We start from the raw sequence: 57,671 nt of genomic DNA, 5'->3' as shown, positions 1-57,671 counted from the left end.
AAGGTCTTCTTGGTGAAGGTGATCGTGTTGGTGCCGGCGTGCAGGCGCAGCCGGTAGTTGGCGGTCTGCCAGTTGTCCCACGTCGTGTTGCGGAACGTGAGCACCCCGGCATCGCGGCCGTTCACGGTCACGGCGTCCGTCGCCGCCACGGGGTACCCGCTGTTGTCGAGCGAGCCGTTGCCGTAGCGGACGGCGATGGTGGTCAGGCCTGAGCGCCGCGCCTGCACGGTCAGCGCCACCGAGCTGTCGGGGTGGTCGAGACCGCCGACCTTCGCGCCGCCCGACGCCAGCGCGTCGTCGACGACCCGGGCGTCGGTGACGACTCCGCTCTCTGCCTCGTAGCGCGTGGTGGCGCACGTCGGAGCGGCGGGCGCCGGGCGGGCCGGCGCCTCGCGGTAGACGTCGATCGCGTCGATCTCGGCGTACCAGGTGCTCTTGGCCAGCCGGACGGTGTTCCACCCGCGGTGCAGCACGGTGCGGTACTCGGCGGTCTGCCAGTTGCCCCACGCGGTGTTGGGCAGGGTCAGCGGGTCCGCGCGACGCCGGTTGACGGTGATCGTGTCGGTGGCCGGCACGCCCACGCCGTCGGCGTCGGTGGAGCCGTTGTCGTAGCGGATACCCAACGTGGACCGGCCGGCCCGGTCGGCCCAGACCCGGACCGTGACCGAGCTGTCGGCGTTGTCGAGCCCGCCGACCTTCGCCAGACCCGATGCGGTGTCGTCGGCGACGACCCGGGCGTCGGTGACCGTGCCGTCCTCGGCCTGAAAACGCCGGTCGGCGGCCACCACGTGCGGGGTGCCCGCGGGTTGCCCGGGCGTCGACCAGTCCAGCGCGCTGACGTACATCGCCCGATAGCTGTAGGTCGGGTCCCACCCGTGGAAGACGATCGCCGTCCCGCCGCTCGGCGTGGTGACGAGGTCCTCGCCGCCGGGGCCGATGACGCGGCCGTGGAACTGGTCGGTGGCCATCAGCTCGGTGCGCGACTTGGTGTACGGCCCGGTGAGGCTGGTGGCTGTCGCGTAGCCGGTGCGGTAGTTCCCGCCACCGAAGACGTTGGCCGAGTAGAACAGGTAGTACCGGCCGCCGTGCTTGACCAGCTTCGGCGCCTCGACCACCGCCTTCTCGAACGGCTGGTCGTTGTGGATCAGCTCGGTGGCCGGCCCGGTCAGGGTGCGGCCGTCGGCCGACAGCGGCTGCAGGAAGATCGTGGCCGGAAGCGAGCAGCAGTTGCCGTCGGACTTCCACAGCAGGTAGAGCTGACCGTGCTCCCGGTAGGTCGAGGCGTCGATGGCGCCGCCGAGGTTCGGGGCACCGCGCTCACCGTCGGGGCAGACGAGCGGCTGTGTACCGATCGGCGCGAACGGGCCGCTCGCCGACCGCGAGAACGCGGCGCCAACGCACTGCCGCGGCGCGAGGGCGTCCCGAGCGGTGTAGTAGAGCACGTAGCCGCCGCGAACCGGGGTGACCTCGGGCGCCCAGACGCAGTGGTCGGTGGCCCCGCCGGGAGTGAAGGTGCACGGGCCGACCCAGGCGCCTAGGGTGGGCAGCACGTCGGCGCGCTTGGTCCAGTGCACGAGGTCGGTCGACGTCTCGTGCTGGATGTTCTGACCGCCGGAGTTCGTCGCGTAGGCGTGGTAGACGCGGCCCACCCGCAGCACGCTCGGGTCGGCGAAGTTGCTGTTGATGACGGGCTTGATCCGGCCGTTGCCGGCGCCCACCTGGTGCGCCGCGGCGTGGACACGCGACGGTGCCGCGGCAGACGGGCCGGCTGCCACCAACCCGGTGAGGACCAGGGCCAGAGACGTCAAGGCGACGACCAGCCGCTGCACGTGCTTTCGGTGCTGATCCACGCTCTGCTCCTGACGTCGTGCGGCGTCGCTGCCGCGGGTGGGCAGGCCGATGCCCACCGGTCACCCGTCCATACCGAAGCCGCTATGACCAGAGTTGTCAAGAAATGACCGGAACTGATCGTCTGCAGGTCGGGTTGGGGCGAAGCGATCAGCGCGCGATCACGAACGCGTCGACCGGATGGGGCAGGACCGTGCCCGGTCCGGGCAGCGTGTGGTCGGCCAGCGCGTCACGGACCAGCGGCAGCAGCCTGTCGGGCAGCCGGGCCTGGACGGTGAACTCCAGCAGCTGACGGTCCACCTCGGGATCGCCGGAGGCCGTGAGGTCCAAGCGGGCGTCGATCCGGGTGACCGTCGGTCGCCACTCCGCGCGGGTCAGCCGCAGGAGCTGGTCGGAGAACGGTTGCCGGCGCCCGGGACACAGAATCGGGACCAGGGTGTTCAACGGCTCGCGCGGTGCGTGCAGGATGACCAGCTCGCCGCCGGGCGTAAGCAGCGAGTGCGCCCGGCGCACCGTGCTCGCGAGATCGTCGACGTAGTACAGCGAGTGCACGGCGAGCACGACGTCGAACAGGCCTGCGGGGCGGGCCTGCGCGAAGGTGTCGGTCACCAGCGTGGGACGCGCGGTGGCCAGGTCCTCCAGGCGGTCGCGGAACACGCGGCCGCTCGGGGCGTGTGGCTCGACCCCGACGTAGTCGACGGGGCGCCCGAACGCCGCGAGTGCGGCGGCGACCTGCACGTCCACCGATCCGTCACCGCAGCCCAGGGAGAGCACCCGACTGGCCGACGTGGCCCGGGCCGCCACGTGCCGGACCACCCAGCTCGTGAGGTTTGCGCGCTGATCCGAGCGGGCCTCGAACAGCGCGTGGGTGGTCGCGTACTCGGACGGCTCGAGCGCCTCCAGGGGCGGGCGGTCGCGCAGCTCGTCCCGCAGGCGATCGACAGCGGTGACGACGACGGTGCGGCTCATGCGTCCCCTCGAGGCCGGCGCGGCCCGCACGGATCGAGCGGGCTTGGATTTGAAGCCGCGCGACCTAGACTCAATCTAGCCACGTCTCTCGGATCGGTCCCATCGCATCGTCGGGGCACCGCGACCCATGCCGACGATTCATGCCGATCGAAACCTGCGACGGCTGCGGCTGCACCGAAAGGGCACCATGACCTCTGACGCCGCACCCGCATCCCGAACCACGGGCGACACCGCGCAACCTGGGCAACCTGGGCGACCCGGGGACACCGCGCAGCGCAGTCTCGAGCACTGGAGCGAGGCCGGTCGCGCCGAGATGGAAGCGTTCTACGCACTCGCCACCGAGGACTACCACCAGCTCGCCCTCGCCGCGGACTGGCCGGCCACCCTCGGCGCCGTCGCACACGACGGCTGGCGGCTGCTCGACGTCGCCTGCGGATCGGGGAAGTTCCCGACGGCGTTGACGACCTATACCGACATCGCCGACCTGCCCGAGCTGGCGTACGACCTGCTCGACCCGTCGACGTTCAGCATCGCCGAGGCACGGGCGCAGCTGCGGCCGCCGTTCCGCGCCGCCGAGGAGTTCGCGATCACCCTGCAGGCGCTGCCGACCGACACCGAGCCCTACGACGTGGTCTGGGCTACCCACGCGCTGTACGCCCTGCGCCCGGACGAGCTGGGCGACGCGGCCGCGCGGTTCGTCGCGGCGCTGCGTCCCGGCGGCCTCGGCCTGGTCGCCCAGGCCACCGCGCGCTCGCACTACCTGGCCTTCTACGACGCCTTCCGCGCCGGCGTCCGGGACGAGACGCCCTACACGAGCGCCGAGCAGGTACGCGATGCGCTCGAGTCGGCCGGCGCGAGGGTTCGCACCCAGGTCATCACCTACACGTCCGGCACGGCCGACCGTTCCGTCGCCGAGGGCTTCCTGCAGCGCTGCGCGTTCGACGACACGACCTCGCTGGAGGAGATGGAAGCAGCCCCGGTGCTCGGCGACTACCTCGCCGGTTGCCGCGACGCGTCCGGCGCGTACTCCTTCGACCACGAGGTGATGTTGCTGTGGCTGTGAACCCGCTGCTGCCCGAGGCCAACCGCGACGGCGCGCTCGAGCAGGACTGGGCGGGCGACGACCAGCAGTGGTGGGACTGGTACGTCAGCCTCGCCTCGAACGACGCAGCGACACCGCTCGTCGACGGGCCGGGGCTGCCTGACGTTCCGCCGGCCGACGACGCCGAAGTGGCCGTCCTGCTCGACACGGCGTACGAGCTCACACCTGAGGACGTGCAGCACTTCCGCGAGCAGTCGTTCGTCAAGCTGCCGGGCGTGCTGACCCCCGGCGTCGTGCGGCGGTTGGCCGACCGTCTCGCGGAGCTCCTGACGGCTGAGCACGGCGACGACACCGCGGGGCGGTTCACCGCGCTCGAGCAGATGTGGCAGCACGACCCGCTGATGCGCGAGGTTGCGCTGTCGTCCCGTCTGGGCGCGATCGCGGCCGCCCTGCTCGACACCGACGTGCGGATCTACCACGACAACGCGCTGTCGAAAGAACCCGGCTGCGGCCGCACGCCGTGGCACCACGACGCCGAGCACTTCCCGCTGGCCACCCTGTCCGCGGTCACCGCGTGGATGCCGATGTCGGCGATCCCGGCCGCGATGGGCCCGTTGTCGTTCGCGCGTGGCGCCGACCTGCGGCCGCTGCTCGACGGCCTCGTGTTCGACCGGGCCGGCACCAGCTACGACGAGGCCGTGTCGGCGCGCTTCGCAGCAGCGGGCGTGCAGGTCGAGGACGGTCCCTACGCCGTCGGCGAGGTCAGCTTCCACGGCGCAACGTGCTTCCACACCGCCGGCCGCAACAACACCACCCAGCCGCGGCGCGCGCTGGCCACGACCTACTTCGCCGACGGCGCGCGGGTCGTCGCCTCCCCCACCATGATCAGCGGTACGTGGCAGGAGTTCCTGCCCGGCGCCGTCCCGAACGGACCGGCCGCGACCGCACTCAACCCGGTCGTCGGTCGACGAGGCTGATCGACCGCCTCGGGAACCGGCCCCGCCGCGAGGACCGGTCCGCTGTACGACCGGTCGTGGTCAGCTCCGCCCGGCGAAGAACGCGGCCAGGTCCCGGGCGAGCAGGTCCGGAACCTCGTGGGCCGCGAAGTGCCCGCCGCGCGGCATGACGGTGTACCGCTCGACCCGGTAGGTGCGTTCGACCCAGCTGCGGGGCGGCCGCGTGAGGTCCTTCGGGAACACCGCAACCGCTGTGGGCACCTCGACGCGATCGACACGGGGCGCGTGGCCCTGAGCGTGTTCGAAGTAGGGCCGGAACGAGGTCGCGATGCAGTTCGTGAACCAGTAGAGCGACGCCTGGGTGAGGATGTCGTCGTCGGTGAACACCGACGCCAGGGTTCCGTCGTTGTCGGACCAGGCGAAGTACTTCTCGACGATCCACGCGAGCAACCCGACTGGCGAGTCGGACAGCCCGTAGCTCAACGTCTCCGGACGCGTCATCTGCTGGTGCTCGTAGGCACCCTCGTCCCGTACCCATCGGGCGGCATCGGCGAGGTAGGCCCGTTCGTCCGCGGTCAGGGTCGACGTGTCGTAGGCGGCCGGGTCCGCGACGGACGTCAGGTGGATACCGACGACGTGTTCGGGATGGTGCTGGCCGAGCAGCGACGTCGTCCCTGCGCCGAGATCGCCGCCGTGCGCGCCGTAGCGGCGGTAGCCGAGGTGCTTGCTCATGAGTCGGTGCCAGAGCTCGTGCGTCGGGACGGCCGCGGGGAAAGCCGGTGACTGGTCGCTTCCCGGGAAACCCGGCAGGCACGGGACGACGACGTGGAAGCCGGGGCGGTTGTCCTCGGTGCCCGCGGCGGGTTGCGACAGCGCACGGGCGAGGCCGACCAGTTCCGCGAAGCTGCTGGGCCACCCGTTCGTCAGGGCGATGGGTAGGGCGTCGGCGTCCTCGGCCCGGAAGTGCAGGTAGGAGATGCTTGCCCCGTCCAGATCGACGTGGCCCCACGGCAGCGCATTGAGCTCGCGCTCGACCCGTCGCCAGTCGTAGCCGTGTTGCCAGCGATCAGTCAGCCTGCTCACCTCGTCCGCCGGTGCCCCGGCGGTCCAGTCGCCGGGCCGGCGGTCCGGCCACCGGGCCGGCCACTTCGTGGACGCGAGGCGCCGGTGCAAGTCCTCGAGCTGCGCGTCCGGCACGCTGAACATCGGGGGCACCGCGGTGTCGGTCGACGGTTCGGTCATGGGCGAACCCTAGGCCGGTCCGGCCCGCTCACGTGAGGTTGAGGCCGCCGTCGACGACCAGCACCTCGCCCGTGACGTAGTCCGATCCGACGAGCGCGAGCACCATCTCGGCCACGTCGTCGGGCGTGGCCGGGCGGCGCATCGGCGAGCGGACCCGCCACAGCTCCTGGGCGTCGAGCCAGTCCGCGGTGAGCGGTGTGTCGACCAGGCCGGGAGCGACGGCGTTGACCCGGATCCCGGGCGCGAGGGACACCGCGAGCAGCTTGGTGACGTGGGTCAGGGCGGCCTTGCTCGCGGCGTAGGGAATGGACGCGCCCTTCGGCCGGACGCCGGCATGCGACCCGATGTTGACCACCGCCGCGCTACGACCGTCCCGCGCGGCCGCACGCAGGAACGGTTCGGCCGCAGTGATCAGCCGGAACGGTGCGATGACGTTGACCTCGTAGAGGGCGTGCCAGACGTCGGGGGTGGCGGCCGCCAGCTCCTGGTGCGGGATGACGTGGCTGATACCGGCATTGTTGATCAGCACATCGAGGCGGCCCCACACCGCGACGGCGTCGTTGACCAGCCGGCTGCGGTCGGCGTCGACGGCCAGGTCGGCCTGGACGTAGTGGGCGTCGCCGATGTCCTCCGCCAGGGCACGGCCGGCCTCCGTCGACGACCTCGAGTGCACGATGACCCGGTACCCCGCGGCGGCCAGGCGCCGGGCCACGCCCGCACCGATGCCCGACGTCGAACCGGTCACGAGTGCCACGGCGCCGTCACCAGCCATGCGTCTCCTGGAAGGAGGCGATCGCAGCACCGTGATCGCGTGCCCACGTCGTCAGCGTCTCGATCGGTTCGATGAGGGTGCGGCCCAGATCGGTGAGGTGGTAGTCGGAGTACCGCCCGTCCTGCTCGCGGTGCTCGACGAGGCCGTACTGCTGCAGCCGGCGCAGGGTCTGGGTGAGGACCTTGCGCGAGATGCCACCGATGAGCTCGACGAGTTCCCCGTGACGGCGTGGCTGTTGGCCGAGCCCGAACAGCACGAGAACGGCCCACTTGTCGGCGATGATCTCGACGGCCAGGCGCGTTGGGCAGTCGGCGAGGAAGGCCGTTCCGGACGCATTCTGCATGGCTTCAAGGTACCGATCGGTAACGAGCAGCGACCTAGCGTGGAATCGGATCAGACCACTGCGATCGGTACGAGGAGACAGCATGTCCAAGGTCGTCGTCTTCGACGAGTTCGGCGGGCCCGAGGTCCTGCACATCGTCGGCGAATCCGAGCCGGAGCCCGCCGAGCACGAGGTCCGCGTGCGCCTCGAGGCGTTCGCCGTCAACCCGCTCGACGCCATGATGCGCTCGGGACGCTCCCCCGCGCCGGTGCCGCTGCCGCACGCCCGGCTGGGTATCGAGGGCACCGGCATCGTCGACGCGGTCGGTGCTGAGGTCTCGACGTTGCGGGTCGGCGACGCGGTCATCGTCGCGGCGTTGCCCGACTCCGCGGTCAGGGGTGCGTACGCGCAGCACGTCACGCTACCCGCCACCGCGGTGATCCCCCGCCCGGCAGGGCTCGACGTCCCCCACGCGGCGTCGATCTGGGTCGCCTTCGCGACGGCCTACGGGTCGTTGATCGAGATGGCGGGGCTGCGACCCGCCGACCACGTCCTCGTCGCCGGGGCGTCGGGTGCCGTCGGCCGGATGGCGATGCAGATCGCCAACGAGATCGGTGCTGTGCCCATTGCCGTGACACGCAGCGCCGAGAGAATCGACGAGTTGCTCTCCGCCGGCGCGACGGCGGTCATCGCCACGGACGCGGAGAACGTTGTCGACGAGACCCGTCGTCTCACCGGCAGTGAGGGCGCGGACGTCGTGTTCGATCTCATCAGTGGTCCTGGTCAGCAGGACCTGCTGAGGGCCGCACGCCCGGGCGGTGTTCTCGTGGCCGGGGGATTCCTCGACCCACGTCCCACCCCGCAGCCGGTCGACTCGCCGTCGACGGTGCTGAACTATCGCGGCTGGGACCACCTGCTGGACGGGCCGGAGCTGACACGCACCGCGGCGTTCATGGCCGCCGGCGTGCGGCTCGGCGCCCTGCAACCGGCCGTCGATACGGTTTTCGGATTCGACGACGTGGTCGAGGCACACCGGCGTTTCGACCAGGGCCTGTACGCCGGCCGCAAGATCGTCGTCACGACCTGAGACGGCGTGCGAGGGCGCCGCTGCGGCAGCGGATCCGCCGAGGGTGTTGGTCAGCAGGTCGCGCAACCACAGCTCCTAGCCGTCCCGCGAAGAACCCTTGACCAGTGCGTAGTCCTGGGCGAGCCCGACGGGAGTCCCGTCGTCGGAACATCTTCACCAAGCTGGGTCTGCGATCCCGACGGGAACTGCGGGTCCTGGTCCCGTCGGGTTGAACGTCGCGCAACGTGGACCCGCCGGCCTGCGCGTTTGGTGGGCGATACTGGGATTGAACCAGTGACCCCTACCGTGTCAAGGTAGTGCTCTCCCACTGAGCTAATCGCCCTTATGCACACCGCCGTTGCCGGCGGTGATGTTGTCGAGGCGGCGGCGGGAATCGAACCCGCGTACAGGGCTTTGCAGGCCCTTGCCTAAGCCACTCGGCCACGCCGCCGTACTGACGAGACGGTGCCTTCGAGCGGACGACGGGATTCGAACCCGCGACCCTCACCTTGGCAAGGTGATGCGCTACCAGCTGCGCTACGTCCGCAGACTCGCGACAATTTTCGTGCCGCGCGCCGATCGACGACTCTATCCGATGCGCTCGACGCCCTCCAACTCAGGTGGGGCCTCAGCCGCCCTGCGCAGCGACGATCCGCACCCAGGCGCGCTCCACCTCGCTACGCAGATCAGCCAGCGAGCCGTCGTTGTCGATCACCACGTCGGCGACGGCCCGGCGCTGCTCGTCGTCGGCCTGGCGGGCCATCCGCTCTCGCGCGTCCTGCTCGCCCATCCCCCGTTCCGCCAGGCGGGCGAGACGGGTTGCCAACGAGGCCTGCACGACCAGGACGAGGTCGTACCCGTCGCCCGACGGGTTCGTCTCGACCAGCAGCGGCACGTCGTGCACGACGACGTCGTCGGGATCGGTGGCGGCCACCACTTCGGCGACGCGAGCGCGGACCAGCGGGTGGATGATGCCGTTCAGCTGCTGCAGCCGTTGCTCGTCGGAGAACACGAGCGCGGCGACGGCCGGACGGTCCAGCTCGCCGTCCGCGGTCAGCACGTGTTCGCCGAACGCGTCGACGACCTGCGCCAGGCTCGGGGTGCCCTTGGCCATGACCTCGCGGGCGACGGCGTCGGCGTCGATCACCACGGCACCGTGCTCGGCCAGCAGCCGCGCCACCGTGCTCTTGCCCGACCCCACTCCCCCGGTCAGCCCGACGCGCATGAGGGTGACCGTAGTCGCCGGCCGCGTCCACACACCCGAGTGGTCGGTTCTGCGCCCAATGGTCAGCTGCAGGCGACCACTCGACACGCAACTGACCACTCGGGCGCAGGGCAGGTGGAGGACGTCAGCCAAGAACGACGAAGGGCCCCGGGAGGTCATCCCGGGGCCCTTCGTCAATGGCTGCTGCTCAGCGGCCGGCGAGCTTCTCCCGCAGCGCGGCGAGCGCCTCGTCGGAGGCCAGCGAGCCGCCGGTGTCGGCCGACTCGTCGCCGGTCGACGGGGCGTCCGAGCTGTAGGACGTTGCCTCGCCGGAGTCCGACGCCGCGTCGGCATCGGCCTTCTGCGCGTCCTCGAGCTGCTTCTTGTGCGCCTCGAAACGCTCCCGCGCGGACGCGTAACGCTTCTCCCACGCCTCGCGAGCCTCGTCGTAGCCTTCGAGCCACTCGTTGGTCTCGGGGTCGAAGCCCTCGGGGTAGATGTAGTTGCCCTTGTCGTCGTACTGGGCTTCCATGCCGTACTGCGCCGGGTCGAACGAGTCGTCGGTGAGCGCACCCTCGTTGGCCTGCTTGAGCGACAGCGAGATGCGGCGCCGCTCGAGGTCGATGTCGATGACCTTAACGAGAAGGTCGTCGCCCACGTTGACGACCTGCTCCGGGATCTCGACGTGACGCTCGGCCAGCTCGGAGATGTGCACCAGACCCTCGATGCCGTCCTGGACGCGGACGAACGCACCGAACGGAACCAGCTTCGTGACCTTGCCGGGCACGACCTGGCCGATCTGGTGGGTGCGGGCGAAGTGCCGCCACGGGTCTTCCTGGGTCGCCTTGAGCGACAGCGAGACGCGCTCGCGGTCCAGGTCGATGTCCAGTACCTCGACGGTGACCTCCTGGCCCACCTCGACGACCTCGGACGGGTGGTCGATGTGCTTCCAGGACAGCTCGGAGACGTGCACGAGACCGTCGACGCCGCCGAGGTCCACGAACGCACCGAAGTTGACGATCGAGGACACGACACCGGTGCGGACCTGGCCCTTGGCCAGCTTGTTCAGGAACTCGCTGCGCACCTCGGACTGGGTCTGCTCGAGCCACGCACGGCGCGAGAGCACCACGTTGTTGCGGTTCTTGTCGAGCTCGATGATCTTGGCCTCGAGCGTCTTGCCGACGTAGGGCTGCAGGTCGCGCACGCGGCGCATCTCGACCAGCGACGCGGGCAGGAAGCCGCGCAGGCCGATGTCCAGGATCAGACCGCCCTTGACGACCTCGATGACGGTGCCCTCGACGACCTCGTCGTTGTCCTTCTTCTCCTCGATCGTGCCCCAGGCGCGCTCGTACTGCGCGCGCTTCTTGGACAGGATCAGGCGGCCTTCCTTGTCCTCCTTCTGGAGGACCAGGGCCTCGACCTCGTCGCCCACGGAAACGACCTCGTTGGGGTCGACGTCGTGCTTGATCGAGAGTTCGCGCGAGGGGATGACGCCCTCGGTCTTGTAGCCGATGTCGAGCAGGACCTCGTCCCGGTCGACCTTGACGATGGTGCCCTCGACGATGTCGCCGTCGTTGAAGTACTTGATCGTCTGGTCGATGGCTGCGAGGAAGTCCTCAGCGGTGCCGATGTCGTTGATGGCTACTTGCGGGGTGCCGCCCGAGGTGGTCGAGCCGGCCGGTGCTTCTACGGTGGACGTCATTGAGTGGATGGATCCTGACAATGTGAGTGGTCGGTCGCGGAGAGGCCTGATTTCTGGGGCCTACGCCTGATCGAGGCCGCAGACCTGTCCACATACGACAATACCCGCCCGCTCAGCTTCGCCGAAATCTGCGGCGGTCAGCCGGCTCCCAGCGCGCTGCGGATCTCGGCTGCGGCCTCGCCCAGCGCCTGCCGCGCCGCGGGAACGACCCCGGGCAGCGAGATGTAGCCGTGCACGGCGTTCACGTAGTTGGTGTGGCGCGCCGCGACCCCCGCCTCTCGCAGCGCCGCCGCGTAGGCGAGGCCGTGGTCGCGCAACGGGTCGTACTGGGCCGTCTGGATCAGCGCCGGCGGCAGGTTCTCGTGGGTGCCGCGCAGCGGCGAGGCGTACGGCTCCCCCCGCTCGTGATCGGTGCCGTGGAAGTACAGGTCCGGGACGTTGTCGAGGTCCTTCTTGGCCAGGACGGGCGCGTGCGCGTTCTCGTCCTCGGACGGGTAGTCGCCGACGAAGTCGACCGACGGGTAGAGCAGCACCTGCAGCGCGATCGCCGGGCCCGAGCGGTCGCGGGCCATCATGGCCACCACCGCGGCCAGGTTGCCGCCGGCGCTGTCGCCCATGACCGCGAGCCGCTCGGCGTCGACCCCGAGGTCGGCCGCGTGCTCGGCCACCCACACGGTGGCCGCGTAGCAGTCCTCCGGCGGGCTCGGATACGGGTGCTCGGGGGCGAGGCGGTAGCCGACGGAGACGACCACGACGCCGGCCTCCGCGGCGACGGAGCTGGCCCACCACTCGGACTGCCGCATGTTGCCCGACACCCAGCCGCCCCCGTGGAAGTTGAGGACGACGGGCAGCCGCTCCCCTGACGGGGCGGCGCCGGGCCGGTAGACCCGGATGGGCAGGGCCGTGCCGTCGGGCAGCGTGGCGGTGTCGTCGCGAACCGTGACCCGCGGATCCGTCCGGCCCACGATGAACCTGGACCCGGGCAGGGCGAGCGACTTGGCCCGGCGGTCGGCGGCCTTGCGGACCTTGTCGGCCGGCTGCTGCATGGCGGGCGCGACGTCGAAGGTGCGGTACAGGCCCCAGAACACGCGGGTCCTCAGCGGAAGCGGCATGGCACGGACCCTACTCATCGGTAACCTGCAGAACACTAGGGTCGGCGTATGTCCTCCGGTGACGGCTCGGTCGGGCAGGCGGTCGGCGTGGGGCGCCGCCCGGCCGACTCCCCCACCTCGGTGCGGGCCAGCCGCGCGTGGTGGGACACCGACGCCGACGGCTACCAGGCCGAGCACGGCCGCTTCCTCGGCGAGGCCGACTTCGTGTGGTGCCCCGAGAACCTGCGCGAGCAGGACGCGCACCTGCTGGGCGACGTGCGCGGTCGCCGCATCCTGGAGGTCGGTTGCGGCGCGGCGATGTGCTCGCGCTGGCTGGTCGGGCAGGGCGCCCACCCGTTCGCGTTCGACCTCTCCGGCGGCATGCTGCGCCACGCGCGCACCGGCAACGCCGACACCGGTCTCGACGTGCCGCTGGTGCAGGCCGACGCCGAACACATCCCGTTCCGGGACGCGTCCTTCGACCTCGCCTTCACGGCGTTCGGCGCGATCCAGTTCGTGGCCGACAGCGCCCGGCTGATGCGCGAGGTGGCGCGGGTGCTCCGCCCCGGCGGTCGATGGGTGTTCGCGACCACCCACCCGACCCGCTGGGCGTTCCCGGACGACCCCGGGCCGGGCGGACTGGTCGCCACCATGCCGTACTCGGACCGCACGCCCTACGTCGAGTACGACGAGGACGGCATGCCGACCTACGTCGAGCACCACCGCACGTTGGGCGACCGCGTCCGCGAGATCACCGCGGCCGGCCTGCAGCTCGTCGACGTCGTCGAGCCCGAGTGGCCCGCGGGTCACACGCAGGTGTGGGGTCAGTGGTCGCCCTTGCGCGGGGCGATCCTGCCCGGGACCGCGATCTACGTGTGCGTGCTGCCCGCGAAGGGCGAGTAGTTCGGGTCGTAGTCCGAACCGTCGTCCGGGCCGTCCCCGGGGCCGCCGCCGGGACGGTGCTGGCCACCGTCCCCACCCGTGGCCGGGCGTCGTCTGCGCCCGAGGAGCAGGAAGGCGCCGACCAGGGCGAGGAGACCGACGATGCCGCAGGCCAGTGGCGCCCACACACCGGCGAGCTTGAGATCGTCGATCTTGCTCTTCGCGTAGTTGGTCTGGTACGTGATCGCGCTGTCCTCGAAGCTCAGCGTGGTGTCGAGAGCCAGCTGGCCGGGCTTGCCGTTCGCGTCGCCCAGGTTCTGCACCTGGTGCTCGGTGCCTTTGACGATCGTGCCGGTCTGCGGCTCGACCCACACCGTCCGCGTGTCGGTGTAGAAGCCGGCGATGGTGCCGAAGAGCTTGTACTTCTGCTGACCGGTGTTCGACACGAACTTGTACGTCTTGAGCCCCTTGACCTTCTCGGTGCCCTGGTAGGTCGCCGGGAACGCGGCCGTCAGATCGGGTTCGTAGAACTGGTACGTCTTCTTCTCGGTGTCGATGGGGAACTTGTACGACAGCCCCGTGTGACGCACCGACTTGCCGTTGACGTTCTCGTTCCAACCCGCGACGTGCACCGCTTCGCCGCTCTTGCGGTTGGCCGTGACGCGATCGGTGGTCAGGCTCAGCAGCCGGCTGTCCTTCGTGCAGTCCGGCGTGTTGCCGACGACCTTGACGATGCACAGCGTCTCGTTGACGGTCGTGTCGGTGTCGTTCGAGTACTTGGAATCGGTCTTGACGACCCGCGTCGCCCGCAGCTGCACGTTCTGCAGGGTGTTGGTCTTCGGGTCCAGCAGTTTGGCCGGGCCGCTGGAACGCTGCGTGATGTCGAGGTCGAGCGGGGTCTTCTTCGAGTGCGGCACGATGACGAACGGGAAGACGAACGCCATCACGATCCCGAAGACGCCGACGCCGATGAGGAGGACGCCGAAGACGCGTCGCGCGGTGCCACCTCGACGCGGCTCCTGACCGTCCGCCATGCCGTCGTGAGCCATCGGCGTCAGTTGCCGTAGAAGGCGGAGTTCGAGCCGACGTCGCCGTTGTGGTTCTGCCCGGCGGGGTTCTTGGACGGCGCGCTGGTGTTGGCGGCCACCACTCCATAGGCCGCGACGGCAGCGAGAGCGAGCGCCACCAGGGCAGCAGCAACCGAGGACACGACAGTGCGCATGACAAACCCCAAACGTTTGAAACCGGCAAGGCACTGTAGCAAGGATGGCCACGGCCGGCGCCAGACCAGAGCGCCGCGGTGCGTCGCTTGCGCAAGGCCGACGGGGCAGGCAACCTTGCGGTGCCGGTACCGACGTATGGACCCATGTTGACCACCCCGTTGCAGGGATTGACGACGCGCTGCGCCCGCAGTGCGGTGCTCGCCGTGCCCGCGACCGCCGTGGCCGGGAACCTACTGGCCTATGTCCTGCTGCTGGCCGGCGCACGCGCGCTCGACCATGACGCGTTCGGCGAGCTGGTGTCGCTGCTCGGCGTCCTGCTCGTGGGCACCGTCCCGGCCATTGCGGTGCAGACCGTCGCCGCGCGGCGCAGGGCGGCCGGCGACACCGCCGGTGTCCTGGTGACCGTCGCCGGGCTCGCGCTGGCCTGCGGCGGTGTGCTCGCGGCCCTGGCCGAACCGCTGACGACGTTCCTGCACCTGTCCGGCGCCCTGGGCCCCGTCCTGGTCGCGGCCGCCGTCGTGCCCACCACCTGCTTCGGCCCGCTGCTCGGCTTCGCCCAGGGCGCCGCCCGGTTCGGCAGGTTCGCCGCGCTCACCGCGATCCAGCAGGCCGGCCGGTCCGGCGGGGGGCTGCTCGGACTCGCCGTCGGACGGTCGGCGACCGCGGCCGTCGCCGGTGTGGCCGTCGGCTCCCTGGTCGCGGTGGCGGTCGGGCTCACCCTGTCCCGACCCGACGTGCACCGCACGGTCGACCACGGGCTCGGCCTGCTGCGCGAGATCCTGCACGCGGGCCACGGGCACGGCAGCGTGCTGCTGCTGAGCAGCCTGGACCTGCTGCTCGCGCGGCACGTGCTCGCATCGGGCGCCGCCGCTCAGTACGCGGCCGGCTCGATCATCACCCGCGCCGCGCTGTGGCTCCCGCAGACGGTGGGCACCCTGGTGTTCAGCCGCCTGGCCTCGCACCAGCACCACCGCCGCACGGTCCGCGAGGCGCTGGCCCTCATCGCGGCGATCGGGGCTGCCGTCGTCCTCGGGACCGCGCTGGCCGGCGGGCTCGTCGTCGGTGCCGTCGGCGGTGGCTACCACGGCCTGGTACACACCGGCTGGATCTACGCCGCGACCGGGTCCTTCCTGGCTCTCGTCCAGTTCGCCGTCCTCGCCGCCCTCGCGGTGCGACGCTCCGGGCTGACGGCCGTCGTGTGGATGACCATGCTGGCCGAGGTCCTCGTCGTCGCCCCGCTCGACCGGGATACGAGCGCGACCACGGTCGCGTCGCTGGTGGCGGTCGTGGTCGCGGTGGGCGCCGCGGTCATCATCGTGGTCACGCTGCGCCGGCCCGCTCCGCGCCCGGTGACCCCGCTCGACCCGGTGACCGCCGAGGTGTCGCCGTGAGCACGTCCACGCGCACCGAAACCGCCGCCGCGGCCCCGTCCGAGGACGCGCGAGCAGCGCCCGACGCCGGTCGGCTCGTGCTGCGCATCGCGCTCGGCCTCATCGCCGTACAGGCCGCCTACCGCGGATGGCTGTGCTACCGCGGATGGTTCGTCGGTGACGACTTCGCCTTCATCGGCCGGGCCCGAGCGCTGCCGTTCTGGAGCCGCGCCTACCTGCTGCACGACTACAACAGCCATCTGATGCCGGGCGGGTTCGCGGTCATCCGCGTCCTCACCGATCTGTGGCCGATGAACTTCGTGCCCGTGGCGACGCTGGACGTCGCCGTGCAGGCGCTCACGGGGTTCGTCGTGTTCCGGCTGCTGCGCGAGCTCTTCGGGCCACGACCCGGAATCCTGATCCCGCTCACCGTGTACCTGTTCTCGCCGATGAACCTGCCGGCGTTCGTGTGGTGGGCGGCGGCGATCAACCAGCTGCCCCTCCAGCTCGCCATGGCGACCGCCCTGCTGATGCACGTGCGGTACCTGCGGACCGGTGCGTGGTGGCGTGGTGCCGCCGCCGTCGCCGCAGTGGTCGCGGGTCTGCTGTTCTCCGAGAAGACCCTGCTGATCGTGCCGTTCATCGCGGCGTTCACGGTGCTGTATTTCGGCGGCGGCACCGGCGTGCGGCGGGTGCTGCGCGTCGCCCGTGCGCACTGGTGGCTCTGGATCGCCTACGGCGTGGTCGCGTTTGGCTACGCCGGCTACTACGTGGCCGAGGTGCCCTCTCCCACCCGCGGCGGGGCCAGCGTCGGCAGCACGTTCACACTGGGCACCGAGCTGTACGGCCACGCCGTCCTGCCGGGGCTGTTCTCCGGGCCGTGGAGCTGGCACCCGGTCGGGTGGAACGCCGCCGTGGCAAACCCGCCACAGGCCGTCGTCTGGCTCGCCACGCTGGCCGCGGCCGCCGTCGTCGCCGCCTCGTTCGCGCTGTGGGTCCGCGCGTCGTTCGGCTGGTTCCTGGCCCTCGGCTACGCCGCGGCCACGTTGTTCCTGGTGGCCAACAGCCGAGCCACGGTGGTCGGCCCCTCCATCGGGACCGAGTACCGTTACAGCACCGATCTCGCGCTCGTCGTCGTGCTCGTCCTGGGGCTGTCGTTCATGCCCGTCGCCGGCGACTTCGCGCGCGGCGAGCCGCAGCGTCTCGTGCCCCGCGCGTCCACCCGCGAGACCCTCGCGGCCTACCGCGCCGTCCTCGACGTCCCGGCCCGTCCGACTGGCATCGCGTTCGTGGCCGTCGTCGCCGTGTCCTTCGTCTACGTCGTCAGTTCGGTGGCCTCGAGCAACGGGTACGAGCGCTACTGGCGCCCGAACTACGCCAAGCCGTACTTCGCCAACGCGCGGCACGACCTGGCGCAGACCGGGCACAGCTTGATGCTGGCCGACGGCCAGGCACCGGACCGCGCGGTATGGCACTGGGTCTATCCCTACAACACCCTGCGATCGCTAGTCGGACACGACAGCCCGCGGCCCACCTGGTTCGGTCCCGGTGACACGACGTCGAGCCTCTACGTGTTGGACAGGACGGGACACGCGCGCCTGGCCGGCGTGAACGGGGTCGCGGCCCGCCCGGGCCCGGACGGCGCCTGCGGGTGGCGGGTGGACTCCGCGCCGACGAGGATCGCGCTGACCCACAAGACATTCCCGTGGACGTGGTACGTCCGCATCGAGTACATCGCCAGCAAGGCGGCGACGACGACGGTGCGGGCCGGCTCGCTCGCCACACCGATCCACGTCGCCGCCGGCCTGCACGCGGTGTACGTCATGTCCACCGGAGCGGTCGACCACATCACCATCGACGGCCTGAGCTCGGGCGCGTTGTGCACGGCCAGGGTGCAGGTCGGCGACGCCGTGCCGACCCCGGGGACCGGGCCGTGACGACCACCGAGGAACAGGCGTCCGGGCCGGCGCCCGCCACCACCGACGGCGCGCCGGACCACAACCGCTTCCCCGCCCTCGACGGCCTGCGCGCCGTCGCCGTCGGCGCGGTGGTGCTGACCCACGTCGCCTTCGCCACCGGTCGTTACTCCCGCGGGCCGGGGTCGTCGATCCTGGCGCACCTCGACGTCGGCGTGGCCATCTTCTTCGTCATCTCCGGCTTCCTGCTGTCCCGGGAGTGGTTCGTCGCGCACGTCGAAGGGCGTCAGCCCGTGCGACTCGTCGCCTACCTCTGGCGCCGCGCCCTGCGCATCCTGCCGCTGTACTGGGTCACGGTCACCGCGGCGCTGCTGCTGCTGAGGTCCAACCGGAACGCGACGAGTGGTGACTGGCTGCGGCACTTCGCGCTGCTGCAGATCTACCGGCCCGGCTGGCTGCGCAACGGCGTGACCCAGACCTGGAGCCTGTGCACCGAGGCGTTGTTCTACCTCGTGCTGCCCGCGTTCGCGGTGCTGATCGTGCGTCTCGCGCGGGGCCGTCTCGGCCTGCTGTGGGCCGCGACGCTGGTCTGCGCCGGCCTCGTCGTGCTCGGCGTGGTGTGGACGTTGTACTTCTGGTCCTCCGGCGCGGCCTGGCTGGCGACGGCGCAGCTGTGGCTGCCCTCGACCATCGGGTGGTTCGCGGCCGGCATGGCCATGGCCGGCGTGCACGCCCATCTGACGACGGTGACGCCCGACGAGGCGCCGCGGCTGGCCTGGATCCGTGAACTCGGCGCGCATCCAGGGGTGTGCTGGTCGATCGCCGCGTGCGCCTACCTGCTCGTCGTCACCCCGCTGTCGGGGCCGCTGGGGCTCACCTTCCGTACGCCGGAGCAGGGCCTGGTGCGCTCGCTGCTCTACCTCGTCGTCGCCGCGGCTCTGGTCTGGCCGGCGGTGTTCGGAGCCTCGCCGCTCGTCCTGGCCGTGCTCGCCAACCGGCCGATGCGTTACCTCGGCGACGTGTCCTACGGCGTTTTCCTGCTGCACCTGCTCGTGCTCGAGGGCGTGCAGAACCTGCTCGACTCACCGCTGGGCAGCGGCAGCGTGGTGACGATCTACCTGCTCACCCTGGCGTTGACGATCCCGGTGGCCGGTCTGGCGTTCCGCTGGCTCGAACGCCCGGCGATGAGTCTGCGTCGGCTCGTCCCGTCGCGGCGTCGGTCGGCCCCGACGCGGCCCCCGGACGTCGCGACAGACGCGTGACCAAGCCGCCGGACGTCGCAGCGACCACGGCGATCAGGCACAGGAGTTGCGTCGAGGCGGAGTCGGCGACGTAGTGCGTGGTGCCGTAATGGCCCACCGCCAGGCGCAGCCCGGCCAGGACGGCGGCCGCGGCCGCCAGCGCCGGTACGACCGCGGCTCGTGCGCGCGGACCGGCCACGACACCGGTCACGAGGCGCACCACCAGCGCCCCGGCGACCGGCACGAGCACGGCGACCGCCAGCCCGGCATAGCCGCCGACGAGCACGGCAGCCGCGGCGCCGAGAGCCGTGGTCACGACGTCCGGCCGGTAGGAACCCAGGTCGGTGGCCCGGCGGCGGCGTGCCGGCACCAGGAGCAGCCCGAGCAGCACGGCCACGGCCACCGCGCCGACGATCAGGCCGGCCGCGTACTCCGTCTGCGGTCCGTAGGTGAGGTGGACGGTCGTGGCCGCCCCGGCGGGCACGACGTAGGCCTGCCGCCAGCCGTCGACGGCCACGGCCCGCAGGGTGTGGCCGCCGGCCGTCGCGTGCCAGCCGGCGTTGACGTTCTCGTTGACGACGAGCAGGGCCGACGAGCTCCGGGCCGCGAGGTGCACGCTGCGTGCGGTCGAACCCCAGGAGCGCACCGACGCGGCCGGGCCCGCCGAGGTCGTTGCCGCCCGCCGCTGCAGCGTCACCGAGGCGGCGGTGAACAACGCCGACGACGCCATCGTCACGCGGTGCCCGCCCGCCGCGAGCGTGACGTCGGAGGTCCCGCAGGGGTGGGCCTCGATCCCGACACGGTCGCGGAGCGCTCCCACCGTGGTGTCGACCGACGTCTGCACGACCGCGTCGTCGATCACGACCGACGGCCCGGAGCCGCACCGGAGGTGGACGGCGACGTTCTCGGTGGCCGCCCGGGACGTCGTGGCCACGCCGGGCACCCGGATCTCGCTGAGCCCGAGACCGAGCCGCCCCGGCCCCACGGACGAGTCGACGCTCGTGCGCAGACCGGTGCCGCTGAGCAGGTGCACCGTCAGCCGGTTCGTGCGCAGCGCCGGGAACCGGACGGAGCCGTCGGGCTCGACCGCCGCCAGGACCGATTGGCCCTTCGCGTCGGTGATGCGGAGCGCGTCCGGTCGTGTCGCGGCCAGAGAGTCGTCCTTCACGACCTTGAGCGAGCCGACCGAGCGGGTCTGCTTCCATCGCAGGGTGATGGAGGGGTCGCGATCGGTGGATGCGGCGATCCAACCGGTGCCGGTGTCCCCGTCGACGGCGGTCTGCGGTGCGGCGAGCGGGTCGTCGACGGCGGACGAGCTGGCCGTGGCGGTGAGCGCGTAGCGAGCGTTGCGGGCGATCAGCGCATCGAGCGCCGATCCGGCCGTGGGCACGACAGCCACCCCGAGCCGGTAGGCCGCGCCGCGGCCGGTCGTGAACGACCGGTCGAGGCCGGCGTCGTCCTCGCCGAGACGGGCGAGCCCGGCGGCGCAGTACGGTTCGTTGCCGAGCAGCGGGCAACCCGTGCGGGCCGGCCCCGCGCTCAGCGCGACCGTGTCGACGGCGCGGTCACGCGGGGTGTCGCGGGGCAGGACCAGCGTCCGCCCGATGCGGACGCCGGGGACGTCGACCGCGGTGACACCGACATGGCCGGTCAGCGGGCCGCGCACCGCAGCGATCTCGAGCCGCAGGAACGAGGTAGGTCCGGACGGCACCGGCACGGCCACCGCGCCGTTCCCGGCCGGCACCGCGACGTCGCTCGACCCGCGTTGCGTCGTGACCCTGAGTTCGGTGATGCGTTGCGTCGCCGCGGCCGACTGGGTGACGGTGACCGACGACAGCGACGGGCGACCGTCGAGGTCGACCCGTAACCACTGCCCGACCGGTGCCGTCCCCACGGCCGGTTGCCAGGCCGTCCGGGGGTCGCGGTCGGAGGCGGCGTACGGCTGCGCCGACGGCTCGGGCGCGGTGGCGTTCGTGGCGTCCGACGCCGACGACGACGCGGTGACGTCGCGTGCGCCGACGAAGCGCACGACGCTCTGGTGGCGGACGCCGTCGACGGCCAGGTAGTTCATCACGCGGCGGCGCAGCCGGCCGTCGTCCGTCGCGGTCAGCGTGGCCGAGCGTTGCCCGACCGGGCCGCCGTAATTGACCTCCTGGCGCCGGTTGCCGTCGGTGAGCACGACAGTCGAACCGAGGGAGTCACCCGGCTGGCCGGCGAGCACGGCCGGCCGACCCTGAGCCACGACGCCCGGGGTCGACAGCAGCGATTCCGGCCCACCGCTGAGACGCACCGTGGACCCCGTCGTGGCGGTGGTGACCCGCGCGTCACCCTCGCCCGGAGCGGACACGCGGTAGATCTGCACGCTGGGGAAGCTGCCGCGCAGGCCCTGGTCGAGCTGCCCGTTCGCGATGCCGGTCGGCGGCCCGAGATTCTTCACCACCTGGATGCCCGGCGACGCGGTCAGCGCGGCAGCGACGAGCACCGGTTCGGTGGCCGACACTCCGGTGACGTCGAGGTCGTTGCGCACCACCAGGTACCGGATGCCGGTCCGCGCCAGGTACGCAGCGAGGTCCGGCGAACCGGCGCCGTCGGCGAGCGCGGTCTCGACGGCGTCGAGCATGCGGATGTGCCCCGGGCTCGTCATCGGGATCGCGTTGCGCACCTCCCACGGCGACGACGCGAGCGCCTGCAGCGGCTCGTCCAGCGGGCTGCCCCAGGCGTACTGACCGAACCGGGACGCGGGCAGCAGCAGCGCACGGCCCCGGTCACCGTCGTGGCGGTGCAGCCACGACGCGGTCGAGCGCCAGTACGTCGGCAGGGCCGTGAAACTGCCGGGCGCGTTCAACCGCAGCGCGAGGAGCGGCGTCGCCGTGCCGATCACGGCGATGGCGACGACCGCCGCCCCGACCCGCGAGGTCACGCGGCGGTCCAGGACCGTCCGACCCCAGCGCAGGCGCGGCACGACGTGGGCCAGGCCGAGCACGAGCGGGAGCCGGATCAGCACGTCGAACTTGTGGATGTTGCGCAACGGCGCCAGCAGCGTGTCCAGCATCGACCGCTCGCCCGCCGCCGCGACGCTGCCGATCGACGCTCCGTGCCCGAAGGTGACGGCCACCAGCCCGAAGGCCAGGCAGGCGACGAGCCACACGCGGTGCGGGGTACGACGCAGCGCGATGCCGGCCAGGCCGAAGGCGACCACGAGCAGCGACTCGAGCACGAGGACGGGCTGGGTCAGCAGCAGGCGGCCGGCCGGGTTGCCGTCCGTCGGCAGGTAGGAGACCCAGTCCGAGGTGCCGCGCAGCGTCTCGGCCAGCGCCGTGGTCGACGTCGTGATGCGCGCGTTCTCGATGTAGTCGAGGAACGGTGGGCTGTAGCGACCGAGCAGCAGCAGCGGGACGACCCACCACAGCGTGGCCAGGACCGCGCCGGCCACGGCCCAGAGGGCCAGCCTGATCGAGTCGCGGCTCACGCGTCGGGTCAGCAGCCACAGTGCCGCGGGGACGACGGCAGCGAGGTCGGCGGCCGCATTCACCCCGCCCATGCACAGCACGGCGAGGCCGCACAGCAACCCGGCTCGACGCGCCGACGCGCCACTGCGGGAACCGAGCACGAGCGGCAGCACGATCCACGGCGCTACACACATCGGCAGGATCTCGACGGAGTTGGTTCCCAGCAGGCTCAGGATGTGCGGCGACGCGGCGTACGCGACCCCGGCGAGCAGCCGCGACCAGGAGCTGCCGAGGCCCAGGGCGCGCGCCAGCCGCACGACGCCGAGGAACGCGACGCAGAGCAACAACGACCACCACGACCGCTGCACGACCCAGGCCGGCAGCCCGACCGCGTGCCCCGCGAGGAAGAACGGGCCCATCGGGAAGAGGTAGCCGTAGGCCTGGTCCTGCGTCTGGCCCGCGAACCCCTGCGCGTCCCACAGATGCAGGGACCGGGCGAGGAACGCGGCGGGGTCGACGTCGAGGTCGAGCTTGGTGTCCGGGGTGAGCAGTCCGGACCCCGAGTTGAAGGCGAAACCCGTGAGCGCCAGGCAGATCACGAGCTGTCTGAGCCGCCAGATCAGCGTCGTCGAACGTCCAGCAGACGGCACGTTCGGTCAGTCTCCAGACGAGCTTGGGCAGTGGTGTCCGGCAACACCGCCGGTACCGTACATTAACCGTCGATAACCGGTGCCGGCCGGTCGATTGTGGTGAGAATGTCTGCCTTGTCGCGTGCGCGCGAACCGATTCGCGCGCGCCCTCGCATCGTCTTCCTCAACTGGCGGGACACGACCCACCCCGAGGGGGGCGGGTCCGAGCTCTACGTCGAACGGGTCGCGGCCGGGTTGGCGCAGCTCGGGCACGACGTCACCCTGTTCTGCTCGAGGCACGGCGACGCGCCGGCCGAGCAGCGTCTGCCCGACGGCGTCCGCATCCTGCGTCGCGGCGGACGCCACAGCGTGTACCTGCACGCAGCCCGGGCCTACCTGCGCGGGGACCTCGGGCGGCCGGACGTCGTGGTGGAGGTGCACAACGGCGTCCCGTTCCTGGCGCGGCTGTGGGCCCGACGCAGCAAGGTCGTGGTCCTCGTGCACCACGTGCACCGCGAGCAGTGGCAGGTGCTGTTCGGGCCGGTCCGCGCCCGCATCGGGTGGTGGGCCGAGTCCCGGCTGGCGCCGTGGGTGAACCGCCGCCAGCAGTACGTCACCGTCTCGGACGCGACGCGCACCGAGCTCGCCGGTCTCGGCCTCGACCCCGAGCGCATCCGGGTCGTGCACAACGGCACGGACGCGCCCGCCGAGTGCACCGCACCGAAGTCCACGAGCCCGACGCTGCTGTCACTGAGCCGTCTGGTTCCCCACAAGCGCATCGAGATCGCGCTCGACGCGGTGGCGACGCTGCGCGAGGAGTTCCCCGACCTGGTGCTGACCGTGGCCGGACGCGGGTGGTGGTCCGAGCCGCTGCGACGGCACGCGGCCGACCGCGGCCTCACCGACGCCGTGCGCTTCGTCGGATGGGTGTCCGAGGACGAGCGCAACCGCCTGCTCGCCGAGAGCTGGATCCTGCTCGTCCCGTCGGTCAAGGAGGGGTGGGGCCTGGTGGTCGTCGAGGCCGGCGCGCGCGGCACGCCGAGCATCGCCTTCGCGCAGAGCGGCGGTCTCACCGAGTCGGTCGTCGACGGCGTCACCGGGGTGCTCGTACCGCACGACGACGTCGACGGGTTCGTCGCCGCAGTCGGCACGCTGGTGCGCGACCCGGACACCCTGCGCCGGATGGGTACCGAGGCGATCACGCACGCGCGGCGCTACACGTGGGACGCGACCGTCAAGGACTTCGCGGACCTGCTCGAGACGGTGGGCCGCCCGTGACCACGGTGTCGGCGTCGACCCGACGGGTCGCGCTCCCGCCGTACCTCGCGATCCTGCGGCCGGAGCACTGGATCAAGAACGTGCTGGTCGCGGCCGCACCGCTCGCCGCCGGCATGCTCGGCCGCGAGCACGTCGCGATCGCGACCGCACAGGCCTTCGTCGCCTTCTGCCTCGCGGCGAGCGCCGTGTACTGCGTCAACGACGTCTGCGATGTCGAACGCGATCGTCATCACCCCCGCAAACGGCTGCGTGCCGTCGCCAGCGGCGCGGTGCCGGTGCGCACCGCGCTGATCATCGCCGTGGTCTGCACCGGTGCGTCGATCGCCCTGTGCAGCACCAACTCCCTGCGCCTGGTCATCGGGATCTACCTGGTCCTGAACATCGCCTACTCGCTGGGCCTGAAGAACGAGCCGGTCGTCGAGCTGTGCATCGTCGCGTCGGGGTTCCTGCTGCGCGCGGTGGGCGGTGGTCCGGCCAACCACATCCCGCTGTCGCGGTGGTTCCTGCTCGTCGCCGGCTTCGGGTCGCTCGTGCTGGTGGCCGGCAAGCGGCTGTCCGAACTCGTGCAGCTCGACGGGAAGGAACCCGTCACCCGGCCGATGCTGGCCCGCTACCACGCGTCCTACCTGCGCATGGTGCTGGGAATCGCAGCTGCGGTCACGATGTCGGCGTACGTGCTCTGGGCCTTCGATGTCGGGGCCCACCGGACCGGCTTCCCGTGGGCGACACTGTCGATCGTGCCGCTCGTGGTCGCCCTGCTGCGCTACCTGCTCGACGCCGACGCCGGACGCGCCGAGGCACCCGAGCGGTTCCTGGTCACCGACCGCACCCTGCAGTTCCTGGGTGTCGCCTGGTTCGCCATCTTCCTGCTCGCGGTCCGTGGCTGACCCGGCCCTGCTCAGCGGCTGGGGGCGGACCGCGCCGAGCCGGGCGTCCGTCGTCCACCCCGTCTCGACCGACGAGGTGGCGTCCGTCGTGGCGTCGGCCGGCCCACGGGGTGTGCTCGCCCGGGGCGCGGGCCGTTCCTACGGCGACGCCGCGCAGAACGGCGGCGGCACGGTGGTGTCCACACGTGACCTCACCGCGCTGGGCCCGCTCGAACCCGACGGCACCGTGACGTGTGGCGCGGGAGCGACCCTGGCCGACGTCCTGGCCCACGTCGTGCCGCGTGGCCGGATGCTGCCCGTGCTGCCGGGCACGAGCCGGGTCACGGTCGGCGGGGCCGTGGCGTTCGACGTCCACGGCAAGAACCATCCCCTGCGAGGGTCGTTCGCCCGGCACGTGGCCGACGTCGAGCTCGTCGACGGAACAGGACGAACCCGCGTGCTGACTGCCGGCAACCCGGAGTTCGACGCAACGGCCGGCGGGGCCGGGCTGACGGGCGTGATCACCGCGGTACGACTGCAGACCGCGCCGGTCGCGACGGCCTGGCTGACGCTCGACCGCACGCGCTACGACGACCTCGACGACCTCCTCGCCGCTCTCGACGACGGTCGTGGACGCGAGCACCGTGCTGCCTGGATCGACACGACCAGCCGCCGCCTCCGGGGCGTGCTCGACCAGGCCGACCACGCCCTGCTCGGAGCCGTGCCCGCAGGCCACGAGCCGCTCGACCGCCGCCCGCGACGAGGCCTGCCGACGCCCGCGTGGACGCCCGCCCGCACCCTCACCCCGCGCCGCATCGCGGCCTTCAACGCGGCGCGGTTCCACGGCTCGCCGCGCCGGTCCCGCGGCCAGGTGGTGCCGCTGGACGCCGGGCACTTCCCGCTCGACCGGGTATCGGGCTGGAACCGGCTCTACGGCGCGGCCGGGTTCGTGCAGTACCAGTGCGCGACGCCGACGGCGTCCGGGTGCGTCGCGGTGCTCGAGCTGCTGCGACGGCGGCGCGCGCCGGCGTTCCTCGTCGTCCTGAAACGCCTGGGCCCCGGCGCGTCGGGTCACCTCTCCTTCCCCGTCGAGGGCTGGACGCTGGCCGTCGACCTGCCGGCCGACCCGGCGCTGCACGCGGTGCTGGACGACTGCGACGAGCTGGTCGCCGCGGCCGCCGGCCGGGTGTATCTGGCGAAGGACGCGCGCCTGCGGCCGGACCTGGTGGCCGGCATGTACCCACGGCTCGACGAGTGGCGGGCCGTGCGCGCGGACCTGGACCCGCGCGGCGTCTTCGCCTCGGATCTCGCCCGTAGGCTCGCCCTGTGATCGACGGGCTGCACGCACCGCAATCCGTGCTGCTCCTGGGTGGCACGTCGGACATCGGGCTGGCGATCGTCGCACGACTGGCCGACGGCGGACGGCTCCGGCGGGTGGTCCTGGCCGGGCGTCCGGGCCGGCGGCTGGACGAGGCCGCCGAGCAGGTCCGCGCCCACGGCGTGGACGACGTCGAGGTGGTCGACTTCGACGCCACCGCGCCGGCCGACCATGCCGAGGTCGCCGCCGCCGCGTTCGCCAAGGGCGACATCGACGTCACGGTCGTCGCTGCGGGCGTGCTGCCGGACCAGGCAGCGATGCTCGCCGACCCCGCGTCGTCGGTCGCGGTGTTGACCGCGAACTACGTCGGGCCGGTGTCGATGATGCTCTGGGTGGCGCAGCGCCTGCGCGAGCAGGGGCACGGCGTGCTCGTCGTGCTGTCGTCCGTCGCCGGCGAGCGGCCGCGGCGCAGCAACTTCGTGTACGGGTCGACGAAGGCCGGCCTCGACGCGGTCGCGACCGGGCTCGGGGACGAGCTGGCCGGCAGCGGTGCGTCCGTGCTCGTCGTGCGGCCCGGGTTCGTGCGCTCCCGGATGACGGCGGGCCTGGCCGCAGCGCCGCTCGCGACCGACCCGGCGGCGGTGGCCGACGCGGTCGCGGCCCAGCTCGGCCGTGGTACCCGGACCGTGTGGGTCCCCGGCCTGCTGCGCTGGGTCATGCTCGGCCTGCGGGTGCTGCCGCGTGCGGTGTTCCGCCGGCTCCCACTGTGACGATCAGGGCCGCCACCCGCGCCGACGTCCCGGCGGTCGCCGACCTGCACCGCCGCCACGACACCGCCTGGTTCGGCGCGCCGGAGACCGACGAGCGGGAGACGACGGAGCGGTTCGACCTGGTCGGCGACCTGTCGGTGAACACCCGGCTCGTGTCCGACGGCGACCGTCTCGTCGCCGCGGCTTGGCGGTTCTCGACGGAGGCGGGCCTGGTCGTCGACCCGGACGCCGACGCCCCCACCGTCCACGCCGACCTGCTGGGCTGGCTCGAGGGCGGACACGGCGAGCGCGTCTCGGTGCTCGACCGCGACACGGTGCTGCGCGACACCCTGGCCGGGCGGGGCTGGACCCACCGCCACTCGGTGTTCGACCTGCGCCGTGCCTTCGACGACGGCTGGTCACTGCCCGCACCGACGTGGGCCGACGGCGTGACGGTGCGCGACTACGCGCCGGACGACGCGGTGGCCCTGCACCGGCTGATCTACGACGACGCGCGTTTCGCCGACGAGCCCGGGCACGACCTGCGCCCGCTCGAGGAGTGGCAGCGGCTGTTCGTCATGGGCCGCTTGCCGCAGGAGCTACCGCTGCTCGCCTGTCGCGGGCCACGCATCGTGGGTACCGCGATCGGTCGCACCCACAGCGACGGCACGGGATGGATCAACCAGTTCGCGGTGGCCGGGAGCGAGCGAGGTCAGGGGATCGGCACGGCCGTGATGGCTGCCTACTTCGCCCGGCAGCGCGACGCCGGGGCCACTGCCGCCGGTCTGGCGGTCATGGCCACGAACCGTGACGCCCTGCGCCTGTACCGGTCCTTTGGGCTCGAGGTCGTGCGCGAGCACCTGCTGTTCGCACCTCCCCCTACCGACTCCGAAGGACCTGCAACACGCTGACGTCGAGCCGCGTCGAAGAGGATGTGGACCGGTTCGAGGACGTCGTGGCGGCAGAGCTCCCCGGGCTGCTGCGTTACGCGACCGCGCTCTCCGGCGACCCGCACCAGGCGCACGACATCGTGCAGGAGGTCCTGACCCGGGCGTACGTGCGCTGGGAAACCGTCGGGGGTGCGGACCGGCCGAACGCCTACCTGATGACCATGGTCACGAACGAGTTCCTGTCCTGGCGGCGACGGTGGCACACCCGCACGGTGGCGACCCTGGGACCCGACGTCATCGAACACTCGACACCGCCGGGACGCGACCACAGCGAGGACGTCGCCGAACGCGACGATCTCGACCGGCGCCTGGCGCGCCTGCCCCGCCGGCAGCAGGCCGCGCTCGTCCTGCGCTTCTACCAGGGCCTCGACTACGCCGAGTCCGCGCAGGTCCTCGGGTGCGCCGAGGGCACGGTGCGCTCGGCGGTCTCGCGCGGGCTGGCCACCCTGCGCCTCGAGGCCGGGCCGGTCGACCGCCGTGCCCCCGCTCCCCTGACCCGTACGGAGACGCCATGACCAGCGAGACGCTGCGCGACGTCCTGGAACGCCGCGCCCGACGCGCCGACCCGTCGGCCGCCGACGATCCAGCGGCGGTCGTCGCTGTGATCCGTGAACGCGCCGAGCACCGGCGCCGCACCCGCCGCAACGCCACCGCTGCAGCGGGCGGGGTGACCCTCGTCGCCGCGCTCGTCGTCGGTGCCGTGGTGCTGCCGTCGTCCGGGCACCGCCCCGGCAGCGCACCGGCCGGCGGCCCGGCCGCGACGTCGGTGTCGTCGTCACCCCAGGTGCGCTCGTCGGAAGCCGCCGCCGCCCGCTCGGCCGCGCAGGCCGCGGTGTCGGCCGCATCCTCGGCCGCGGCGGTCCGGTCACGGGCTGCCGCGTCGCTGAGCTCCGCGTCCACACCGGTTCGCAGCCTCGTCAAGGTGACGACCCCGAAGGCAGCCGCCGTGGCCGTCGGCCTCGTGCCTGAGGGTTGGCGCTACTCCGGGCACGCCGGCCCGAACACGTTCTACGCACCGACGTCCGCGACGCCGAGCAACAGCCCGGACTTCCCGTCGGTGATCGTGGTCGACGTGCACGACCGGGCCGGCACCCCCGACAGCGCGTACCCGCTGCGTGTCGACGGGCGCCGGGTGCGCTACGGCACGGACAGTGGCGTGACGATCGTGGCCGTCGTCGTCGACGCCACGACGGACCTGGACATTCAGTTGCCGGCGTCGGCCCCGGTGACGCGCAGCCAGGCCCTGCGCATAGCCGGGTCGGTTGTGCTGCGCAGCAAGGCCGAGAAGACGCACGGCTGAGCGGGCACGCCTCTGCGACGCGACCGACGGCACTACCTCACGGACGGACGGCCGAGCGGCGACGGGTCAGTGCGCGGCGTCGTGCCACGTCCGGCCGACGCCGACGGACACGTCCATCGGCACGTCCAGCTGGAAGGCCCCGCCCATCTGACGGCGCACCAGCTCCTCGACGGCCTCGCGCTCACCGGGCGCGATCTCGAGCACGAGTTCGTCGTGCACCTGCAGCAACAGCCGCGAGCGCAGGGCCGACTCGGACAGCTCGCGATGCACGCCCAGCATCGCCACCTTGATGATGTCGGCGGCGCTGCCCTGGATCGGGGCGTTCAGCGCGGCGCGCTCGGCCATCTCGCGCAGGTTGCGGTTGTCGCTGGTGAGGTTGGTCAGATAGCGACGGCGACCCATGATCGTCTCGGTGTAGCCCGACTGCCGGGCACCCTCGACGACCGAGTGCAGGTAGTCGCGCACCCCGCCGAAGCGGGTGAAGTAGGCGTCCATCTGGGCGCGGGCCTCGTCGGCGCCGATCTTGAGCTGCTTGGACAGCCCGAACGCCGACAGCCCGTAGGCCAGCCCGTAACTCATCGCCTTGATCCGGCGACGCATCTCCGGGTCGACCGCGTCGGTGGGGATGTCGAAGGCGCGCGACGCGACGAAGGTGTGCAGGTCCTCGCCGGTGTTGAACGCCTCCTTGAGGCCGGCGTCGTCGGACAGGTGCGCCATGATGCGCATCTCGATCTGGCTGTAGTCGGCGGTCATCAACGACTCGAAGCCCTCGCCGACCACGAAGGTCTCGCGGATGCGTCGGCCCTCGGCGGTCCGGACCGGGATGTTCTGCAGGTTCGGGTCGGTCGAGCTCAGCCGCCCGGTGGCCGCGACCGTCTGGTTGAACGTGGTGTGGATGCGCCCGTGCTCGTCGACCAGCGGCAGCAGCCCGTCGACGACGGACTTCAGCCGCGCGACCTCGCGGTGGCGCAGCAGCAGCTCCAGCACGGGGTGCTGGGTCTTGGCGTACAGGTCGGCCAGCGAGTCGGCGTCGGTGGTGTAGCCGGTCTTGATGCGCTTGGTCTTGGGCAGCTCGTACTGGTCGAACAGGATCTCCTGCAGCTGCTTCGGCGAGCCCAGGTTGAACTCGCGCCCGACCAGTTGGTGGGCGTCCTGCTCGACGGTCTTCACGTTGGCACCGAGCTCGGCCTGCAGGTCCAGCAGGGCGTCGGTGTCGGTGGCGATCCCCACCGCCTCCATGTCGGCGAGCACGTAGGCCAGCGGCAGCTCCATGGTGTGCAGGAGATCGAGCGCGTTGCTCGCGTCCAGCTCGGTGTCGAAGACGTCGGCGAGATCGCGGACGGCGCTGGCCCGCACGGCCTCGACCTCGGCGAGCGCGTTGTCGGACTCCTCGACGCCGCCGTCGAGGGTCAGCTGGCCGGACTCGCCGTCGAGCTCGTTGCTGCGCAGCTCGCGATGCAGGTAGCGCAGGGCCAGATCGGCGAGGTCGAAGGCGCGGGTGTCCGGACGCAGCAGGTAGGCGGCCAGCTGGGTGTCGTCGCTGACCCCGGCGAGCGACCAGCCGTGCTGACGCAGGGCCAGCAGCGGCCCCTTGACGTCGTGCACGGCCTTCGGCACGCCGGCGTCGGCGAGCCAGGACGCGAGCACCTTGTCGTCGTCGGGGCTGAGGGTCTCGGGGTCGATGAACGCCGCGGCGCCGTCGGCACCGGCCAGGCCGATGCCGGTGAGCGTGCCGACGCCGCGCCCCCACGTGCCGCGGAAGGAAACGCCGACGCGCCCGGCGCCACGGGCGTGCTCGTCGAGCCACTGGGCGATCTCGTCGACGGCCAGCCGCTCGACCGACACGTCGAAGCCCTCGTCGGCCTCGGGCGCGGCCGCTTCGACGGTGGCGAACAACCGCTCGCGCAGCACCCGGAACTGCAGGTCGTCGAACAGGCGGTGCACCTCGTCGCGGTCCCACTGCTGGCGGGCCAGGGCGTCGAGCTCGACGTCGAGCTGTACGTCGCGCACCAGCTCGGTCAGGCGGCGGTTCAGCGCGACGGACGCGACGTGCTCGCGCAGCGCGTCGCCGACCTTGCCCTTCACGGTGTCGACGCGCTCGATGAGCTCCTGGAGCGTGCCGTACTCGCGCACCCACTTGGCGGCGGTCTTCTCGCCGACCCCCGGGATACCGGGCAGGTTGTCGCTGGGGTCACCCCGCAGCGCGGCAAAGTCCGGGTACTGGGCCGGGGTGAGGTCGTATTTCGACTGGACCTCCTCCGGGGTGAAGCGGGTCATGTCGCTGACCCCGCGGCGCGGATAGAGGACCGTGACCTGGTCGGTGACCAGCTGCAGGGCGTCCCGGTCGCCGGTGCAGATCAGCACGTCCATGCCCGCCGCGGTGGCCCGCGTGGTGACGGTGGCGATGACGTCGTCGGCCTCGAAACCGTCGACCATCAGCGCCGGGATGCGCAGGGCCTCGAGGACCTCGCGGATGAGGGTGACCTGGCCCCGGAAATCATCGGGCGTCTCGCTGCGACCGGCTTTGTAGGCGGTGTAGACCTCGCTCCGGAACGTCTTGCGGGACACGTCGAAGGCCACCGCGACGTGGGTGGGTTCCTCGTCGCGCAGCAGGTTGATGAGCATCGAGGTGAAGCCGAACACGGCGTTGGTGGGCTGGCCGGTCGTGGTGGACATCTCGACCTCGCGCAGCGCGTAGAAGGCGCGGTAGGCGAGGGAGTGCCCGTCGAGCAGCAGCAGTCTGGGAGTTGGCGTGCTCGGGGTCTTGGTGGCCACGCCTCCACCCTAGGCGGCGCCTCCGACAGGCGTCAGGCCCCGCGGCTCGCCGCACGTGCGACCGCGGCGGGCCGGTGGCTGCGCGCGAGACGCGCACGGCGCAGCACCGCGGTACCGGCGCCGGCGTCGGTCATGCCGAGGCTGCGGCGCAGGGTGGTGGTCGGGGCCAGACGGTGCACGACCAGAGGCGCGAAACCGAGCCTGGCCAGGTACCGGTTGGCCTCCCGGGACCCGGCCGCGGCGGTCGCGAGGATGCGGTCGACACCCCGGTCCTCGGCGAGGTGCACGGCGCCGGCCAGCAGGGCCCGGCCCGTGCCGCGCCGACGTTGCCGCGGGGCGACGAGCAGGTGGGTGACGTGCAGGACGGGCGTCAGGTCGATGGCACCGATCTCGTCGCAGCGGGCGGCCAGCATGCCGACCACGACTTCGTCCTCGGCCACGGCGACGAGCAGCACGCGCTCCGGCTCGGCCAGGATCTGGTGCAGCCGCTCGGTGAGGTGCTCCTCGCTCGGGTCGGCCAGGGCCTTGCCGCTGAACACCCCGCTGCCGGTGTCGATCGCGCCGATCAGGCGGGTCAGGTCGGGCACATCGCTGGTTCCGGCCGGCCGTACCCGCACCACCGAACGCGTCACGACGTCTCCCTCCAGACGTTGCGTGCCTACCCACGGCGCCGTGCGCCGCACTGACTCTCCACCCGATGTAGGTGCAGGCGCAACCATAGAACGCGCATTCGGGACACGGCAGACCGGGTACCCGAGGTAGCGACGGCACGCCCCGGGCCGGGCCGCGCAGCCCCGGCGGGGCTAGGAGACCGCGATCTCCTCGCCGAGGTAGGCGGCCCGGATGCGGTCGTCGGCGAGCAGCTCGCGACCCGTGCCCTCGAGCACGATCTCGCCCGTCTCGAGCACGTACCCGCGATCGGCCAGCGCGAGGGCCTGGGCGGCGTTCTGCTCGACGAGCAGCACCGTCACCCCGCTGTCGTTGATCTCGCGGATGATCTCGAAGATCTGGGCCACGATCAGCGGCGCCAGGCCCATCGACGGCTCGTCGAGCAGGAGCAACCGCGGTTTGCCCATGATGGCCCGGCCGATGGCCAGCATCTGCTGCTCACCGCCGGACAGCGTGCCGGCCTGCTGGCGGAACCGCTCCCGCAGCCGCGGGAACATCGTCAGCACCCGTTCCATGTCGTCGGCGTCGACGGACTTGAAGCGGAACGCCCCCATGTCCAGGTTCTCGGCGACGGTCATCCGGGGGAAGACGTGGCGCCCCTCCGGGACGTGACAGACGCCCAGCTTGATCAGCTCGTGGGCAGGGATGCCGTCGATGCGCCGGCCCTCGAGGGTGATGCTGCCGAGCGCGGGCGACAGCATGCCCGACACGGTCTTCTGGGTGGTGGTCTTGCCGGCCCCGTTGGCCCCGAGCAGGGCCACGATCTCGCCGGTGTTGACCGTGAAGCTGATGCCCTTGAGCGCGGCGATGGCCCCGTACCGGACCTCGATGTCGTCGACCTCGAGCAGCGGCGTCGGTGCGGCCGATGCGTCCTTGGTGAGCGAGGGGGCGTCAGGCATCGTCGGCGTCCAGTTCGGCAGGGTGCTCGGCATGGTGCTCGGCAGGGTGCGCCGGGGCGTGGGTGTCGATGAGATGCAGCTCGGGCTGGTCACCCATGGTCTCGGCTGCCTCCTCGGTGCTGCTGCCGAGGTAGGCCGCGACCACGGCCGGGTCCTTCTGGATCTGCTGCGGCGTGCCCTCGGCGATCTTCTCCCCGAAGTTCAGGACGACGATCCGGTCGGCGACGGACATGACGAGCTTCATGTCGTGCTCGATGAGCAGCACGCTGATGTTGCGCTCGGTGTTGATCCGGGTGATGAGCTCGGCGAGTTCACGCTTCTCGACCGGGTTGGTACCGGCCGCCGGCTCGTCGAGCAGCAGCACTCCCGGGTCGGTCGCCAGCCCGCGCGCGATCTCGAGCCGCCGCTGCTCGCCGTAGGCCAACGAACCGGCGAGGTCGTTGGCACGCTGATCGAGGCCGACCTCCTTGAGCAGGGCATAGCCCTGCGCCGTGCTCTCGCGCTCCTCCCGACGCTGGCGGGGCAGGCCCAGCATGGCCGAGACGGGGCCCGACTTCTGTCTCGTCTCGAACGCCACCTTGACGTTCTCCAGCGCGGTCAGGGCCGGGAACAACCGGATGTTCTGGAACGTCCGGGCGACACCGAGGCGGTTGATGAGGTGCGTCTTCATGCCGATGACGCTCACGGCGGCAGCGCCCTCGCGGGCGGTCACGGTGATGCGTCCCTCCTGGGGGCTGTAGACCCCGGTGAGGGAGTTGAACAGCGAGGTCTTGCCCGCGCCGTTCGGCCCGATGACAGCGAGGATCTCGCCCCGGTACATCTGCGCCGACACGTCGTTGAGGCTGATCACGCCACCGAAGCGCAACGTGACGTGCTCGACGTCGAGGACGACGTCGCCACCCCGCACGGAGCCGTCCCGCACGGGGCCGTCCTGAACAGCGGTCATGTCACAGTCCTTCACTGGCCGGGACGGCGCGCGTCTCTGACCGTGGCGAGTCGTCGAGACCGTGCATCTCGATCTTCCGGCGACGTGCCGGGATCAGGCCCGCGGGGCGGAAGATCATCATGGCGATGACGACGGCACCGATCCACATCAGCTTGTCCTGCTGCGGCACCTGGTCCTGCAGGAAACGCGGCAGCCAGGTGAGCATGGCCGCGCCGGCCATGGCCCCCGACAGCGAGCCCATGCCGCCGAACACGACGTAGGCCACGATGAGGATCGAGTTGTTCAGGACGAAGTTGTCCGGCGTGAACGAGCCGATCTGCGTCGCGAAGAAGACACCGGCGATACCCGAGGTCGATGCCCCGATCGCGAAGGCCAGCAGCTTGGTCTGGGTGGTGTTGATGCCCATGGCCTGGGCCGCGACCTCGTCCTCGCGCACGGCGGCCCACGAGCGACCCAGGCGCGAGTTCTCGAGCCGGCGGAAGGCCAGCACGATCACGACGAAGATGACGAGCAGCAGGTACCAGTACTGCAGCTGCGCGAGACCCCACCGGATGTGCAGCGGCCCGATGTGGATGACCGGATTGGGCACGCCCGACGGCCCCTGGCTGCCCTTGGTGAAGCTGTCGGCGTTCACGGCGACGATGCGGATGATCTCGCCGAAGCCCAGCGTCACGATGGCCAGGTAGTCGCCACGTAGTCGTAGGGTCGGTGCGCCGAGCGCGAGCCCGGCGAGCAGACAGATGACGATCGCGAACGGGATCGCCCACAGCGGGCTGAGCTGCAGCCAGCTCGGCGGCTTGGCCGGCAGGGATCCGACGAGGTAGGCCGTCGTGTACGACCCGATGGCGTAGAAGGCGATGAAGCCGAGGTCGAGCAGACCGGCCCAGCCGACCACCACGTTCAGGCCCACGGCGAGCAGCATCGAGATGCCGATCTCGGACACCAGCACCTGCTGCCAGAACGGCGACGCGGTCGGCGGGTAGAACAACGCGGCGGCGATGGCGATGACGGCCACCGTGCGGGCGAAGTCCTTGCCGGACGGCTTGGGGCGCGCCAGCGCGTGCGCCGACCGTGGGACGTCGGTGTCGCCGCCGGAGGCGGTGGCGATCCGTTCGGCGACGTCGCTGGACATGGCCAGGGCGGTCTCACGCAGCCGGGGTCGCAGCGCGGCCTGCACTCCCCCGGCGCCCACGATGAACAGGGCGGCCGCGACCATCCAGCCGCCTGCGCCGAGGTTCTGCCAGGGGCCGGTGGCTCCGTCGAAGTGGTTGTTGTCGGCGCCGGTCTTGCTGATGTCGTAGAGCACGACCACGGTCATCACGGCACCGACCACGCCGATGACGCCGGTGAGCAGGCCCAGCGCCCGCTGCCGCAGGTACGCCGCCGCAGCGCCCAGCACGGCAGCGACGATCAGCAGCGTCCACCCGAGCCACTGCAGGTACATCAGCGAGAAGGAGGAGGCGAAACCGTCGAAGAAGTCGTAGGCGTCGGAGATGCGCAGGTTCTTGTCACCGGGCGAGAACCAGGTGCCGATGAGCAGGCCGAGCAGTCCGAGGATCGCGCCGAGCACGACCAGGGGCAGCCCCGGCCGGATCGAGGCGATGCGTTCGAGGGTGGCGCGGCCCGCCGCGATGTCGTCCTTGGACAGTGCGGTGGCCAGCATGGCGCTGACGATGACCGCGTAGCCGAGGATGACCGCCGCGTAGCCCAGCGAGTGGTCCGGGCCGCGCGAGGCGGCGGCGTTCGCGACGTCGCGGTGCGAGAGGTAGACGATGACGGCGGCCGCGACGCAGCCCGCGACGACCGCGAAGGCCAGCCAGCGCAAGCGCAGGATGATGGCGGCGCCACCGCCGACGACGAGCACCACGAACATCGTCCAGGCCAGCCAGGCGAAGAACGCGGTCGTCACCGGTGACAGCACGCCGCTGGCCGTCTCCGAGACGATGTCGGCGACGGCCGGGAACTTGCTGTTGCCGATCTGGTCGTTCCAGTGCATCAGAGCCTGGCCGGCCACCACGGCCAACGCCCCGGACACCAGCGGCCAGAAGCCCGGCCGGGTGACGTAGGGGACGAGGCGGGTCCGGAAGGTCAGGGCCAGGAAGATCAACACCCCGATGACCAGGAACACGACGATGCGCGGCTTGAGCACCGACTCGCGGAACCCGTAGCCGTAGTCGTTCTGCGAGCCCTCCTGGCTGCCGACCATCATGGCCAGCACGACGCCGCCGGCCAGGCACGCGACCAGCCGCTTGACCCACGGTGCGTTCAGTACCGACGTCCTCATGCCGCGCGTCCGATCCGCTCACCGAGCAGACCCGTCGGCCGGAACATCAGGACCAGGACCAGGACGACGAAGGCGACGACGTCCGTCCACTCGATCCCGATACCCGGGACGATCGGCACCATGTTCTCGACGATGCCGAGGACGAGCCCGCCGAGCATGGCACCGCGGATGTTGCCGATCCCGCCGAGCACCGCGGCGGCGAAGGCCTTCACGCCGGGCAGGAAGCCCATGTTGTAGCCGAAGTTGAAGTTGAGGCCGAACAGGAAGCCGGCCGCCCCGCCGAGCAGGCCGCCGATGACGAACGTGCGGGAGATCGTCTTGTCGATGTCGATGCCCATGAGCGCCGCGGTCGGGGCGTCCTCGGACACGGCCCGGATACCGCGACCCAACTTGGTGCGGTTCACCAGCGTGTCCAGGCCGACCATCATGACCAGCGCCGACCCGACGATGACCGCCTGCAGCACCTTGACCTGCGCGCCGTCGATGGTGAACAGCACGTTGTTCTGGTCGAAGAAGGGCGGGAACTGGTTGGTCGTCTGGCTGTTGAACACCTTGCCGGCCAGCGTCGACAGGAAGAACGAGGCGCCGATCGCGCTGATGAGGAACGCCAGCTTGGGCGCTCCGCGTTTACGCAGCGGTCGGTAGGCGACCCGTTCGAGCACCCACGCGACGGCCGCGGCGGCGACTGCGCCGGACACGACGCCGAGCAGGATCAGCAGCGGAACCGCCCAGGCCGCAGTGGCCTTGCCGTTGCCGACGACGGCGTGGATCACGAGGTAGCTGCCGAACGCCCCGGACATGAACACCTCGCTGTGCGCGAAGTTGATCAGTTGCAGCACGCCGTAGACCAGGGTGTAGCCGAGGGCGATCAGCGCGTACATCGAGCCGCGGGTGAGGCCCAGGACGAGGTAGTCGAAGAACGTCGTCATCGCTGGTGGGATGCCGTCCAATCTGGGTGGTGCGTCCGTCGTCGTCACGGCGGGAAGGTGCCGGTGACGCGTGCGGGGCGTCCCAGACCGAGATCTGGGACGCCCCTGAGCGGTCGAGCGTCGTCTCCGACTACTTCTGCTGGGTGATGTCTCCCAGCAGGTCGATCTTGCCGTTCTTCTGCTCGTACAGGTTGACGGTGGCCTGTGCGACCTCGCCGCTCTTCTGGAACTTCACCGTCGTCGTGATGCCCTGGTAGTTCAGGCCGTTCACGGCCGACTCGACCGACTGCCGGGTCGGCGTGCCGCTCTTGGCGGCCGTCGCGATCGCGGTGATCAGCGCGTTGGTCGCGTCGTAGGCCTCGGGCGAGTACGTCGACGGCGGGGTGTTGTACTTCGCCTGGTAGGCCTTGGTGAAGGCCGCCGCTGCCGGCGCCGTGACTGCGTCGAGGCAGCCACAGGCGAAGTAGTAGCCGTTGCCGGCCGAGCCTGCGGTGCTGGTGAAGATCGAGGACTTGCCACCGTTGCCGGAGATCTCGAAGCCCGTGTAGCTGACCGCCTTCAGCGCCTTGGCCAGCAGGCCGGCCTGCGCGTCGTACCCGGCGTAGTACATGGCCTGGTCACCGGAGGACTTGACGGTCTGGGCGATCGCGCTGTAGTCGGAGGTCGGGGCGATGCCCTGGCTGCTGACCTTGACGCCCTTCTTCTTCAGCTCGGCACGGACGACGTCGCCGACGCCGGCGCCGTACGTCGACTTGTCGTCGACCACGAAGACGGTCTTGAACTTCTTGGCGAGGTAGTCGGCGGTGGCCAGACCCTCGACGCCGTCCGTCGGGACGATGCGGTGGAACGTCGTGTACCCGGACTTGGTCAGGGTCTCGTTGGTGGCCGACGGGCTGATCAGCGCCATGCTGGCCTGCGCGTACTTGGCGCCCGTGGCCGTGGTGGGCCCGGAGAAGGCGGGGCCGACCACGCCGAGGACGCTCGCGTCCTGGATGAGCTTCGCGGCCGCGGCCGGGGCCTGGTTGTTGGTTCCGCCGTCGTCGGACGGCTCGCCGGCGATCTTGAAGTTGTACTTGCCGGAGGAGTTGGCCTGCTGGATCGCGAGGTTGAACGCGTTCACCTCGTTGATGCCCAGCTGCTTGTTGTCGCCGGACAGCGCGCCCTGGAAACCGATCTTGTAGGTCTTGCCGCTGGTGGCTCCGCCACCGCCGGCGGCCGAGCTGCTCGAACCGCCACCGCCGCCGAGGCCGCCGCTCTTCTTGCTGCCGCCGCCGCTGCTGCCGCAGCCGGTGAGGGCGAGGGCACCTGCTGCTGCCAACGCCACTGCCGAGGTCATTACGCGAGATCGCACTGCTGTGCCTCCTGTGAGGGCATGTAAGGGGCCATCGACCGTCGTGTCTTGACGGCGATCGGTTGGGCGGACGTTAGCCGATCGGATGCCCCGTTGGTACCGGCGCCACGAGCTCGGCCGGGGTCGTAACCAAATCTCCATCGAGTAGCGGGTCGATATGTCCGTTCTACCGGTCGGTAGCCACAGCGGTTTCTGCGTCACCGCTCAGGACGAGCTCGGCGACGGCCCGCATCGAGGTGCGGTTGTCCATGGCGGCGCGCTGGATCCAGCGGAACGCCTCGGGCTCGCTCAGCGCGTGCTCGGTCATCAGGGCCCCCTTCGCCCGCTCGATGAGCTTGCGGGCCTCGAGCCGTTCCCGCAGGCCGGTGACCTCGGACTCCAGGGCCCGCATCTCCGCGAAGCGGGTCGTCGCCATCTCGATGGCGGGCAGCAGGTCACGCTTCTGGAAGGGCTTCACCAGGTAGGCCATCGCGCCGGCGTCCCGCGCCCGCTCGACGAGATCGCGCTGGCTGAAGGCGGTCAGCATGACGACCGGGGCGATCCGGGCGTCGGTGATCTGGGCAGCCGCGGCGATGCCGTCCATCTTCGGCATCTTCACATCACAGATGACGAGGTCGGGACCGAGGTCCTGGGCCAGTGCGACCGCCTGCTCGCCGTCGGCCGCCTCGCCCACGACGTCGAAACCCTCTTCTTCGAGCATCTCGCGCAGATCGAGCCGGATGAGCGCCTCGTCCTCGGCGATGAGGACTCGCATCGGCGCCGACGCGGGTGGAGTGGCTGATGGTGCGGAGGCCACGGTCGTCCCTCTCGGTTCGTCTTTGAACGAGTCATCAGCCTAGACCGGCTAAGATTTCCAACGCGTGACGCCCCTGTGATGGAACGGGAGACATGGTGCCCTCAAAAGGCACTGCCGAAAGGCGTGTGGGTTCGAATCCCACCGGGGGCACCAGCACCAATCCGCCTTCCCGCCCGTCGTGGTCGCTGACAGGCCTGAACGCGCGACCACACCGGGCGGGAAGCGGCAACGCCGACGACGGGTCAGCCGCGGACGCGGATCAGGCCCTCCTGCACGACGCTGCACACGAGCGTCCCGTCCTGGCGGTGGAAGCGTCCGGTGGCCAGCGCCCGGCCGCCCGACGCCGACGGTGACTTCATCGTGTACAGCAGCCACTCGTCGGCCCGGAAGGTGCGCTCGAACCACATCGCGTGGTCCAGCGAGGCCATCATGACCGTGCCCTGGTTGGCCAGTCCCTGCCGGGCCAGCGCGGCGTCGAGCAACGTCATGTCCGAGGCGAAGGTGAGTACGCAGACGTGGAGCAGCGGGTCGTCGGGCAGCTTTCCGTCGGCTCGCATCCACACCCGCGACACCCCGTCGTTCGGTCCCACCCCGTCGCGCTCCCAGGGCGCGGCGTCGACGTAACGCACGTCGATGGGGCGCGGGCGGTCGCGCCAGTAGTGCTCCGCGCGGGGGTCGGCGCGGTACCGCTCGGTGAAGGTCGGCAGCGTCGTCGGCTCGGGTGCGGCCGGCATGTCGCTCTGGTGGTCCAGCCCGTCCTGCGCCAGCTGGAAGGACGCCGAGAGCGTGAAGATCGCTTTGCCCCTCTGGACCGCGGTCACCCGACGTACCGAGAACGACCGTCCGTCGCGGACGCGGTCGACCTCGTACACGATCGGCATCGTCGGGTCGCCGGCCCGGATGAAGTAGGAGTGCAGCGAGTGCACGAGACGGTCGGGCTCGACGCTGCGGCCGGCCGCGACGAGCGCCTGCCCAGCGACCTGGCCGCCGAACACCCGCTGCGAGCGCACCTGCGGGCTGCCGCCGCGGTAGATGTCGACCTCGATGCGTTCCAGGTCGAGCAGGTCGACCAGGCCGTCGACGGCGGCCTGGCCGGCGAGTGCAGGGGCGTCCGGCGGGTCCGGTGCCTCAGCCATGCCGCAGGACGTCGCCGATGTGGTGCACCCGGATCGTGTTGGTGGCCCCGGGGGTGTTGGGCGGGGTGCCGGCGACGACGATGACCAGGTCGTGCGGGTGGCAGACGCCGCGGTTCAGCAGCGCGGAGTCGACCTGGCGCACCATGTCGTCGGTGGTGTTGACGCTCCAGACCAGGTGAGCCTCGGCTCCCCAGACCAGCGCCATCTGGCGCTGCACCGTCTCGATCGGGGTGAAGACCAGCAGGCGTTGGCGGGGCTGCAGCCGGGACAGCCGGCGCGCGGTGTCGCCGGTCTGGGTGAACGCGACGAGGGCCACGGCACCGAGCGCGTCGCCGATGTCCTTGGCCGCCTTGACGAGCGCGCCGCCCGACGTGCGAGGGGTGTGCCGGAGGCCGCGGACGTCGGTGCCCGACTCCTCGACGGAACGGATGATGCGGCTCATCGTGGCCACGGCCTGCACCGGGTACTTGCCGACGCTGGTCTCGCCGGACAGCATCACCGCGTCGGCGCCGTCGATGACCGCGTTCGCGACGTCCGACGCCTCGGCCCGCGTCGGGCGCGAGTGCGTGATCATCGACTCCAGCATCTGGGTGGCGACGATGACGGGCTTGGCGTTGTCGCGGCCGATCTGGACGCAGCGCTTCTGCACCATCGGCACCTCTTCGAGGGGCATCTCGACACCGAGGTCGCCGCGGGCGACCATCATGCCGTCGAAGGCCAGCGCGATCTCCTCGAGCCGCTCGACGGCCTCGGGCTTCTCGATCTTGGCGATGACCGGCACGCGGACGCCGACGGCATCCATGACCCGGTGGACGAGCTTGACGTCCTCGGGGTTGCGCACGAACGACAGCGCCACGAAGTCGACGCCCAGCGACAGCGCGAACTCGAGGTCGGCCGCGTCCTTCTCGGACATGGCCGGGACGCTGACGTCCACCCCGGGCAGCGACAGCCCCTTGTTGTCGCTGACCACGCCGCCCTCGGTGACGTCGCAGACGACGTCGGTGCCGTCCTCGACCTCGACGGCGATCAGGGCGACGTTGCCGTCGTCGACGAGCAGCCGGTCACCGGGGCGGACGTCCTCGGCCAGGTTCGTGTAGGTCGTCGAGACCCGGTCGTGGGTGCCGACGACGTCCTCGACCGTGATGCGCACCCGCTCGCCGGTGGCCCAGAGCACCGGGCCCTCGGCGAAGCGGCCGAGGCGGATCTTGGGCCCCTGCAGGTCGGCCAGGACCGCCAGGTTGCGGCCGGCGGCCTTGGCCGCGGCCCGCACCTCGTGGAAGCGGCGGCCGTGGTCGGTGTGGTCACCGTGGCTGAAGTTCAGGCGGGCGACGTCCATCCCGGCCTCGACCAGCGCCCGGGCGCGCTCCGGCGTGTCCGTGGCCGGACCGAGGGTGCAGACGATCTTGGCGTGGCGGTTCACGAGCGAGCTCTGCGAGCAAGCGAACGGGGAGCTTGGCCGTCGGCGGCCGGAGCGAAGCGGAGGTCGGTCACCACTCCAGCGTAGGGCGACCCAGGTCACAGGGTCGAGCCGCCGCCTGCGTCACTGCTTGTCGGTCAGCTGCGGGCGGCGGCCATGACCGCGGTGTCGACGTCCTCGCCGGCCTCCTCGGCACGCCTCGTGGCGTCGAGCACGCGCTGGAAGTCCCGCGGCACGATGACGGAGAACCGGCCACGGGCCGCGCCCCAGTCCGCCAGCAGCGCCGCCCCGACCGCGGAGTCGGTGTACGCGACGTGCGCCTCGACCACCGTGCGCAGCGCGTCGGCCTCGTCCGGGCCCAGGTCGGCCAGCGCCCGGACGTCGACCAGCTCGGCGTTGACGAGCGACTCGTCGAGGTCGAGCACGAAGGCGTAGCCGCCGGACATCCCGGCCCCGAGGTTGCGCCCCACGCGGCCCAGGACGACGGCGGTGCCGCCGGTCATGTACTCCAGCGCGTGGTCGCCCACCCCCTCGGCCACGACGGTGGCGCCGGAGTTGCGCACGCAGAAGCGCTCGCCGACCACCCCGCGCAGGTAGATCTCGCCGGCGGTGGCCCCGTAGGCGATGACGTTGCCGGCGATCACGTTGTCCTCGGCCACGAACGTGGCCCGCTCGTCGGGACGCACGGACAGCACCCCGCCCGACAGACCCTTGCCGGCGTAGTCGTTGGTGTCGCCCAGCAGCCGCAGGGTGATGCCCCGGGGCACGAACGCGCCTAACGACTGCCCGCCCGACCCGCGGAAGGTGACGTCGATCGTGCCCGCCGGCAGGCCGTCGGCGCCGTAGCGCCTCGTGACCAGCGAGCCGAGCATGGTGCCGACCGTGCGGTTGACGTTGCGTACCGGCAGCTCCAGCGTCACCGGCGACGCGTCGAGCAGGGCGCCCTCGCACAACTGGATCAGCGTGTTGTCAAGCGCGGCCTCCAACGCGTGGTCCTGCTCGCGGGACGCGGTGAGCGATTGGCCGTAGGGGTTCTGCGGCTCGGCCAGGATCGGCCCCAGATCGAGCCCGTCGGCCTTCCAGTGCTCGATCGCGCGCGATGTGTCGAGCGACCCCACCTGTCCGATCGCCTCCTGCAGGGTGCGGAAGCCCAGCGACGCCAGCAGCTCTCGCACCTGCTCGGCGATGAAGGTGAAGAACGTCTCGACGAACTCCGGTGTGCCGGTGAACCGCTCGCGCAGCAGCGGGTTCTGCGTCGCCACTCCCACCGGACAGGTGTCGAGGTGGCAGACCCGCATCATGATGCAACCGGACACGATGAGCGGTGCGGTCGCGAACCCGTACTCCTCGGCGCCGAGCAGCGCAGCGACGACGACGTCGCGGCCGGTCTTCATCGCCCCGTCGACCTGCACCGAGATGCGGTCGCGCAGGCCGTTCAGCAGCAGCGTCTGCTGGGTGTCGGCCAGGCCGAGCTCCCACGGCAGGCCGGCGTGCTTGAGCGACGTCATCGGGGCGGCACCCGTACCGCCGTCGTGACCGGAGATGAGCACGACGTCGGCGTGCGCCTTGGACACGCCGGCGGCCACGGTGCCGACGCCGGCCTCGCTGACCAGCTTGACGTGCACCCGCGCCTGAGGGTTGGCGTTCTTGAGGTCGTGGATCAGCTGCGCGAGGTCCTCGATCGAGTAGATGTCGTGGTGCGGCGGCGGCGAGATGAGCCCGACGCCGGGCGTCGAGTGCCGCGTCCGCGCGATCCACGGGTAGACCTTGTAGCCCGGCAGCTGGCCGCCCTCGCCCGGCTTCGCGCCCTGGGCGACCTTGATCTGGATGTCGTCGGCGTTGACGAGGTAGTGGCTCGTCACCCCGAACCGGCCCGACGCCACCTGCTTGACCGCCGAGCGCCGCAGGTCGCCGTTGTCGTCGGCGGTGAACCGGCGCTCGTCCTCACCGCCCTCGCCGCAGTTCGAGCGGCCGCCGAGCCGGTTCATGGCGATGGCCAGCGTCTCGTGGGCCTCGGCCGAGATCGACCCGTAGCTCATCGCGCCGGTGGCGAAACGCTTGACGATCTCGGACACCGGCTCGACCTCGTCGATCGGCACCGCCGGTCGCAGATCGGTGCGCAGTTCGAACAGCCCGCGCAGCGTGCCGCCGTCGCGGTTCATCGCCTCGATCTTCTCGGTGTACTCGCGGAACACCTCGTACCGGCGACCACGGGTGGCGTGCTGCAGCAGGAACACCGTCTCGGGGTTGAACAGGTGCAGCTCGCCCTCGCGCCGCCACTGGTACTCGCCGCCCACCTCGAGACGGCGGTGCGCCCGGGAGGTGGCGATGAGCGGGAACGCCAGGGTGTGCCGTGCCTCGACCTCGTCGGCCAGGGTCCGCAGCCCGACGCCGCCCAGACGGGACGGCGTGCCGCCGAAGTACTCGTCGACGAGCGCCTGGTCGAGGCCGAACGCCTCGAACACCTGCGCGCCGGTGTAGGACGCGATCGTCGAGATGCCCATCTTCGACATCACCTTGAGCACGCCCTTGGACAGCGCCTTGACGTAGTTGCGGATCGACGCCGCGGCGTCGCCGCCCGCGACCGCGCCCGTGGCGATCAGGTCGTCGATGGTCTCGAAGGCCAGGTAGGGGTTGACGGCCGCCGCGCCGTAGCCGATGAGCAGCGCGACGTGGTGGACCTCGCGGGCCTCACCGGTCTCGACGACGAGCCCGACCTGGGTGCGCTGGCCGGTGCGGACGAGGTGCTGGTGCACGGCCGAGGTCAACAGCAGAGACGGGATCGGCGCGTGGTCGGGGTCGCAGTCACGGTCGCTGAGGATGAGGATGCGCGCGCCGGCCTCGACCGCCGCGGACGACTCGCGCCGCACCCGCTCGAGCGCGGCGGCCAGCGCTTCTCCCCCGCCGTGCACGCGGTACCGTCCGTCGATGAGCTGGCACTGGAAGCCCGGCATGTCGCCGTCGGCGTCGATGTGCCAGATCTTGGCCAGTTCCTCGTTGTCCAGCACCGGGCGAGGCAGCACGATCTGACGACACGACGCCGGCCCCGGGTCGAGCAGGTTGCGTTCGGGGCCGATGCCCGCCGACAGCGAGGTGACCAGCTCCTCGCGGATCGCGTCCAGCGGCGGGTTGGTGACCTGTGCGAACAGCTCGGTGAAGTAGTCGAAGAGCATGCGGGGACGCTTCGACAGCACGGCCACCGGGGTGTCGCTGCCCATCGAGCCGATCGGCTCGACGCCGCCCGCGGCCATCGGGGCGATGAGGACGCGCAGCTCCTCCTCGGTGTAGCCGAAGATCTGCTGACGGCGGGCCACCGATTCGTGGGTGAACACGACGTGCTCGCGGGCCGGCAGGTCGGCCAGCGCGACGATGCCGGCGTGCAGCCACTCGTCGTAGGGGTGCTCCGCGGCCAGCTCGGCCTTGAACTCCTCGTCGGAGCGGATGACGCCGCGCCCGGTGTCGACGAGGAACATCCGGCCCGGCTGCAGACGGCCCTTGGCGACGACGGTGGCCGGGTCGATGTCGAGCACGCCGGACTCGCTGCCGAGCACGACCAGCCCGTCCGAGGTCTGCCACCAGCGACCGGGGCGCAGGCCGTTGCGGTCCAGGACGGCACCGATCACGGTGCCGTCGGTGAAGTTGACGCACGCCGGGCCGTCCCACGCCTCCATGAGATAGGAGTGGAACTCGTAGAACGCGCGACGGTCGGCGTCCATGGCCGGGTTGTTCTCCCACGCCTCCGGGATCATCATCAGCACCGCGTGCGGCAGGCTGCGACCACCGAGGTGCAGCAGCTCCACGACCTCGTCGAAGGTCGCCGAGTCGCTGGCGTCGGGCGTGCAGATCGGGAACAGCCGCTTGAGCTCACCCGGGATGAGGTCGGATTCCAGCAACGCCTCGCGGGTGCGCATCCAGTTTCGGTTGCCGCGGATGGTGTTGATCTCGCCGTTGTGGGCGATGTAGCGGAACGGGTGCGCGAGCGGCCACGACGGGAACGTGTTCGTCGAGAAGCGCGAGTGCACCAGGCCGATGGCGCTCTCGAAGCGCGGGTCGGCGAGATCGGGGAACACCTCGCCGAGCTGGTCGGTGGTGAGCATGCCCTTGTAGACCAGGGTGCGCGTCGACAGCGACGGGAAGTACAGCTCCAGCCGGTTCTCCCGCGCCCGCCGCTCGCTCACCTTGCGCAGCGCGAAGGCCCGCCGCTCGAGCGCCAACCCCGACTCGCCGTCGGCCCCGCCGAGGAACAGCTGACGGAACCGCGGCATGACGCCGAGCGCAGTCGGTCCGAGCTCGTCGGTGACGACCGGGACGTCGCGCCAGCCCAGCACCACGAGGCCCTCGTCGGCCGCCACGGCCTCGACGAGCTCGACGACCGCGTCGGCCTGCTCGTCGTCGCGGGGCAGGAACGCGGTGCCGACGGCGTACGCGCCGGCCTCCGGCAGCTCGAACCCGGTGACCGCGCGCAGGAACCGGTCGGGCACCTGCACGGTCATGCCTGCCCCGTCGCCCGACGACGGCTCGGCGCCGGCGGCACCCCGGTGGTCGAGGTTGTGCAGGGCCGCGAGGGCCTGCGACACGATGCGGTGGCTGGGCCGGCCGTGCAGGTCGGCGACGAAGGCGACGCCGCACGCGTCGTGCTCGAAGGCCGGGTCGTACAGACCCTGCGCGGGCGGCACGGCCGAGAACGGCAGACGGCCCGTCGGCTCAACAGTCATTCGGTTCCTGTCCGGGTCTGGGACTGGGGTGGGACAGCGTCGGCCCGCACAGCGCGCTTCAGGTTACCGGCAGGTTTCACCCGGTTCGTAGCCGATTCCGTGTGACGAAGTTCGCCCCGGCCCGCGACCCCGGAAATGCTGGGCGTCAGCCGCTCCAGGCCTGGCGCAGCTGGTCCTCGAGCTGCGCCCGGTGACCCGGGTCGACCAGGGCGCCGTCGCCGTCGGTGACGTAGAAGGCGTCCACGACGACCCCGGCCACCGACGAGACGCGGGCGGAGCGGACGTCCAGCCCGGCCCGTTCCAGGGCCCGGGTGATCCGGGACAGCAGCCCGATCTCGTCCTCGCCGCGGAACTCGACGACGGTGGCGTCGGCCGAGTCGTCGAACCAGTGCACGGTCATCCGCAACGGCACACCCTCGGGGCGGCGGGAGTACGTGCGGGCCTTCTCGCGCAGTTTCTCGTCCAGCCCCAGCTCGCCGCGCAGTGCGCGGGCCAGGTCGTTGCGGACGAGGACGGGCTCGGGCATCTTGCCGAACCGGGGCGACACGACGAACCGGTTGACCGCCATACCGGCGTGGGTGCGGATCGAGGCCTCGCGGATGTCCAGCGCGTGCAGGGCGAGCACCCCTGCGGTCCGGTAGAGCGCGCCGGCGTCGTCGGTGGTCGCGACCACGACCTCGTTGGGGCGGAGCACCACGGCGAGGTCGCCGGTCTCGGCGAGCGCGCGCCGTTCGTCGTCCAGCGGCGGGACGGTGGCGACCTTCCGGCCGCCGATCGAGGCCTGTACCCGCCGTACGAGGTCGGCGACGAGCTGACCCTTCCAGTCGCTCCACGCGGCGGGGCCGGTGGCGCGGGCGTCGGCGACGGTGAGCACGTGCAGCAGGGCGAGCAGTTCGAGCGACCCGCCGACGAGGTCGCGGACGATGCTGACCGTCATCGGGTCGTCGAGGTCGCGGCGCGTGGCCGTGTTGGGTAGCAGCAGGTGGTGGTGCACGAGGTCCTCGACGACCTGCACGTCGTCGGCGGCGAAGCCCATCCGTTCGACTATCGCGCGCGCGATGGCCGCACCCTTCACCGAGTGGTCACCACCCGGGTCGCCCTTGCCGATGTCGTGCAGCAGGGCGCCGACGAGCAACAGGTCCCGGCGCTCGACGTCCCCGTCGTCGGCGGCGGCCGCCGACGCCGTCTCGAGCAGGTGCCGGTCGACGGTGAACCGGTGGACGGGGTTGTGCTGGGCGCGGCAGCGCACCGAGTCCCACTCGGGCACGAGCGCGGCCAGCAGCCCGGCCTGGTCCAGGGACTCGAGCACGGCGGTACCCGGCTGGCCCGCGCCGAGGACGGCCAGGAAGTCGGTGCGCACCGCCTCGGGCCACGGCGTCGGCACCGGGCCGGACTCGCTGGCCAGGCGCTCCAGCGCGAACGGGGCGATGGGCAGGTCGTGCTCCGCGGCGACCCGCGCCACCCGGGTGACGAGCCCGGGGTCGGCCCACGGGTCGGCGTCGCGGGCCAGCACGATCTCGCCGTTGTGCGAGACCACGTCGCGAGCCAGACCGATCCGCTCGGCGCCCTGGCGCGAGCCGAACGGCCAGCGACGCGAGGTCCGGGCCTGCTGGCCGGCCACCCGCCGCCACGCGACGTCGAGCTCGTGGGCGATGCTGCGCGCCGCCTCGTTCACGCGGCGCAGCAGGACGTCCCGCGGCTCGTCGGGGTCGCCGTTCTCGGCGTGCAGGCCGAGCGCAGCGGCCACGCCGTCGTGCTCCTGCTGGCGCAGCACGTCGTCGGCGCGGCCGGTCTGGCGTTGCAGCTCGCCGCGGACGTCGAGCAGCAGCGGGTAGGCCTCACGGACCCACACCGGGTAGTCGACGAGCTGGGCGGCGGCCAGCGCGTGCAGCGCCTGGGCGTCCCGCAGGCCGCCGCGTGAGTCCTTGAGGTTGGGTTCGAGCAGGAACGCGGCCTCGCCGGCCACCGCCCATCGGGCCCGTGACGTCTCGCGCATCTCGTCGAGGCGTTTGGCGGCGCTGGAGCGCCAGATGTCGAGCACACCGCTGCGCACCGCACCCGTGAGCCCGGCGTCGCCGGCCACGTGCCGGATGTCGAGCAGCCCCAGCATGGCCTTGAGGTCGTCCTTCGCCACGGACAGGGCCTGGTCGGGGGTGCGGACGGAGTGGTCGAGGCTGATGCCGCTGTCCCAGATCGGGTACCAGACGGAGTCGGCGATCTCGGTCAGCGCTGGATTCTTGCCCTCGTACAGCAGCACGAGGTCGAGGTCGGAGTACGGCGCCGGCTCGCGCCGCCCGAGCCCGCCGACGGCGACGAGCGCGACACCGTCCAAATCGTGGCCGTTGCCGAGCAGCAGGTCCTGCAACCAGGCGTCGTAGGCCGCGGCCAGTTCGGTACGCAACGGCGCACCGACGAGTCCGGGCCGGCGCAGTACGCCGGCCCGGACCTCGCTCAGTGACTGTCGCTCAGAGTGCGTCGGCGTCGCGTTCACCCGTCCGGACCCGGATCAGCGTGGCGACGTCGGACACCCAGACCTTGCCGTCACCGATCTTGCCGGTGCGGGCGGCCTCGACGATGGCGGCGACCAGCTTGTCGACGTCGGAGTCGGAGCAGATGAGCTCGATGCGCACCTTGGGCACGAAGTCGACGGTGTACTCGGCGCCGCGGTAGACCTCGGTGTGGCCGCGCTGGCGGCCGAAGCCCTGGACCTCGCTGACTGTCAGCCCCTGCACCCCGAGCACCTCGAGGGCGGCTTTGACGTCGTCGAGCTTGAACGGCTTGACGACCGCGGTGATCTGCTTCATGACGTCAGACTCCCTTGCCGGTCGGGACGGGTCCGGCCGCCATGCCGGTGAGCACGCCGCCGCCGATGCTGGACGACGTGCTGTAGGCGGACTCGGCGTGTTCGGTCTCGTCGATGCCGGTGATCTCGTCCTCCTCGGAGATGCGGAAGCCGCCCAGCTTCTTGATGATCGTGCCCAGAACGTAGGACACGATGAAGGAATAGGCGAACACGGACAGCGCCGCGATGACCTGGACCAGCAGCAGCTTGCCACCGCCACCGTAGAACAGGCCGCGCTTGGCCTCGACGAAGCCGGCCAGGCCGCCGTGGTCGAAGCCGAAGAACCCGATCAGGATGGTGCCGGTGAGGCCGCCGACGAGGTGCACGCCCACGACGTCGAGCGAGTCGTCGAAGCCGAGCCGGTACTTCAGCCCGACGGCGACGGCGCAGAGCATGCCGGCGATCAGGCCGATGGCGAGCCCGCCGATCGGGCTCACGTACCCGCAGGCCGGGGTGATGGCGACCAGGCCGGCCACCGCGCCGGAGGCGGCGCCGACCGTGGTGGGCTTGCCGTCGCGCAGCTGCTCGACGATCAGCCAGCCGAGCACCGCGGTCGCGGTCGCGGCGGTCGTGGTGGTGAACGCGAGGCCGGCGGTGCCGTCCGCCGCGCCCTCGGAGCCGGCGTTGAACCCGTACCACCCGAACCACAGCAGGGACGCGCCGAGCAGCACGAACGGGACGTTGTGCGGCTTCATCGGGTCACGACGCCACCCGACCCGCTTGCCCGACACCAGACACAGGGCGAGCGCCGCGGCGCCGGCGTTGATGTGCACCGCGGTGCCACCGGCGAAGTCCTCTGCGCGCAGCTTGTTCAGGATCCAACCCGAGCCGAAGACCCAGTTGGCGACGGGGAAGTACACGATCGTCACCCAGAGGACGACGAAGGTGACCCAACCCCAGAACTTGGTGCGGTCGGCGATCGCGCCGGAGGCCAGCGCCGGGGTGATCACCGCGAACATCAGTTGGAACATCGCGAACACCAGCACCGGCACGCCGACGGCGTTGTTCGAGCTGATGACCGCGGTCGGGTTGCCCAGCCCCGCGAGGTTCGACGTCCAACCGATGAACCCGCCGAAGGTCTTGCCGGTGGTGTCGCCCCAGCGGGTCTGGCCGAACACCGCCGAGTACCCGTAGAAGATCCACAGCGGGGTCACCACCGCGAGGCACACAAAGTTCATCATCAGCATGTTCAGCACGCTCTTCGAGCGGACGAGGCCGCCGTAGAAGAACGCGAGGCCGGGCGTCATGAGCATGACCAGCGCCGCCGAACCGATGATCCACGCGGTGTTGCCGGAATCCAGCTTCGGCGCCGCGGCTACCGCCAGGGTCAAAGACACGAAAGGGCTCCCCCAAACTCGATCGGTGCGCACCACCAGGGGGTGCGCGCTTGGCCGCTAGAGTTTCGGCACCAGGTTTCGTGAACCCCTCAGCCGTGTTTCACGCGTGTAACCGACACCGGGCGGGGCGCGGCGCGAGGGCGGCGGGCGATCGGAGGGTGTCGTGACCGGCCTCACCAGGACGACAGCGCAGGCGCGGGCGGCGCAGCTCCGGGTCAGCGGCTATGCAGTGGCGCTCGACCTGCGTGAGGGCGGCGACTATTTCACCTCTGTTACCAATATCCGGTTTGTCGCCCACCCCGGCGACCGGGGTGCAGGGCCCGTCGACACGTTCGCCGACGTGCGGCCGAGCAGCCTGCGCGCCGTGCGCCTCAACGGGCGTGACCTCGACACCGACGCCTGCTTCGACGGGGCCACGGGCCGCGTGACGTTCGTGCCGGACGCGGGCGAGAACGAGCTGGTGGTCGACGCCGTGATGGCGTACTCGGGCGACGGCGAGGGGCTGCACCGGCACGTCGACCCGGCCGACGGTCGCACCTATCTCTACGCGATGTCCTTCCTCGACGCCGCGCCGCGCTGGTTCGCCTGCTTCGACCAGCCCGACCTGAAGGCTCCCGTCGAGCTGGACGTGCGGTGCCCGGACGAGTGGCGCGTCGCCGGCAACGGGCCGGCCACCGAGCTGGAGCCCGGCCGGTGGCAGGTGGCGGCCACCGGGCCGCTGGCCACCTACTTCACGACGCTCGTCGCCGGGCCGTACCACGAGGTACGCGACGGCCACGACGGAACGGTGCTGGTGCTACACGTCCGGCAGTCGCTGGCCGAGCACCTCGACCGTCAGGCCGAGCGCCTGTTCGCGCACACCAAGCACTGCCTGGACGAGCTGAACGGGCTGTTCGGCGTGCGCTACCCGTGGGGCGAGTACCACCAGGCCTTCGTGCCGGACTTCAACGCCGGCGCGATGGAGAACCCGGGATGCGTGACGCTGCGCGACCAGATGATCTTCCGGTCCCGGGCGACGGACGCCGAGCTGGCCGACCGCGACGTCACCATCGCACACGAGATGGCGCACATGTGGTTCGGCGACCTCGTGACCATGCGGTGGTGGGACGACCTGTGGCTCAACGAGTCCTTCGCCGAGTACCTCGGCCACCGCGTGTGCGGCGAGCAGACGTGGCCCGCGTTCGGCATCGAGCGCAAGTCGTGGGGGTATGCCGCCGACCGCCGCCCGTCGACGCACCCCGTGGCGGGCAACGCCGCCGCCGACACCGAGGAGGCTCTCGGGGCGTTCGACGGCATCTCCTACGCCAAGGGCGCGTCCGTGCTGCGCCAGCTGGCCACCCGCCTGGGTGACGACCTGTTCCTGACCGGGCTGCGCGGCTACGTCGCCGCCCACGCGAACGGCAACGCCGAGTTCGCCGACCTGATCGCGGCGTGGAACGCGGCCGGCGCCCAGGACCTCGACGCGTGGGCCCGCGACTGGCTGCGCACGTCCGGGCTCGACACCCTCGCCGTCGAGGGCGACACGGTCGTGCGGACCTCCGTCGACGGCGCGCGCCGGCCGCACGCCGTCGCGGTGGCCCGGTTCGACGGCCGCGGGGCCGAGGCCGAGCGGCACGACGTCGTTGTCGACGCCGACCGCGTCCCCCTGGCCGGCCCCAAGCCACTGGACGAGGGTGGCCCGGGCCTGACGCTGCTCGACCCCGGCGACCGCACCTGGGCCAAGATCACGGTCGCCGACTGGCCGACGGTGCGCGACGTCCTGCCGGTGCTCGCGGACCCGTCGGCACGCGTCGTCCTCTGGAACGCGCTGCAGCTCGCCGTCGCCGACGCCGACGTCGACCCCCGCGCCGCCCTCGACCTGGTGGCCGGCGCCGTCGCGCCCGACACCGACGCCGTGCTGGCGCGGGTCGGCCGCTGGGCGGCACGTACCGCGAGCACCTACGTGACACCGGCGGACCGCGACGCCTCCGTCGACCCGGTACGGCGGGCCTTCGGCGAGATCGTCGCGTCGGCCGACCCCGGGTCGGCCCGTCAGCTCGCCGCCTTCCGGCTCGCCGCCGCGGCCGAGCCCTCCCCCGACGCGCTGCAGGGCTGGCTCGCCGGGGCGGTGGCCGACGGCATCGAGGTCGACCACGAGCTGCGGTGGCTGCTGCTGGGCCGGCTCGCCCAGCTCGGCGAGCTGTCGGCGTCGCAGCTCGCCGACGAGCAGGCGGCCGACCCGACCTCGACCGGCGCGCTGCGGGCCGCCTACTGCCGGGCCGCCACGCCGACACCGCAGGCCAAGGCCGAGGCGTGGGAGCGGCTCGTCGCCGACGGCCAGGCGTCGAACTACGAGCTCTACGCGCTCGCCGAGGGGTTCTGGGTACCGAGCCAGCACGAGCTCACCGCGCCCTACGTCGAGCGGTACTTCGACGACGTCGTGACCGCGGCGGGGTTGCGGTCGGGCTTCGTCGTCGAGCGCCTCACCGCGCTGCTCTACCCGTGGACCGCGGTCGAGGACGACACCTGGGCCGCGACGCAGCGCCTGCTCGCCCGCGACGACCTGCACGCCGGGCTGCGCCGGTCCGTCGTCGACGCGGGCGACGACCTGCGGCGGGCCCTCGAATCCCGGCGCCGCTTCGCCCGCTGACAGTTCTCCCGCTCGTCAGCTGGTCAGGTGGTGACGTCGCGCGCGGCGACGAACGCGGCCACACAAGTGTCGACGTCCTGCGCCGCGTGCGCGGCCGAGAGTTGGACACGGATGCGGGCCTTGCCCTGCGGGACCACCGGGTAGCTGAACGCGATCACATACACGCCGTGCGCCAGCATCGCGTCGGCGATGCGCGCCGCGAGCGCCGCGTCGCCGAACATGACCGGCACGATCGCGTGCTCGCCGGGGAGCAGGTCGAAGCCGGCCTCGGTCATCAGGCGCCGGAAGCGCTCGGCGTTGTCGCGCAGCCGGGCACGGTCGTCGGCGCCGTGCGCCACCCGGGCCAGCGCGGCCCGCGACCCCGCGACCACCGACGGGGCCACCGCGTTGCTGAACAGGTAGGGCCGCGCACGCTGGCGCAGCAGCTCGACGATCTCGGCGCGGGCGCTCACGTAGCCGCCCGACGCGCCACCGAGCGCCTTGCCGAGCGTGCCGGTGTTGACGTCGACGCGGTCCTGCACGCCGAACAGGTCGGGCGTGCCCCCGCCGTGCGGGCCGACGAAGCCGACCGCGTGCGAGTCGTCGACCATCACCAACGCGTCGTAGCGTTCGGCCAGGTCGCAGATCTCGGGCAGCGGCGCGAGGTAGCCGTCCATCGAGAACACCCCGTCGGTGACGACGAGCCGGCGGCGGGCGCCCTGCGCGTCGGCCAGCTTGGCCTCGAGGTCGGCCATGTCGCGGTTGTGGTAGCGCGAGCGTTGCGCCTTGCACAACCGGATGCCGTCGATGATCGAGGCGTGGTTCAGTTCGTCGCTGATGACGACGTCGCGCTCGTCGAGCAGCACCTCGAAGACACCGCCGTTGGCGTCGAAGCACGACGAGAACAAGATGGTGGCGTCGGTCCCGAGCAGCGTCGACAGCTCGCCCTCGAGCTCGGTGTGCTGGGTCTGCGTGCCGCAGATGAAGCGCACGCTGGCCATCCCGAAACCCCACTCGTCGAGCGCGGCCCGCGCCGCGGCGACGACCTCCGGGTGGTCGGCCAGGCCGAGGTAGTTGTTGGCGCAGAAGTTCAGGACGTCCTTGCCGCCCGAGACCACCCGCAGCCCCTGCGGTGAGTCCAGCGGACGCTCGTGCTTGTAGAGCCCGGCCGCCCGGATCTCGTCCAACGTGGCCGTCAGCTCGGCCTGCACCGTTCCGTACACGTCACACCGTCCAATCCAGTACGACCTTGCCGCACCGCCCGGCGCGGGCGGTCGCGAAACCCTCGGCCCAGTCGGCCGCAGCGAAGCGATGGGTGATCACGCCCGAGATGTCGAGTCCGGAACGCAGCATGGCGCTCATCGCGTACCAGGTCTCGAACATCTCCCGGCCGTAGATGCCCTTGATCGTGATCATGTGGGTGACGACGCGCCCCCAGTCGATCTCGATCGGCGTGCTGGGCAGCCCCAGCATGGCGACACGGCCGCCGTGGTTCAGGTTGGCCAGCACCTCGGGCAGCGCCGAGGCATGACCGCTCATCTCCAGCGCGACGTCGAACCCCTCGACCATGCCGAGGCGCTGCTGGGCGTCCGCGATGTGCTCCCGCGAGACATCGACGGCCAGGTCGACGCCCATCGACCGCGCGAGCTCGAGCCGGTAGGGCGAGACGTCGGTGACCACTACGAAGCGGGCGCCGACGTGCCGCGCCACCTGCGCGGCCATCAGCCCGATGGGTCCGGCCCCGGTGATCAGCACGTCCTCGCCGACCAGCGGGAACGACAGCGCGGTGTGCACCGCGTTCCCGAACGGGTCGAAGATCGCGCCGAGATCGGGATCGATCGGCGCCCCGCTCGGCGAGACCGTGTGCACCCACACGTTCGACTCCGGCAGCACGACGTACTCGGCGAACGCGCCGTCGCGGTTCACGCCGATGGACGACGTGCGGATGCACAGGTGCCGGCGTCCGGCCCGGCAGTTGCGGCACGTACCGCAGACGATGTGCCCCTCGCCGGACACGAGGTGCCCGACCCGGACGTCGCGTACGGCGTCGCCGACCTCGACGACCTCGCCGCAGAACTCGTGGCCGGGGACCAGCGGCGCGTCGACGGCGCCCGCCGCCCAGTCGTCCCACGACTCGATGTGCAGGTCGGTGCCGCAGATGCCGGTGCGCAGCACCCGGACCTTGACGTCGGCCGCGCCGGTCGTCGGCTCCGGCCGGTCGACCAGTTCGAGGCCGGGCGCGCCGGCCGGCTTGTAGAGCGCCCTCACGACTGCTGACTGCCCCTTCCGGCCGCCTGGGCCCGGTTGGTACGGGTGATCACGGGACGGGGTCGCCGAGCAACGCGTCGACGAAGCTCTCGGGCTCGAACGGCGCGAGGTCGTCGGCGCCCTCGCCGAGGCCGATCAGCTTGACCGGCACCCCCAGCTCGCGCTGCACGCTGATGACGATGCCGCCCTTGGCCGTGCCGTCGAGCTTGGTCAGCACGATGCCGGTGATGTCGACGACCTCGGTGAACACCCGCGCCTGCACCAGCCCGTTCTGCCCGGTCGTGGCGTCGAGCACGAGCAGCGTCTCGTCGACCGGACCCTGCTTCTCGACGACCCGCTTGACCTTGCCGAGCTCGTCCATCAGGCCGACCTTGGTGTGCAGGCGACCTGCTGTGTCGATGAGGACCGTGTCGACCTTGCGCTCGGTGCCCTGCTTGACGGTGTCGAACGCGACGCTGGCCGGGTCGCCGCCCTCGGGCCCGCGGACGGTGTCGGCCCCGACGCGCGAGCCCCACGTGGCGAGCTGATCGGCGGCGGCGGCGCGGAAGGTGTCGGCGGCGCCGAGCAGCACCGTGCGGCCGTCGGCGACGAGCACGCGGGCGAGCTTCCCGCAGGTCGTGGTCTTGCCGGTGCCGTTGACGCCTACGACCATGACGACGGCCGGACGGTCGCCCTCGGGGGTGGAGTGCAGGGTGCGGTCGAGGTCGGGCCGCAGGGCCTTGACGAGCTCGTCGGAGAGCAGCGCGCGCAGCTCGCCCTGCGATCGGGTGCCGAGGACGCGGGTGCGGGTGCGCAGGCTCTCGACGATCTCGGTGGTGGCACCGACGCCGACGTCGGCGGCGAGCAGGGCCTCCTCTACCTCGTCCCAGGCCTCGTCGTCGAGCTTGTCGCGGGACAGGACCGACAGCAGCCCGCGGCCCAGGGTGGTCTGCGACCGGGCCAGGCGCGCCCGCAGCCGGGTCAGCCGGCCTGCGGTGGGTTCGGGGGTCTCCAGGGCCGGAGCGGTGTCTGCGGTGTCGATGGTCGACTCGACGGGGACGTCCACCAGGGGTGCCGCGGTGGCCGCCGTACCCGCCGGCGAGCCGCGTGGGGGCGCCGCGGTGTCGACCCCACCGCCCGGCGGCGCGTCGTCACCGGCCGGGAGGGTCTCCGGGGGCGGGGGCGCCTCGACGCCGCGCCGGGACCGCGGGATGACGAGGGCGGCGACCACGAGCAGCGCCAGGACGACGATCGCTATCGCGACGAGGACATAAACCACGTAACCATCCTCGCAGGCGACCCTCGGGGCCGTGCATGTGACGGAGCGTCCCCCGG

Annotated in this window: 42 protein-coding genes, 4 tRNA genes and 1 pseudogene (1 of these 47 running past the window's edge); 16 read left to right on the top strand and 31 right to left on the bottom strand. The window is 71.6% G+C overall.

The window, feature by feature from the left end; genetic code table 11:
- Positions 1-1,850 carry the 5' portion of a family 43 glycosylhydrolase gene (locus ACFFCA_RS08260; protein WP_375483646.1) on the bottom strand. The gene continues 34 nt to the left of window position 1, outside the view, so only the first 1,850 of its 1,884 coding nucleotides appear in the window; it begins with the start codon at positions 1,848-1,850; its stop codon lies off the left edge, out of view.
- 148 nt (positions 1,851-1,998) lie between these two features.
- Positions 1,999-2,817, bottom strand: coding sequence for a class I SAM-dependent methyltransferase (locus ACFFCA_RS08255; protein ID WP_375483644.1), 819 nt, complete (start codon positions 2,815-2,817; stop codon positions 1,999-2,001).
- A gap of 187 nt (positions 2,818-3,004) precedes the next feature.
- Here ACFFCA_RS08255 and ACFFCA_RS08250 point away from each other — a divergent pair, with 187 nt between their 5' ends.
- Both ACFFCA_RS08250 and ACFFCA_RS08245 read left to right on the top strand, forming a co-directional pair.
- Positions 3,005-3,880, top strand: a complete 876-nt coding sequence (locus ACFFCA_RS08250) for a class I SAM-dependent methyltransferase (RefSeq protein WP_375483642.1) — start codon at positions 3,005-3,007, stop codon at positions 3,878-3,880.
- A complete protein-coding gene (locus ACFFCA_RS08245) occupies positions 3,871-4,836 on the top strand; it encodes a phytanoyl-CoA dioxygenase family protein (protein WP_375483640.1) in 966 nt (321 codons plus the stop codon). Before ACFFCA_RS08250 ends, ACFFCA_RS08245 begins: the two co-directional genes overlap by 10 nt.
- Before the next feature lie 60 nt (positions 4,837-4,896).
- Here ACFFCA_RS08245 and ACFFCA_RS08240 read toward each other — a convergent pair whose 3' ends face one another.
- The 3 genes from ACFFCA_RS08240 to ACFFCA_RS08230 are packed head-to-tail and all read right to left on the bottom strand — an operon-like array spanning position 4,897 to position 7,172.
- Entirely contained in the window at positions 4,897-6,057 is a 1,161-nt protein-coding gene (locus ACFFCA_RS08240) for an epoxide hydrolase family protein (protein ID WP_375483638.1), read from the bottom strand.
- A gap of 28 nt (positions 6,058-6,085) precedes the next feature.
- Entirely contained in the window at positions 6,086-6,829 is a 744-nt protein-coding gene (locus ACFFCA_RS08235; RefSeq protein WP_375483636.1) for an SDR family NAD(P)-dependent oxidoreductase, read from the bottom strand.
- A complete protein-coding gene (locus tag ACFFCA_RS08230) occupies positions 6,819-7,172 on the bottom strand; it encodes a winged helix-turn-helix transcriptional regulator (RefSeq protein ID WP_375483634.1) in 354 nt (117 codons plus the stop codon). Before ACFFCA_RS08230 ends, ACFFCA_RS08235 begins: the two co-directional genes overlap by 11 nt.
- Positions 7,173-7,254: 82 nt before the next feature.
- On the opposite strand from ACFFCA_RS08230, the gene ACFFCA_RS08225 reads away from it, so the two are divergent.
- Entirely contained in the window at positions 7,255-8,238 is a 984-nt protein-coding gene (locus tag ACFFCA_RS08225; protein WP_375483632.1) for a zinc-dependent alcohol dehydrogenase family protein, read from the top strand.
- A 247-nt stretch (positions 8,239-8,485) separates the two neighbouring features.
- On the opposite strand, the gene ACFFCA_RS08220 is transcribed toward ACFFCA_RS08225, so the two are convergent.
- The 6 genes from ACFFCA_RS08220 to ACFFCA_RS08195 form a co-directional block, all read right to left on the bottom strand.
- Positions 8,486-8,560 (bottom strand) — tRNA-Val (locus ACFFCA_RS08220).
- Between the two features lie 36 nt (positions 8,561-8,596).
- Positions 8,597-8,668, bottom strand: a tRNA-Cys gene (locus ACFFCA_RS08215).
- Between the two features lie 23 nt (positions 8,669-8,691).
- Positions 8,692-8,764, bottom strand: a tRNA-Gly gene (locus ACFFCA_RS08210).
- Positions 8,765-8,845: 81 nt separating this feature from the next.
- On the bottom strand, positions 8,846-9,442 hold the full coding sequence (gene coaE / locus ACFFCA_RS08205; protein ID WP_375483630.1) for a dephospho-CoA kinase: 597 nt from the start codon (positions 9,440-9,442) through the stop codon (positions 8,846-8,848).
- Positions 9,443-9,629: 187 nt separating this feature from the next.
- Positions 9,630-11,123, bottom strand: a complete 1,494-nt coding sequence (gene rpsA / locus ACFFCA_RS08200) for a 30S ribosomal protein S1 (protein WP_375483628.1) — start codon at positions 11,121-11,123, stop codon at positions 9,630-9,632.
- 137 nt (positions 11,124-11,260) lie between these two features.
- Complete coding sequence (locus ACFFCA_RS08195) at positions 11,261-12,235, bottom strand: alpha/beta hydrolase (RefSeq protein ID WP_375483626.1); 975 nt, start codon at positions 12,233-12,235, stop codon at positions 11,261-11,263.
- Between the two features lie 48 nt (positions 12,236-12,283).
- On the opposite strand from ACFFCA_RS08195, the gene ACFFCA_RS08190 reads away from it, so the two are divergent.
- Complete coding sequence (locus ACFFCA_RS08190; protein WP_375483624.1) at positions 12,284-13,117, top strand: class I SAM-dependent methyltransferase; 834 nt, start codon at positions 12,284-12,286, stop codon at positions 13,115-13,117.
- On the opposite strand, the gene ACFFCA_RS08185 is transcribed toward ACFFCA_RS08190, so the two are convergent.
- Together ACFFCA_RS08185 and ACFFCA_RS08180 are read right to left on the bottom strand one after the other, a co-directional pair.
- Positions 13,084-14,145 carry a DUF3068 domain-containing protein gene (locus ACFFCA_RS08185; RefSeq protein ID WP_375483622.1) on the bottom strand — a complete coding sequence of 354 codons (1,062 nt, stop codon included), beginning with the start codon at positions 14,143-14,145 and terminating at the stop codon, positions 13,084-13,086. The two genes, ACFFCA_RS08190 and ACFFCA_RS08185, sit on opposite strands and share 34 nt — an antisense overlap.
- Positions 14,146-14,150: 5 nt before the next feature.
- On the bottom strand, positions 14,151-14,318 hold the full coding sequence (locus ACFFCA_RS08180) for a hypothetical protein (protein ID WP_375483620.1): 168 nt from the start codon (positions 14,316-14,318) through the stop codon (positions 14,151-14,153).
- 144 nt (positions 14,319-14,462) lie between these two features.
- Between ACFFCA_RS08180 and ACFFCA_RS08175 the strand changes: the two genes are divergently transcribed.
- The 3 genes and pseudogenes from ACFFCA_RS08175 to ACFFCA_RS08165 all read left to right on the top strand — a co-directional run.
- Positions 14,463-15,710 carry a hypothetical protein gene (locus ACFFCA_RS08175; protein WP_375483619.1) on the top strand — a complete coding sequence of 416 codons (1,248 nt, stop codon included), beginning with the start codon at positions 14,463-14,465 and terminating at the stop codon, positions 15,708-15,710.
- On the top strand, positions 15,707-17,626 hold the full coding sequence (locus ACFFCA_RS08170) for a hypothetical protein (RefSeq protein WP_375483617.1): 1,920 nt from the start codon (positions 15,707-15,709) through the stop codon (positions 17,624-17,626). The genes ACFFCA_RS08175 and ACFFCA_RS08170 overlap by 4 nt, the downstream gene beginning before the upstream one ends.
- Positions 17,569-18,702, top strand: a pseudogene (locus ACFFCA_RS08165) (acyltransferase family protein); the annotation flags it as partial. The gene ACFFCA_RS08170 and the pseudogene ACFFCA_RS08165, both read left to right, overlap by 58 nt.
- A gap of 25 nt (positions 18,703-18,727) precedes the next feature.
- On the opposite strand, the gene ACFFCA_RS08160 reads toward ACFFCA_RS08165, so the two are convergent.
- Positions 18,728-22,945, bottom strand: coding sequence for an alpha-(1->3)-arabinofuranosyltransferase family protein (locus ACFFCA_RS08160; RefSeq protein ID WP_375483615.1), 4,218 nt, complete (start codon positions 22,943-22,945; stop codon positions 18,728-18,730).
- 114 nt (positions 22,946-23,059) lie between these two features.
- On the opposite strand from ACFFCA_RS08160, the gene ACFFCA_RS08155 reads away from it, so the two are divergent.
- Genes ACFFCA_RS08155 through ACFFCA_RS08125 form a run of 7 tightly spaced genes read left to right on the top strand, consistent with a single transcriptional unit; the run spans position 23,060 to position 29,385 of the window.
- The gene (locus tag ACFFCA_RS08155) at positions 23,060-24,202 is read left to right on the top strand and encodes a glycosyltransferase family 4 protein (protein WP_375483613.1); all 1,143 of its coding nucleotides are present in this window, start codon (positions 23,060-23,062) and stop codon (positions 24,200-24,202) included.
- On the top strand, positions 24,199-25,089 hold the full coding sequence (locus tag ACFFCA_RS08150; RefSeq protein ID WP_375483611.1) for a decaprenyl-phosphate phosphoribosyltransferase: 891 nt from the start codon (positions 24,199-24,201) through the stop codon (positions 25,087-25,089). The genes ACFFCA_RS08155 and ACFFCA_RS08150 overlap by 4 nt, the downstream gene beginning before the upstream one ends.
- Positions 25,082-26,398 carry an FAD-binding protein gene (locus ACFFCA_RS08145; protein ID WP_375483609.1) on the top strand — a complete coding sequence of 439 codons (1,317 nt, stop codon included), beginning with the start codon at positions 25,082-25,084 and terminating at the stop codon, positions 26,396-26,398. Before ACFFCA_RS08150 ends, ACFFCA_RS08145 begins: the two co-directional genes overlap by 8 nt.
- Complete coding sequence (locus tag ACFFCA_RS08140; RefSeq protein WP_375483607.1) at positions 26,395-27,156, top strand: decaprenylphospho-beta-D-erythro-pentofuranosid-2-ulose 2-reductase; 762 nt, start codon at positions 26,395-26,397, stop codon at positions 27,154-27,156. Before ACFFCA_RS08145 ends, ACFFCA_RS08140 begins: the two co-directional genes overlap by 4 nt.
- Complete coding sequence (locus ACFFCA_RS08135) at positions 27,153-28,046, top strand: GNAT family N-acetyltransferase (protein WP_375483605.1); 894 nt, start codon at positions 27,153-27,155, stop codon at positions 28,044-28,046. The genes ACFFCA_RS08140 and ACFFCA_RS08135 overlap by 4 nt, the downstream gene beginning before the upstream one ends.
- Positions 28,047-28,069: 23 nt before the next feature.
- Positions 28,070-28,600 (top strand): RNA polymerase sigma factor, encoded by a 531-nt coding sequence (locus ACFFCA_RS08130; RefSeq protein WP_375483603.1) that lies wholly within the window; start codon positions 28,070-28,072, stop codon positions 28,598-28,600.
- Positions 28,597-29,385: a hypothetical protein gene (locus tag ACFFCA_RS08125; RefSeq protein WP_375483601.1), complete on the top strand. Its 789-nt coding sequence runs from the start codon at positions 28,597-28,599 to the stop codon at positions 29,383-29,385. The genes ACFFCA_RS08130 and ACFFCA_RS08125 overlap by 4 nt, the downstream gene beginning before the upstream one ends.
- 66 nt (positions 29,386-29,451) lie before the next feature.
- Here the strand turns inward: ACFFCA_RS08125 and polA are convergent, their stop codons facing one another.
- From polA to ACFFCA_RS08085, 8 genes are all read right to left on the bottom strand, one after another.
- A complete protein-coding gene (gene polA, locus ACFFCA_RS08120) occupies positions 29,452-32,160 on the bottom strand; it encodes a DNA polymerase I (protein ID WP_375483600.1) in 2,709 nt (902 codons plus the stop codon).
- A gap of 32 nt (positions 32,161-32,192) precedes the next feature.
- A complete protein-coding gene (locus ACFFCA_RS08115) occupies positions 32,193-32,792 on the bottom strand; it encodes a GNAT family N-acetyltransferase (protein WP_375483598.1) in 600 nt (199 codons plus the stop codon).
- A gap of 171 nt (positions 32,793-32,963) precedes the next feature.
- The gene (locus ACFFCA_RS08110) at positions 32,964-33,728 is read right to left on the bottom strand and encodes an ABC transporter ATP-binding protein (protein WP_375483596.1); all 765 of its coding nucleotides are present in this window, start codon (positions 33,726-33,728) and stop codon (positions 32,964-32,966) included.
- The gene (locus ACFFCA_RS08105) at positions 33,721-34,674 is read right to left on the bottom strand and encodes an ABC transporter ATP-binding protein (RefSeq protein ID WP_375483594.1); all 954 of its coding nucleotides are present in this window, start codon (positions 34,672-34,674) and stop codon (positions 33,721-33,723) included. The genes ACFFCA_RS08110 and ACFFCA_RS08105 overlap by 8 nt, the downstream gene beginning before the upstream one ends.
- A 1-nt stretch (position 34,675) precedes the next feature.
- On the bottom strand, positions 34,676-36,958 hold the full coding sequence (locus ACFFCA_RS08100) for a branched-chain amino acid ABC transporter permease (protein WP_375483592.1): 2,283 nt from the start codon (positions 36,956-36,958) through the stop codon (positions 34,676-34,678).
- A complete protein-coding gene (locus tag ACFFCA_RS08095; RefSeq protein ID WP_375483590.1) occupies positions 36,955-37,887 on the bottom strand; it encodes a branched-chain amino acid ABC transporter permease in 933 nt (310 codons plus the stop codon). The genes ACFFCA_RS08100 and ACFFCA_RS08095 overlap by 4 nt, the downstream gene beginning before the upstream one ends.
- Before the next feature lie 130 nt (positions 37,888-38,017).
- Positions 38,018-39,223, bottom strand: a complete 1,206-nt coding sequence (locus ACFFCA_RS08090) for a branched-chain amino acid ABC transporter substrate-binding protein (RefSeq protein ID WP_375483588.1) — start codon at positions 39,221-39,223, stop codon at positions 38,018-38,020.
- A 181-nt stretch (positions 39,224-39,404) separates the two neighbouring features.
- Positions 39,405-39,992, bottom strand: coding sequence for an ANTAR domain-containing response regulator (locus ACFFCA_RS08085; RefSeq protein WP_375483586.1), 588 nt, complete (start codon positions 39,990-39,992; stop codon positions 39,405-39,407).
- Positions 39,993-40,103: 111 nt separating this feature from the next.
- Between ACFFCA_RS08085 and ACFFCA_RS08080 the strand changes: the two genes are divergently transcribed.
- Positions 40,104-40,187, top strand: a tRNA-Leu gene (locus ACFFCA_RS08080).
- Positions 40,188-40,276: 89 nt separating this feature from the next.
- Here ACFFCA_RS08080 and ACFFCA_RS08075 read toward each other — a convergent pair.
- The 6 genes from ACFFCA_RS08075 to ACFFCA_RS08050 form a co-directional block, all read right to left on the bottom strand.
- Positions 40,277-41,170, bottom strand: a complete 894-nt coding sequence (locus ACFFCA_RS08075) for an acyl-CoA thioesterase (RefSeq protein WP_375483584.1) — start codon at positions 41,168-41,170, stop codon at positions 40,277-40,279.
- Positions 41,163-42,590, bottom strand: a complete 1,428-nt coding sequence (gene pyk / locus ACFFCA_RS08070; RefSeq protein WP_375483582.1) for a pyruvate kinase — start codon at positions 42,588-42,590, stop codon at positions 41,163-41,165. Before pyk ends, ACFFCA_RS08075 begins: the two co-directional genes overlap by 8 nt.
- A 134-nt stretch (positions 42,591-42,724) precedes the next feature.
- Positions 42,725-47,302 carry a glutamate synthase large subunit gene (gltB, locus tag ACFFCA_RS08065; RefSeq protein WP_375483580.1) on the bottom strand — a complete coding sequence of 1,526 codons (4,578 nt, stop codon included), beginning with the start codon at positions 47,300-47,302 and terminating at the stop codon, positions 42,725-42,727.
- 145 nt (positions 47,303-47,447) lie between these two features.
- Positions 47,448-49,793 (bottom strand): [protein-PII] uridylyltransferase, encoded by a 2,346-nt coding sequence (locus ACFFCA_RS08060; protein WP_375483578.1) that lies wholly within the window; start codon positions 49,791-49,793, stop codon positions 47,448-47,450.
- On the bottom strand, positions 49,768-50,106 hold the full coding sequence (locus tag ACFFCA_RS08055; RefSeq protein ID WP_375483576.1) for a P-II family nitrogen regulator: 339 nt from the start codon (positions 50,104-50,106) through the stop codon (positions 49,768-49,770). Before ACFFCA_RS08055 ends, ACFFCA_RS08060 begins: the two co-directional genes overlap by 26 nt.
- 4 nt (positions 50,107-50,110) lie before the next feature.
- A complete protein-coding gene (locus ACFFCA_RS08050; RefSeq protein WP_375483574.1) occupies positions 50,111-51,481 on the bottom strand; it encodes an ammonium transporter in 1,371 nt (456 codons plus the stop codon).
- Positions 51,482-51,644: 163 nt separating this feature from the next.
- Between ACFFCA_RS08050 and pepN the strand changes: the two genes are divergently transcribed.
- Positions 51,645-54,110 (top strand): aminopeptidase N, encoded by a 2,466-nt coding sequence (gene pepN, locus ACFFCA_RS08045; RefSeq protein WP_375483572.1) that lies wholly within the window; start codon positions 51,645-51,647, stop codon positions 54,108-54,110.
- Positions 54,111-54,133: 23 nt separating this feature from the next.
- Here the strand turns inward: pepN and ACFFCA_RS08040 are convergent, their stop codons facing one another.
- Genes ACFFCA_RS08040 through ftsY form a run of 3 tightly spaced genes read right to left on the bottom strand, consistent with a single transcriptional unit; the run spans position 54,134 to position 57,615 of the window.
- Entirely contained in the window at positions 54,134-55,312 is a 1,179-nt protein-coding gene (locus tag ACFFCA_RS08040) for a glycine C-acetyltransferase (protein WP_375483570.1), read from the bottom strand.
- Between the two features lies 1 nt (position 55,313).
- Positions 55,314-56,357: an L-threonine 3-dehydrogenase gene (tdh, locus tag ACFFCA_RS08035; protein ID WP_375483568.1), complete on the bottom strand. Its 1,044-nt coding sequence runs from the start codon at positions 56,355-56,357 to the stop codon at positions 55,314-55,316.
- Between the two features lie 49 nt (positions 56,358-56,406).
- Positions 56,407-57,615: a signal recognition particle-docking protein FtsY gene (ftsY, locus tag ACFFCA_RS08030; protein WP_375483567.1), complete on the bottom strand. Its 1,209-nt coding sequence runs from the start codon at positions 57,613-57,615 to the stop codon at positions 56,407-56,409.
- Positions 57,616-57,671 lie beyond the last annotated feature (56 nt).

The organism is uncultured Jatrophihabitans sp. (genome assembly GCF_964252635.1).
In the GTDB taxonomy this organism is placed as follows: domain Bacteria; phylum Actinomycetota; class Actinomycetes; order Mycobacteriales; family Jatrophihabitantaceae; genus Jatrophihabitans.
The sequence above is the reverse complement of the archived record's forward strand: the minus strand, read 5'-3'. Positions and strand labels throughout refer to the sequence as shown.

What these genes read in the sequence shown, in the direction of transcription:
- ACFFCA_RS08250 (WP_375483642.1), top strand. Translation starts at nt 3,005, where the DNA reads ATGACCTCTGACGCCGCACCCGCATCCCGAACCACGGGCGACACCGCG.
- ACFFCA_RS08240 (WP_375483638.1), bottom strand. Translation starts at nt 6,057, where the DNA reads ATGACCGAACCGTCGACCGACACCGCGGTGCCCCCGATGTTCAGCGTG.
- ACFFCA_RS08055 (WP_375483576.1), bottom strand. Translation starts at nt 50,106, where the DNA reads ATGAAGCAGATCACCGCGGTCGTCAAGCCGTTCAAGCTCGACGACGTC.
- ACFFCA_RS08195 (WP_375483626.1), bottom strand. Translation starts at nt 12,235, where the DNA reads ATGCCGCTTCCGCTGAGGACCCGCGTGTTCTGGGGCCTGTACCGCACC.
- gltB (WP_375483580.1), bottom strand. Translation starts at nt 47,302, where the DNA reads ATGACTGTTGAGCCGACGGGCCGTCTGCCGTTCTCGGCCGTGCCGCCC.
- ACFFCA_RS08255 (WP_375483644.1), bottom strand. Translation starts at nt 2,817, where the DNA reads ATGAGCCGCACCGTCGTCGTCACCGCTGTCGATCGCCTGCGGGACGAG.
- ACFFCA_RS08185 (WP_375483622.1), bottom strand. Translation starts at nt 14,145, where the DNA reads ATGGCTCACGACGGCATGGCGGACGGTCAGGAGCCGCGTCGAGGTGGC.
- ACFFCA_RS08100 (WP_375483592.1), bottom strand. Translation starts at nt 36,958, where the DNA reads ATGAGGACGTCGGTACTGAACGCACCGTGGGTCAAGCGGCTGGTCGCG.
- ACFFCA_RS08075 (WP_375483584.1), bottom strand. Translation starts at nt 41,170, where the DNA reads ATGGCTGAGGCACCGGACCCGCCGGACGCCCCTGCACTCGCCGGCCAG.
- ACFFCA_RS08190 (WP_375483624.1), top strand. Translation starts at nt 12,284, where the DNA reads ATGTCCTCCGGTGACGGCTCGGTCGGGCAGGCGGTCGGCGTGGGGCGC.
- ACFFCA_RS08090 (WP_375483588.1), bottom strand. Translation starts at nt 39,223, where the DNA reads ATGACCTCGGCAGTGGCGTTGGCAGCAGCAGGTGCCCTCGCCCTCACC.
- ACFFCA_RS08230 (WP_375483634.1), bottom strand. Translation starts at nt 7,172, where the DNA reads ATGCAGAATGCGTCCGGAACGGCCTTCCTCGCCGACTGCCCAACGCGC.
- ACFFCA_RS08235 (WP_375483636.1), bottom strand. Translation starts at nt 6,829, where the DNA reads ATGGCTGGTGACGGCGCCGTGGCACTCGTGACCGGTTCGACGTCGGGC.
- coaE (WP_375483630.1), bottom strand. Translation starts at nt 9,442, where the DNA reads ATGCGCGTCGGGCTGACCGGGGGAGTGGGGTCGGGCAAGAGCACGGTG.
- ACFFCA_RS08175 (WP_375483619.1), top strand. Translation starts at nt 14,463, where the DNA reads ATGTTGACCACCCCGTTGCAGGGATTGACGACGCGCTGCGCCCGCAGT.
- ACFFCA_RS08125 (WP_375483601.1), top strand. Translation starts at nt 28,597, where the DNA reads ATGACCAGCGAGACGCTGCGCGACGTCCTGGAACGCCGCGCCCGACGC.
- rpsA (WP_375483628.1), bottom strand. Translation starts at nt 11,123, where the DNA reads ATGACGTCCACCGTAGAAGCACCGGCCGGCTCGACCACCTCGGGCGGC.
- ACFFCA_RS08110 (WP_375483596.1), bottom strand. Translation starts at nt 33,728, where the DNA reads ATGCCTGACGCCCCCTCGCTCACCAAGGACGCATCGGCCGCACCGACG.
- ACFFCA_RS08085 (WP_375483586.1), bottom strand. Translation starts at nt 39,992, where the DNA reads ATGCGAGTCCTCATCGCCGAGGACGAGGCGCTCATCCGGCTCGATCTG.
- ACFFCA_RS08225 (WP_375483632.1), top strand. Translation starts at nt 7,255, where the DNA reads ATGTCCAAGGTCGTCGTCTTCGACGAGTTCGGCGGGCCCGAGGTCCTG.
- ACFFCA_RS08095 (WP_375483590.1), bottom strand. Translation starts at nt 37,887, where the DNA reads ATGACGACGTTCTTCGACTACCTCGTCCTGGGCCTCACCCGCGGCTCG.
- ACFFCA_RS08180 (WP_375483620.1), bottom strand. Translation starts at nt 14,318, where the DNA reads ATGCGCACTGTCGTGTCCTCGGTTGCTGCTGCCCTGGTGGCGCTCGCT.
- ACFFCA_RS08105 (WP_375483594.1), bottom strand. Translation starts at nt 34,674, where the DNA reads ATGACCGCTGTTCAGGACGGCCCCGTGCGGGACGGCTCCGTGCGGGGT.